We start from the raw sequence: 43,938 nt of genomic DNA, 5'->3' as shown, positions 1-43,938 counted from the left end.
GGGATGGCAACCGCCGTTGCCATTGAACCAATGATCGGTGTCCGGCATGGGGCCGGGCTTCATCAACCTTACCTCTTCTCCACGCATACCATCGCCAGACCTTTTCAGGATCGGCTGCGAAGGCTTGCGGCGTCGCCAGTTCCTCGGCCTGGAAACCCTCCCATAAACCGCCGGCCCCTCTGAAAGTCGGCACACCGCTCTCCGCGGAAAAACCGGCTCCGGTGAGAATAACGGGCGAACGGCTTCCAGCGATGAGCTGACGCGCCCGCGTTTCACGATCTATGGTCATTTCTTCTTGGATCCTGATTCTCCGGGATGTGATGCATCCACCTCCCGATCCTCGCCTTGCTTTTTTAGGGATTGAGCCCAGCGCCCCCGCACCTGTGTTGGCGCCGGGTCGGTCTGAAGTGGAAGTCTTAGATTGACCCATCCGATGGCGATGACATGGAGCACCGTCAGCAGAAGGATGACCCCAAGACCGCGGACGATCCAGTCAAGCCACCCATTCGATGAAGCTGGGCTCACGAGCAAGACCATCGTGGCGGCGGTGATAAGGACACCGGTTGCTTTTCCAAAGGGTGTGGGCAGAACACGGATTTGACCTTTTGTTAAATAGAGAAAAATGCCGCCCCCGATGAGAAGCGCATAACGGATAAGAACCAGAACCAAGATCCATGGCGGGATGAGCCCGGCCCAAGACAGGGCGCCGAAGACCCATAGGTGAAAGGCGACATCGGCAAGGGGATCGAGCACAATACCCAGCTTGGTGATCTGCTTTTTCCAGCGGGCCCATAGCCCATCCAAGACATCGGTGGCCGCCAGAATCAGGTAGAGCGGAGCCGCCAAACTGAACTGCCGGACACCTATCAAATAGGCCAGCAACGGCAAGAGAAGCAGTCTTCCCAGGGTCAGGATATTCGCCCCGTTCAGGCGCCCCAAGGGTCGACCGTCAAGCGTCTCGAGAAACCCCACATTGAAAACGAGCAGCATCAGCAGGGCGGAGATCCAAAGAGAGTGCACCGCCGCCATAATAATGAAGGGATAAGGACCGGCCGGATAGACCAGCAACCAATCCGCGATTAGAGACAGTAGCGCGAATGAGACGCCGTAATGAATCAGGCTTCTCATCCCATCGGGATTTTGGCGCTGTCCGACGCGGCCCCGAATCCAGTGGAAGGCGGGAACGGTATGAATCGGGGCGCCGGAAGTGCCGGTCACCCAGAAATACCAATTTTTCCAAAGGCTCAACCCGTCGCCCCCGTTTTCTAACCGGTGTTTTGTTCCTCTTTGATGACGACCTGCGCCGCGGCCAACCGGGCGATCGGAACGCGGAATGGCGAACAGGACACATAGTCCAATCCGATCTCGTGACAGAAATGTATAGAGCTGGGTTCACCACCATGCTCGCCGCAGATACCCATCTTCAGGCCGGGTCGGGTCGCACGGCCCCGTTCGACCGCCATACGCACCAACTGTCCCACTCCCCGGACATCGAGAGACACAAAGGGATCCTGCGAAAGAATATTTTGATTAAAGTATTCCGGCAGGAATTTTCCGACGTCGTCCCGTGAGAATCCAAAACACATCTGTGTCAGATCGTTGGTTCCAAATGAGAAGAAGTCGGCTTCAGCCGCGATATTCCCGGCCATGAGAGCGGCCCTGGGAACTTCGATCATCGTTCCGACTTTATAATTCACTTTTGTTCCTGTTTCCTTGATAACCTGTTCTGCAGTGGTAACAACTACCGCCCTTTGGTTTTTCAATTCATTCGCGGTGACAATCAAGGGGATCATGATCTCCGGCAGAACAGTGATACCCTCACTCTGGAGGGAACAGGCAGCCTCCATCACGGCGCGCGTCTGCATGGCGGTGATTTCAGGATAGGTGATACCCAGCCGGCAGCCGCGATGTCCCATCATTGGGTTCCACTCATGCAGTTCCTCCACACGCTGGAGAAGCGTCTCCATTTCCTCGATTTTTACGGGATCTTGCTTCCGCTCCTTCATGAGCGCGATTTCAACCAGAAGGGTTTCACGGCGCGGCAGGAACTCATGCAACGGCGGATCGAGAAGTCGCACCGTGACCGGCAAACCGTCCATCGCCCGAAAAATCCCCCGGAAATCCTCTCTCTGGATCGGAAGAAGTTTGCTGAGGGCTTCATGATACCGCTCTTGGTCTTTTGCCGGCGGCAAATCCGGAGCACTACCCATTTTCTTTGATTTCGCTGCTGCGCCGGCGCTCAGGATCATTTGTATAACCCAGGGAAGGCGGTCGTCGTCAAAGAACATATGCTCTGTGCGGCACAGACCGATCCCTTGTGCACCGAACTTCCTGGCGATGGCAGCCTCTTTCGGAGTATCGGCGTTTGTGCGGACGCGCAGCCGGCGGCGCTTATCAGCCCAGGAGAGGAGCGTTCCGAATTCATCGCCAATCTCAGCGTCAATCGTGCGGACTTCACCGGTGAGAACTTCCCCGGTCGTGCCATTGATCGCCAGCAGGTCTCCTTCCTTGAATATCTGCTTCCCAATGATCATCACCCGTTTGCTCTCCTGGATATCCAGGTGGGAGCACCCAACGACACAGGGTCGGCCCATGTTGCGCGCGACCACCGCGGCATGGGAGGTTCTGCCACCGGTCGCGGTGAGGATCCCCTGCGCCACATCCATTCCATGGATGTCGTCCGGAGAGGTCTCATCTCTTACCAGAAGCACCCGCTCATTCTTTTCCGCCCTTTTCACCGCCTCATCCGGGTCGAAGACAATCACACCAACGGCGGCGCCGGGTGAGGCGCCCAAACCCCGTGCGACGACTTTGGCCGGCGAAGAGGGATCGATGCGAGGAAAGAGGAGTTGATCGAGTTGGAGAGGATCAACGCGGAGAAGAGCTTCATCCTTCGTCAGCAGGCCTTCCTCGACCATATCCACGGCAACCTTGACCGCCGCGCCACCGGTTCTCTTCCCGGATCGCGTTTGGAGCAGATAGAGGCGATCGCCTTCAAAGGTGAACTCAAAATCCTGCATATCGCGGAAGTGTTTCTCGAGATTTGTCGAGATCTCGACAATCTGGCGGTGTATATCCGGGCGCAACTCTCTTAGTTTTTCCAACGGCTCCGGATTGCGGACGCCAGCCACCACATCCTCTCCCTGCGCATTCATTAAGAATTCGCCATAGAGAATCTTTGCGCCGGTTGAAGGATCCCTCGTAAAACCGACTCCGGTTCCCGAATCCTCGCCGAGGTTGCCGAAAACCATGGCTTGTACATTAACAGCTGTACCGAGATCGTTTGGAATCTTCTCCTGTTTGCGATAATAAATAGCGCGGTCATTGTTCCAGGATTTGAAGACGGCATCGCGGGCCATTTGCAATTGCTGAAGAGGATCGCTTGGAAAATCATTCCCCGTGTGTTCGCGGATGATCTCTTTGAACCGTCCGGCCAGCGTTTTTAAGTCATCAGCATCCAGACCCAGATCCGAAGAGACACCCTTCGCCTTCTTGAGATTTGTCATTTCGACTTCAAAATAGCGGCGCTCGATGTTCAGAACAACATCGCCGAACATCTGGAGCAGGCGGCGGTAAGTGTCGTAGGCAAATCGCGCATCGCCCGACAGCTTCTCCAGTCCGGCGACGGTCTCGTCATTCAATCCCAGATTCAGAATCGTATCCATCATACCGGGCATGGAGAATTTGGCGCCGGAACGGACGGAAACCAGCAAAGGATTCTTAACGGACCCGAATTTTTTTCCGGTCCGGGCCTCCAAGAGCGCGAGGGCCTTGGATTCCTGCCCGATCATTTCCTCGGGGATCTCGCCATGGGTACGAATGAAATGGAGACAAGCCGCCGTGGAAATTGTGTAGCCCGGTGGTACGGGAACGCCGGTACGGGCCATTTCCGCCAGCCCTGCGCCTTTCCCGCCAAGGGTATCCCGCATGCCGCCGTTGCCATCGGCGCCGCCGTCGCCAAAACTATATACATATATATTCTTCTCCACCCTTCTCTCCTTGCTGGCTGCAGATGATCTTACAAATTGGGTCTATCGGGAGAATGCATTGGGCAGCATAGATCCCGGCCATCGGGGTGTCAAGGCAGCCGCCGTTCGGCACCCCCCTCCGACCCCGCTCGACGCGGGAGAATTTCCTGAAAGAGTGACCACTCCTCTGCACTCAAATCGTCCATCCTCTGAGGAGGATCGTCCATCATCAACAAGATCTCCAAGAGGCGATCGGCCCGAGCCCGCGGCCAATCGGCTGGAAGGGCCGGATAACTCCAGTATGAACGAACCTTTTCCTTAAGACCAGTGGTGAGGAGTGCTTTCAAAAGAAGCCTGTGGATCTCGGCATCGTGCGGATGCTCTTCCCTCAAACTGACAAGAAGGCTTTCAGCTTCAGCCGTCCGCCCGCTTTGTAGAAGAAGGTCGCCGAGCTGGAGGCCGATCTCCCGGGTTGCCGCGCCGGCCTTCAGGGCCGCCTTCAGCTGAGATACCGCATCGTCAATCTGTCCGGAACGGGTTTGAAGACGGGCCAGCGCCAAGTGGACCGGCTCGAGCCGGGGGGCCCTGCGGGTGGCTTCGCGGAGCGCAGCGGTCGCACCGAGGGTATCTCCGATCGCGGCCCGCAACTCCCCCGCCGCCCATAGAGCTGTGGGATGGGGGGCGCCGGCCGCCAGAGCAGGACTCAAAATCTGCTCCGCCTCCCCGAATCGGCCGGCCGCCGTCAACACCATGGTCAATTGGGATCTTGCCTGTACATTTTCAGGCTGCAGCTCCAGCGCCCTTCGTAGGGCGGGTTCCGCCTCGGACAACCGGCCCGCCTCATAATGCATCACGCCCAGATGCAACCACATGATCGACTCTTGAGAACGCCGTCCGGCGCCGGGTGGAAGCAAGAAGAGACCCGCCAGAACAGCGACAGCCAGCCCTTCTCTCCAGCCGATCCTCCCGTTTCTGATGCGGCGGACCGACTCGACACACCCCCATCCGGCGAGGAGAGCAAGCGCGGGAATCATTTCAAGGCGGTACCTTGATGTTACAAAGAAAATGAGATTGGTCAGCAGCCCCACCGCAACAGCGGCGGGCAGGATCTTCGCGGCCGGATGGCGGCGGGGCAACCAGAGCCAGCCTAAAGTGCCCAGAAAAAGAATGAAGCCGAAGGGAACAGGGTACCCCTTCAGAGTCCAAACGAACTTCCTCTCGATCTGAAAGGAATAATTGTTGGGGTACTCGTAAAGGCCCAGGGCCTTAATCCCTTTCAGTGACACCAGCCGTAGCGCCCGGAGGGGATTCTCACGCCAAAATCGAAGTCCTTGTTGAAGCCAATAGCGGGAACGCTCCGAAGGTTTCAGTGAACGGCCGACTTCGTGCTGGGTGACGTACTCCTCCAGCGCCTCCTGCTGTTGAGCATTAGCAAAGGAATGGAGTCTTTGGGGAACCGTCATGAGCCCGCTTTGACTTTCCTCATTGTTTCCCTGGTAAAAGGTCATCCCGCCGTTTGAAGAGATCAGCACCAGATCCTTTGAAGCGATGTAATTATGTATTGTTACAGGCGACAAGATTAAAAGGCATCCCACAGGCATCCACAGCCAGCGGAGCACACTCCCCCTGTCATTCCGGCATACCTCTCTCCACATACCGATAAGAAATAGAAGGCCGGCAAAAAGAAGGGCATTGGGCCGCACCAGCGCATAGACCCCCGCTGCAAGCCCGGCGCTGAACAGGTCTCCTTTCCGGTGGCTTGACCAGGCCCTGACGAAGATGGAAAGGGTTAGGATTTGGAGGAAAATTCCGGTGGATGTGGGTAATAGCTTTGTCTCATAAAATACGATGGGGCCGCAAAAGGCGAAGAGCAGAGCGGCGGCTGAAGCGGCCCGCCGGTCCAACAAGCGGCATCCGGTACGATAAAGAAGGATCACACTCAGAATGCCGAGGGCCAGTTGAAGGAGGACAGCGACAACACGGCCCTTTTCCGGCCCGGAAAAAAAATAAATTATCCCCAGAACGTACGGGTAGAGGGGCGCGCGGTAAAAGGCCTTGTTTCCCGCCCAATCTCCGTTTGCCAAAGTCTGAGCCCATTCATCATAGACCTGGGCATCGACGATCGGGGACTGCAGATAGGGGAGTTGATGCGAATAATTATAAAAATAGGCCAGTCTTAACAAGCCAATCAGCAAAACAGCCAGGAGAAGCAGGTATCCCTTCCCCCGGCCATTATGTAAACATTCAAAAATCTTCACGGCTTATAAAATAAGAGTTAAAAACCCTCGAGAGACTTTTCCTTCGGGAGTCCTGACGGTATAGAAGTATACACCAGAGACAACATTCTCCCCGTCACCATTCTTGAGATCCCAATTTTCCTCGCCTGACAACTGGTTCAAAGAATCACGACCATGTTGGATGATACGGACAAGGTCGCCGGCCAATGTGTATATTCGAATCTCCGCTTCACTCGGCAGATTTACGAAACGGACATGAGGGAATGTATAATCATCCCAATCAACGCGGTTCTTCTCGTAGGGATTCGGTATGACCCACACCTTTCCCAATATGGGCTTCTCCGTTCGCGGAGAGCGGCGGGGAATGATCGAGATCATTTCCCCGGTTTCTGGATCGCGGTAAATCCCTCGAATAACGCAGCTATCCTGCGGTTCGCAGACATTCACATCAAAGACACTGCCGTCCTCAAATACCCGATCGAACTGCGTGATGGCGTAATAGTAGGGAAATCCATTGACGGGTCCTGGAAGCATCCCCTCGAATCCCATCCCCCGGTCGGAGATGGAATCAGGATCTATAAAATAGCGAAGGGTATCAATCCCCGCGAATGTCCAACTGCTGTCTCCATAGCTGTAGGTTCGCAATAATTCCATTTCGTCGCCGTCAGCCTCTCCATCATTGGACACTCTTTCCGGTCGCAAACCCCTCCAGATCTTATACCCGCCGAAGCAGCGTATATCACCGGGCGACGGCCGGCAGAAGCCGGCCGACCAGAGCACCAAATCCCCATCGAGCCGACCCAAGATCGCGCGACTTCCATCGGGATGGGAAATGAAAGAAGATGTGGGATACGGTTCCTGACCAACCTGAAAAACCTGACCCGTGGCTCCGCTTCGAACCTGAAGCAATCCGTCGTCATAGGAGAGAATCAGCAGCAGGTCGTCCGGCGGCGTCAATGCCATCCGCACATCGCCGTGATTTCCGGGTGGAATCTCAACCAGAGGCACTTGTCCGGCATTATCATTATTAAAATTCCAAATGGCTACGCCATGGAGCTCATCAATGGTTACCATCGACCGGCCGGTGAAACCGATGATGATCTTCTCAATAGATGAAGGGCGGGCCTGAAAGATGGAGGTGATATAATTCTCGACCAGGTTGTATTTTCTGATCTCCCCCCTGCTGGAGCCGGCGGCAAGAAAACGGCCGGTCGTGTTGATGGCCAAAGACCGGGCTTCAGCGGCAGCGAAGGTGATGACCGTTTGAGCCGGTTCTGGTGGGCTCATTCCCGGCTCCAGCTCAATATCCCACTTGCGAACCTTGCCATCAGACCCTGCCGTCAAAAATCGGTGATTGAGGCTGCCGGGTAGATAGAGAATGTCATAGCAGGGGCCGGGTGAAACGGGAAAGGACCAGAGCGTATCCGGTCTCTGGAGATCCCAGATGGCAATGCGTCCATCATCCAAAACAGCCGCCAGGCTCAATCCGTCCCGATGAAGCGCGGCATTAAGAACAACAGCAGGCGCGGGAATGGGCACATATTCCTCTACGAGAAGGCCTGAATCGAGCTCCCATTTGTAGACCTGTTGCCCATCCTCACTGAGTGAAAAGCCGAACAATCCACTTTGATCAAGTAATACCTTGGCAATGGTTCTGTCGTGGAATGGATGTTCGCTGATCGGCCTGACCCGTTTTAATGTCGAGTTGCCTGTATAGATTGGATCTGAATCGATAGCGGCCCATTTCCAGGAAACACGCTGATCAGATACCTCGGGAGGTTCCATAAATTTCGCAACCTGGGCCCATGCCGGAACAGAGCCTATAAGTACGAGGAGAAAGCAGCACAACAAACCTTTCCTCATCACACCTCCCCAAGAATGCCAGTAATTATACAACCCCCGCAGACTTGCCCGGGATCCATTCCCGGAAGCGCGATTATTCATCACGCCCGGTCATCACCCAGGTGATGGCCTTGGTCGCCGCTTCCGTGGCCGGTCCTTCATGACAAGGGAAGAACGGGAACATCTGCAGGAAGACCCGTCCTTGATCGATACCCAGAGCCGAATCTTCAGGAGTGGACTGGTAACGCAGCGTGATGGGATATCCCTCAAGCCGCGATTGAACTCCTTGATAATTGAAGGTCTTCAGGACATAGAGGGTATCCATCCCGGGCTCCGGCTGAATTGCAATGCTGCGGCTGTTTTTGTAAACCTCGAACCAGACGGTTCCCCCGACCGGTAGTCCATCCCCTACCCGCGGCCGCCAAGGATTCCATACCGAAGTATTGAGATCCAAATCAGGATAGAGGGGATGCACCGACTTGGATCCGACCCAGCCATCGATCTGCTGGCCCGTTCCCGAGGTACCTGTGACACAATTCGTCAGATGCAGGAAGGTCCAAATGAAGCTTTCGTCATCCCAGGCCGGTTCATCAGCGCCCGGTACATCGGGACAGAGCCCGTCACCACCATAGTTGAAATTATCACCCGCGAGACAGCCGATCGGCGAGGATCCGTACAGGTAGAGACGTCCGCCCGCACCGATATAACTCGTGAGGATATGTCTCTCAAACTCATTATCATTCAACCCTGATGAAGACGTCCCAAAGAAAAATGTGTTCCATATGATCATTTTGTAGGCGGCGACGAGTTCCAAGGGCATCGATTCGGGATTAAAGCCGCCTTCGTTTGTCCGGAACATGTTAAAGATTCCGGGTTCTTCACCGGGCTCCAAGAACTGATAAACACTTCTCAGAACGCGGTCCCTGAACGCGTCATGAACCGGATCCGTCCCAAACATATATGGTCTTGGCGTCGCATCATCGACGATGAGCGCTGTTTTGTTCATCGGGAAGGCGACAACCTTAATAGCGACCCAGCAAAATCTCTCGGATCGTGGATTATTGGATTGATCCATCATCTTAAGGTAGAAATTATGGGTCTTCCCGTCATCGCGATCGGGGAAACTGAAGGGTGTTTGGACCTCTTCCCATAGACCCCATCCGATCCATCCGCCGATCCCGTTCGGAGCGTTGTCATTCTCATCACCCGGGTCCTCGAGATCGAGACCATAATTGACATTTCCGGGCAGGCTTCCACAGAAGGCCGCATCCCCCGTCCAGGTGAAACGCAGGTCCGTATTGCTGGGAACCTCCACGTTCCACGTTTCTCCCTCGCTCGGAAAAACATGCCTTCCCAAACGGTTTTCACGCATCGTCACGATGGGCTGGCACTCCTCAGCCGTCACCTCAAAGGGGAAGAAGTTTTGACCAATATCCAAGGACGGTTCTATGGCGCCCGCTTCATCAATGGCCCGGATCCCGAATATATAAAGATCCCCGAGCGGGAGTTCAGAAAGCCGCAGTGTGGTGATATCGGAAGGGATTCGAATCCAGGCCGTCTTATCCCCATACTGTAATGTATCCAGGAAGACGTTTTCATTAGTAATGAGATCTTCAATCAGCTGGTCCACATCATTGGTGATATTGAATTTCACGAGTTTGTAGTCATAGGCAACGGGAGTTCTTTCAGGCTGGGAGGAATCAAGATCCTCGCCCTCCCATTTAATATTAAAGGAACGGGGCCGGCGCAGGATGAATTGGGCCGGGCTAAAGACCGGAAAGGTGATCCGTGTTTTCGGTGCGATGGTCCGCGCATTGAAGTAGCGTGAATCTATGGGGGACCGGGCGAATTCGTTATCAATCGACCGGATGAAGAAACGATGCCAATCATAAAAACTGGAATCAGCGACATCATGTACCGTAGCCTGAAAGCTGAAGAGATTGCCAAAGTCCGTGGTGGTATGCCAAGCCCGCTCGAGAGTTGTGTCGTCGATGGCCCACTCGAAGGCCGTCACAACACCATCATCATCCCAGCCATGCCATTTTAGATTGACACGGTAATCAACCCCCTCGGGATCTGAATTGAAAACCCCACCGGTAATCCGAACATGCGGATTCTGATTGGGCGCTCTGCTTCCACTCTCCTGATCACTGGGTATCAACAGACATTGTATCTGACTTAAACAGAGTACAATAAAGCATGCCGTCAACCAGACTCGCCGTTTCATGAATCAATACCTCCCCCAACCAACTTCGGATTCATAGAAAATCTTCGGAGCACTCAACCGCTGGTAATATAGAAATGGATGATAAGCTCTGTCTTCCTTGGATTCTCCGAACTTCCATCCTGAAAAGTCTCAATGACCTGAATCGTAATCTCATACGGCTCGCTTTTAACCATCAACCGCCCGTCATATCGCTCCGGCACAAGAACATCCTGTACAAAATAGACGCTGGCGCTCAAGGCTTGAGCTTGCACCATGGGACGCCAAAACGTCTCATGATAGTCTCTGGGACCCGTGAATTTATAAAAGAACCGAGGCCTCAAATCTGAATTCTGTCGATCCGGATCATAGGCTAGGAATCTGCAGGGTAAACCATCGGCTACCTCATCAACCGGGAAAACCTGGCCCTCTTGAGGTGTCTGCTCGATGAGGGTGGGTCCGACCTGAAGGGATGCGCGGAAACGGGGCGATTTATTAACGTAGAAGGTCAACTTGGCCGGGGAGCCGTCTACACGGCCGAGAATATCGGAACATCGGGCGAGCAGGTCGTAGTCGCCGGTGAGAAGGCGCGCCCAGACCACCGAGTTATCCAATGTCTGGATCGGCGCCCATGGTAATCCGCCGCCGTCCTGACGCTTCCTAAATTCAAAATCCCTGACGCGACCCAAGCCTTCCGGATCATCAGGATCGGATCCCCTCACCCAGGCAGTGATGGTATGGCCGGCCCCCGATGCGCGATTGAGGGTATCCCCATTAAAGTACTCGTTCCCCTCCACATCAAAGAAGTGAGCGAGGGAGTCGGCGGGACCGCTGGAATCGGGATCGCCCCGGGTAAACCAGGTTTGTGGGTCTCGATTCCAAACGAAACTGCGAATAGTCGGGTTCAGGGCGGCGAAACCGGCATCATCCATGCCTCGAACAAACATGATGTAAGACCCGCTGATGAGATTGCGGTATGATGCCGACGTATTCCTCAGGGTACCCCCAAGGTAACTCGATTCAATAGGAGCCAGATGATAGGAATATCCGACGACATGCCCGACGGTGTCGCGGACGCCATCTTCGTAGAGAGCCACATCACGATCCAAACCACGCCATTTGAATTCGACATCCCAGCCGGTGGGAATCGTATCAGTCGGTGTAACGTCGCTGATCGAAGTGATCGGCACCTCTTCGCCGTTGGGTCCGATGCCGACTGAGCGGGTGAATTCAATGGTTGGAGCGGCATTATCCCGCACCGTAAAAAAGGTCCAAGCCGGGGTTTCATCGACCCGGTTATTATTATCAATGGCCCGGATATAAAACCGACGGCCCATAATCTCTTGGGTTTCACCGACAGGGAGAGCGAAAAGGCTGTCCCGGCGCGTCGTTCGATGCCATTCGATTTCATCCATCGCTTCAGGGATGGAATCGGTCACCGCGAATTCAAAGGCAATGACCTTTCCATCAGGATCCACCCCATACCAATAGAGATGGGTAAAATAGAAGGTTGTCGTGCTGTCGCCGGGAGCCCCGGTCAAAACCGTCTCAGGCGGTTGATTCCGGTCAATTTCCTGAGTTGTCTGCTCACGGCAGGCCTGGGTCAGAAGACCGCTGGCCAAAGAGAGCACAACGATTAGAAGGGGAAAAAAGAGAAATGACGAAAACGGCCGGGGATTCCCCGGGCCCTCCGCGCGATGGGTCATTAGATCCTCCTGGCAGTGAGCCCACTCCACCCCGGCCCATGGGCAAAAAGTAACAGAGCCGGGCCTCACTGTCAACGACCTGAAAGGGATGGCGTGAGTTGTCAGAATCTCGGTAACTCATCTTAAGTAAGGCTTCTAGACGGGATCCATCCCATAAGGATAAAAGCATTTTCAGACGGAATTCGATCGAAGAGAAATTTGATTCGCAATAAAGCAAGTGGGTCGCTCCGCAAGGGAGCGACCCACCTGAGAGTCGATGACTCGCAAAGAAGGGAGTTACTTGATAAGCACCATCTTCTTTGTGGACATGTAGTCATTGATCTTCAGCTGAGACCAGTAGATCCCGCTGGTGACCTTGTGACCGGCATCATCCGTACCATCCCAGACCACGTTCTGCTGACCGGCGTCCATGACATCATTGCGCAACTGGCGAACCAGGCGGCCGGAGACATCATAGATGGCCAACTCAACCTTGCCGCGCTGCGCTACCGAGAAGGAAATGACGGTGCGGGGGTTGAATGGGTTCGGGCGGTTCTGGAATAGACGGTTCACACGCACATCAACACCACCGATGTCCGGAACGTCATCTGTGATAGTGCACGGATTGGTGCAGAATGACGGCGGAGGACCGTTGAACATCCAGTCGAGGGTGTTAACGATCTCAGAGGCTGCCGCGCTGACGATACCAGCACTATCGGCGACGCACTGTCCTGTCGTCCCGTTGAAGGAGGTCGTGATGTGGTGATAGCTATAGCCCTCGATCGAGGAGCGATAGTTACCCAATCCGAGATCTTCATTGACGATCTGAGCGAACTCTACGACGCCTTTGGGGCCACTGAAGTCATAGTCGAACCAGCTGCGGTTCCCAAGACCCGTGCCCTGCGGGAACATAACGGAGTAAGTAAAGATGTTCGGACATCCGTTGCCATAGGCCCAGATATCGGTCGAGGTCGGGAAGACCGGCGTGTCAACGTCGATGATCTGAACGCAATAGGTCGTGTCCTCCTCGGAACCACTCGGGCAGCCGGCATCACGGTAAGGTGTGCAGTCCAGCCCGGCACCGAGGGCGCCGAACAGGAAGGAGGGACGATTCAACTGGATGACAGCAGGCATCTCATCACCGTTCAGGATCAATCCCTGGCGCTCATTGTTGAAATCGCAGATCGAGGTCAGCAACCAGTCTTCGAGACCGATGACGTCTGTCTCATCCAAGGCTGCATCGCTGAGAGCGCCGGAGTTGACGAGGATACAGCTGTAGCCCAACAGCTGAGGCAACGTCGCCCCGTTGTTACCGTTCCGATAGAAGGAGCTCGCATTGTAGTTCGAGGAAGCTCCGTTCTCATCGTAGCGGTCATTATTCGGTCCAACACCCGGAACTTCTTGCAGGAAGTAGTCAAGTGCCGGCTGAATGAAGTTTTCGGCGCCGCGGTTGTAGGCATCGACGTAAAGAACGCAAGGCCAAACAATCGAGCGCGACTTTGAGTCATTGCGCATGCTGGGAAGGAACTCGATGTCACGGAAGAAGCCATTGGTGGTGTCTTCCAAGAAGGCGAATTCCGGATTCCCAACATAGTTTGTGGTTACGAAGTACTGAATCAGGGTACCCGGCGTGAACAAATCATCCGGGAGAATCTCGTTCTCTTCGGTCAATTCGCCGAACGCATTGTTGAACCCGCCGTCTAATTCGTTGAAGTAGGAGCAGAACTTGTTCGAGAAGGCCGCGACGGTCTCACTCGAGTCCATTCTCGCCTTAACGAAACCCGTCTCCGCATCGCCCGTGAATCGTGATTTCCAAGCAGCAAAAGCGCCCGTATCGATCCCAGGGCCGACACGCGGGACATGAACCCATAGGTAGGCTTCCCAAGACGGAGTGGGACCCGTAACCGCGGGGCCGGTGATCGCCAGGGAGTCGGCTAGAATATACGGAGGCGCAGCGCCGCCGCCAACATCCCAGGAATCGCAACGGCCGGTTGCGCTCGGATCAAGGAACATGCTCTGGCTGAAGGCATCCTGATAATAGTTGCCATCTGCAGGGCCGTAACCCGCCACAGGAGCATCGGCAACGCCGGTCACGCACACCTCGATGTTGTCAAACAGCGGGGTTTCATTGCTGGTACCGGTGCAATTCGTGATGCCGAAGCAGTCACAGCAAGCCAGCACTTCAAGACAGAAGCGATAGTAGTTTGCCGTGCCCGGAACTTCGTTGCTGGTGGCGGAGTTGTTGGAACCGTAACAAACAGGATCGGTTCCAACATAGTGCCATGTGGCCTGCCCGACACGCGGGGACCAACCTGTGGCGCCCGTGAATTCACATTCCCAAGGATCATAGAACCAGCCCGGACGATAAAGGACACCGTTGGCCTTCGGCAGCCAGGCATACATGTCCCACTGAGCGAAGATTGAGTTGTAGGCAGGGGACGGATAAGCCGTGCGATCAACAATCGGGCTTATCGCTATATTGTTCTGGTTCTGAGCACTGGACGGATCACCATGCTCGAGGTTGTCATCGTGGAACGAGAGAACATAGTTGCTCAACTCGCAAGCACAGGGATCAAGGATGGTATAATTGTCGACGTGGTTAACGGCGACCCAGTTACCGATCCCGGGACAATGCGCGGCAACAAAACCTTCATCGTCATTCTCAAAGTTATACGACGCCGAGACGGCGCCGCTGAGAACCACATTGTCGAGACCGATGGGACCGTATGTGGAACAGTACAGCCCATCATCATCAGACCAGCCGCCGTCGGCAACGAACTCAAAGCGCAACCGCACGCCATCGGTGCCATCAGGAAGCTCGAATCCGAAGATTTGGCCCGCATAGGTGATCGGAGCGCCGGGCGCACCCTCAATACCGGCATCGAGATTGTCGACGGTAAGAACTTCTAGCTCATTGGCGCCATCGTAGCAGACAAGCTGAACCTTTGAGTAGTCAAAAACACCGCCTTCGGAGTCGGTGTAGTACTGCATGCCAATGGAGATATCACCAGCGCCAAGCGCCAAAAGCTCACCCGTGGTTCTCTGGCACAAATTGGCAATATAGCCATAGCTTTCATTTTCAACGCCGGCATCACAAGCCCAACACCCTTCCATAGCACGGGATTTCTCCCCACCACACCAAAGGTGTCCGGCCGACGCATTGGTCATCGGAGCGGCGGCCGGGTACTCGTAGTCGTCGGCGTCATAGCGAGCCCACCAAGTCGCGCCGGAATTCAATGTTTGGTCAAGACTGTACCAACCCTGCATGGTGCCATCGGCGAAATCCCAGATTCCACCAAGAACGGCATAGCCACTACCATCATGGCCGCCATAGCAGAATGTATCAGCCCGTGTGCCTGCATAGGTCACCTTCGGCGCATCGCTCAGCGACTCATTCACAGCAGCCTTCGAGGTCCGAAGGAACATATCGCTGCGAGGTGTTACCGCATGAGCATTCACCGTGACCGCCAAAAGACACAAGCAGGCCAGGATTAAGAAGCTCTTCCTCATTTTTGCCTCCATGGTTGTCCTTCTCGTGATCAGAGAGAATCTCATTCTGCCAGTTCTGAGATCCCCTCTCTCCCCCCGGCATCGGGGATGACACCGCCGACGCCGGTTGCACCATCAAAACCTGTCCCGGGTCAACCCCTGGACGGTGCAAGACTTTAACATATTTCCGATACTGCCCGCGAACTCCCTGACTCCCATCACCTCCTCGATCAGGGAGCCCCTCTGAAAAATCCGGTATACAAATACCCACCGGATACTAGTCGGCGTACAACTTCACCGCAAAACGGAGAAGGAGAATTCTTTGACGAGTTCGATCCTCCACCAATTGATGCAATCCCCAAGCTGCACGTCTCGTCAGAGGGGGGAGTCCAGACGTGGCATGTTATGGGATAACTACCCTTACTACACGCTGTCAGGAGTATAGCCGCGGCTGGTACTGTCGTCAAGACCCATTAGCGCTTAAAATTGATTTCTAAAAGGAGGTTTTTGGCACCTCAGGCAGGAGTCGTGAGATCTCCAAAGCGATTTTTCTCAAAGAGATCCCGCAGGAGTCGGCGGCTGATTTCAGGGATTCGAACTCGGGCGCCGCCTCCCATCGCTCCCCCCGGCGCGCCCATTTGACCTGGATGGGCCCATAGGGCGTTTCCAAGGTCTCCAAGAGGCGATTCAGCACCCAACGCTCCTCCCACCGGATCCGAATCCCCAATGTGGATGACTCTTCGAAGAGGAGGGTGCGAAGAGAGGGCATCATGGCGGGCCCGCAAAGCACGGTTAAAGCCCAGGCCGGCCGTCCCTTTTTCATCAATCCCGGTGTGACAAAAACATCGAGCGCCCCCCCAATCCTTAATTTTTCAGTGAGATAAGCCATCTCTTCTGATGTCATGTCATCGATATGTGTCGTTAGGACGCCGACTCGGTCCCAGAGACCCTCACCCGCTTCATTCACCGCTTCGTCCTCGGTCTCCCCAAGGATGAGCCGGACGAGATTGGGAGTTTCACCCTCCGCCGTAGGGCGGCTGCCGCCACCCCAACCGGTCGACCGAAGGATCATCGGTGGAGGAAATCCGAATTGATCAGCGAGGGTTACCGCCAAGACCGCTCCTGTCGGGGTCACCTTCTCCCCGCATTCACCGGTCCAGACAACCGGAACATCCTTCAGGATCTCAACGGTGGCCGGGGCGGGGATTGGAAATCGCCCATGCGCCATATCGACCCATCCCGTCCCCAAAGGCAGGGGTCCAACAAAGACCCGCTCGATTTCAAGATCAGAGATAGCGAGACAGACGCCCAGGATATCGGCGATGGAATCCAAACCTCCCACCTCATGAAGATGGACTTTCTCGATCGGTTGTCCGTGGATGCGGGCTTCCGCCTCAACCAGGCGGCGGAACGCCCCATAGGCCTTCCGACGGTGCGGCGGGATCGCATCCATCTCCGTTCGATCGACTCCAAGAATCTTCTCAATGTCCGGCAAGTGTCGGTGAACTCCTTTTTCACCGGTGGTCACAAGAATCCCCTTCGAGGAAAGATGTCGATGGATCCGCGTCTCCACATCCAATCGGATGTCCGAAATTCCGATCTCCTGGAGCTCCCTTTCCAACGAGGCCAGGGGCCAGCCCAAGTCGACGAGGGCGCCGAGAAACATGTCCCCGCTCAGTCCCCCTATCGGATCAACGTATAAAATCCTCATTGTTCTTTCCCCGGTCGTTTCTTCGGCGGCTTCTCCGGTTGTTTCCTCAGTTGCTTCTCCGGAAGACGGACATCCTTCATTGCGGCGCATCGACCCCGTCCAATCAGGGCAGCGGTGTAACCCGCGCCGAAACCATTGTCGATATTGACGACGACAACCCCGGAAGCGCAGCTGTTGAGCATGGCCAACAAGGCGGTTAGACCTTTGAAGGATGCGCCGTAGCCGACGCTGGTCGGAACCGCGATCACGGGCTTGTCGGTAAGTCCTCCCACGACACTCGCCAGAGCCCCTTCCATGCCCGCGACAACAACGAGGGCATCCGCCGATAGGAGGAGCTCCTTTTTATCGCTGAGACGATGGAGCCCGGCAATCCCCACATCGGCCGTAAACTCCACCTCGGCTCCCATGGCGCGGGCCGTTTCAACAGCCTCCTCCGCAACAGGGAGGTCACTCGTCCCGGCGCACAAGATGCCTACAAGACCGGCCGGGGGAATGAGAGACTCACCGGCCAAAATGAAGCAGCGGGCGCGGCGATTCCAGCGCCCTGCTGGAAACTGCTTCTGCAGAAGAGGTCCTGTCTCTGGATCAACACGGGTGACGAGAAGAGGACTGCCGGATGCCTGAAGACCCTTGGCCGCATCCAGCACCTGGGTCGGCGTTTTGCCCAGTCCAAAAACAACTTCCGGAAAACCGCAGCGAAGATGCCGATGATGATCCAATCGCAGGTCGTTCAGCGACTCAAAGGGGAGCCGTCGGAAGGCGCTCATCGCAGCATCAGCCGTCATCACGCCCGATTGGACATCTTCAAGTATCTGCCGCATGCGATCAGGGTGCATGATGGATGCCTCCCTCAGTTTTCCCAAAAGTCTTCCCGGATGGTGTCAACCGTTCAAGGCAGTAAGGTTGTACTTGTCGGAGGATCTCTTCCGCCAGTTGATCTATCCCCTGCGCTGCATCAACCACGATGAATCGTCCAGGCTCTTCTTTCGCAAGAGAGAGATAGGCACAGCGCACTTTACTATGAAACTCCAGATTCTCGCTCTCCATGCGATCGGTATCCATGCCCGCCCGGCCCTGGCGCCGCCGCCCTTCGCTTGGATCCATATCAAGAAGAACCGTCCGATCAGGGGTCAGACCGCCGGTCGCTGTTTTATTGAGATTCCTAACAAGATCCGAAGCCAAACCTCTTCCCCCCCACTGATAGGCCATCGACGCATCGGCATAACGGTCGCAGAGAACAATCCGACCTTCTTTCAGTGCGGGGAGGATGACCTGCTGGACGAGGTGGGATCGTGATGACTCAAGAAGAAGCAATTCGGTCAGGGCCGCGGGCGGATCCTTGCGGATCTTGAGAAGCAGGTCGCGAACCGCCTCGCCGAGCGGTGTTCCCCCCGGCTCGCGACAGACAACGACCTGGAATCCCGAAGATTTCAACGACTCGGCCAGCCTCAAAATCTGAGTCGATTTCCCCGATCCCTCGCCCCCCTCAAAGGAGATAAAAACCCCTCGGCTCATGGCGCGACCTTGCGGGTCTTTTCATTTCGAGCGAGCCGCCCCACCTCATGGCTAATATGAATCATCCTCTGAATCACCGTCCACGTCGTCAGGAGACCCAAGATGATCAGTCCCGGAAGAAGGACCGACCGGCCCAGAAGTAGAAGGATCGCCAGCAGAACCAACCGGGCGGGACGCTCCATCCAACCGACGGTGCATTCGAGTCCCAGGCCCTCAGCCCGCGCCCGGGTATAACTGACCAGAAAAGAACTGATGAGAAAAAGGAGGATCGACGAAACGCAGAGAACCGTGCCCCCGGGCGGCGCATTGAGCAGACCGAGAAGAAGACCGCCGAGAACAACGCCCTCGGCGACACGATCGACGGTGGAGTCCAAGGCCGCGCCAAAGGCCGAACCGCGGCCCGTCGCCCGCGCCACAGCGCCGTCCAGCATATCGGCCAATCCGCTTAATGTATAAGGGATGAGCGCCAGGCGCAGGCGGCCCTGGGCCAAAAGAACCGCGGTGATCCCGGCGAAAAGGAGGCCCAGCAGGGTCAAGGTGTTGGGATGCACACCCCTTTTGCCCAGCCAGCCGGCAAGGGGGGCGATGGTGGAACGGGCGCCCCTTTTAATGGAAGACATCATGAACCGGCGCTCCTTCCACGGCCTTCCTTCGATTGCGGACCGACGACAAGAACCATTTCGCCCTTCAGGGACCGCTCACCGATCCTCTCCAGGATTTTTTCGGGCGTCCCTCTCAATGTCTCTTCATAGACTTTTGTGAGTTCTCGGCAGAGTACCATATCCCGGCGGGGGAACCGACTTGTCATTGCATCCAATGTCCGCCGGATGCGGTGCGGCGTTTCAAAGAAAACCTGTGTTCGTGGATCGGCCGCCACTTCATCCAGAAACCGTTCTCTCCGGCCCGATGTGCGCGGCGCATACCCATGAAAGATAAACCGGTCGGCCGTAAATCCCGCTACTTGAAGGGCTGCGATAACAGATGAGGGCCCGGGAATGACCTGAATCGGAATCCCCTCTTGGATGGCCGCCTGAACAATATGGTAGCCAGGATCGCTGATGAGGGGGCTGCCTGCATCACTGATAAGGGCTACCGACCGTCCCTGCAGAAGTTCTTCAAGAAGACCGGGGGTCCGCTGCCGTTCATTGTGCTCATGGTAACTGACAAGCCTTCCGGTGAGACCATGGGCGGAAAGGAGCGTTCGGCTTCTTCGGGTGTCTTCGGCGGCAATAAAGGAAACATCCCTGAGAACCTCAATGGCTCTCAGGGTTATGTCCTGGAGATGACCCATGGGGGTCGCCACAATATAGAGTACACCAGGCGCCCCACCTTGGTGTTGCCCCCTAGTGTCTCGAGCAGATTTTTCTCGCGGCAACGCGGCACCCTTTCGGCCGGAAACGGAAGATCAACCGGGCCTAGAATAGGCCCAACCCCGCTCCTCGGCGCCACCAGGGTCCTAGGATTCGGCGTTCGCGACCTTTTCTTTCAGTTCTTTGGAAACCTTAAAGACAGGTACGCGCCGGGCCGGGACAGGCACCGAATCCCCAGTTCGGGGATTGCGAGCCATGCGTGGCTTCCGATCACGGACCCTAAACGTCCCAAATCCTCTGATTTCAATATGTTTGCCGTTGATCAGAGATCTAGAGACAGCCTCCAAGAACTGATCCACCGTCTCAGCAACATCTTTTTTCGTCAAGCCTGTGCGATCGGCGATTTCATCCACCAGGTCCGCCTTCGTCATGGCCCCTCCTGATCCTCTGTGAAACGATCTCTCTTGACTGCCGTGGAAAGATGAAAACCCAGCCTCGCCCCTGAAACTCACAGAAGTCCGTCAGGGAGAAGTGGTTACACCTTAGCAACCCATCGAATGGCCGTCAACAGAAAATTATCGGGTTTTTTCAACTAACGTCAAGGGCCGTTTGACGTTCCTGCCCCGTATCCCGAATAGGCTCATGGAGCCGGTTATCGGCTGCGGATCTCATCCATTGATCGTGCAATATTAAAGAGATCATATTCTACCATCCGGAAGACACAGCGGTGTTCAGCGAGATGCCAAAAGGCACAGAACGTTAAATCCTTCTGGGATTGGGAATCAGCGAAAACCTTTCCCTGCTGGCAGAGTTGCCGCGATATGGGGCAGTAGGGAAACTCCTGCTTTTCCATGGGATCCTCCTTGTCTCCCGTTCCGATGGCACGGCTCTTTGCAGCCCTCTAGCGAGGAACAGGTTCATAAAAATATTATTCAAGTGTGACTTTAAATCTTTCCGGGTAACTCGGTTCGACCGAAACCAGATCCTCAACATCACGCGTTAGAACCACACTGACCATGAGCATGTGGGTCCCCGCTCTCAAGTTCCGGGCATCGATCCTCAATACGAGATCCTCGGGCCGCAACCGAGCGACGACGCTCTCGGGCCCCAGCACCTCAACGCTACCCGTCTCCGGCTCTAATTGAACATGACGAATAGAACTGCTCCTTAAAACCTCGATGGGCAATCCCTGAATCGAGCGGACTATCAAACGTTCGATCGGAACGACAACCATCACCTTGGGGGGATCAGCGATCACGCCACCCGGCGTGCCGAGCTGGACCTCTGCCCGCAGCGGACCGGTCGCTCCCTGAATTCCCAGATCCAGGGTTCTGGAAAACTCGCACCGGTCGAGAAGCCTGCGGGGACCCCGCAGGGTCACCGAATCCGGCTCAACCTGCACCGGGCCGTTGACCAAGAAACCGGATGAGGGGGCGCCGGTGATGGTGGGAAAGACCGGCACTCGCTTTTCCTCCAGCCGGTCAAAGACAAGGTCCAGCACTTTCGGACGGATGACCTCCACCGTCTGGGCCTCAATATCCGGGGGCAGGCTTATGTCGCCGGCGACGATAGGGCGCTGGAACCTTCCCTCCCCCGCGTCGGCCACGCTGATTTGAGTCCACAACCGGCGGGCGCGGAGCTTTAGGAGTTCCTTTCCCGATCCCTGAACCATGATCTCAACGGTGGCTGGAATCTCTCCCGTCAAGGTCATTTCGCTGGGTATATCCGTCAGCCGGAGCGGGATTGACATCGAGAACTCTTGGACCTGTATGGAGAAGACATGGAGGTAGAACGCAATCGCCAGGACGAGTGAGGTAAATTTCAACCCGATGTTTTGTAAAACCAGCCTTCGAATCCCACCCAGCATTTATTGGACTCTTTGGAGGGTTGAGGTTATGGAGTGACGGTCCAATGGATCTCTTCGACTAGTATAGTCATCGGTAGAAAACCGCGTCAACACGAGTCATCTGATCCTGCCGGGCTAATCGTCAAAGATCGCGGGCTATCCTCAGTGTAAGGGTCGAGAGCTTGAAATCATCATCGGCGCTATCATGCCACTCCAGGTCGTACTGGAGGAACCCCTCGATGGAAAGACCCCAGCCGAGCTCCACGTCGCCCAACAGGCTGAGACTTGCAAAAGTGTAATCGCTGCGAGCCAGACTCAGGTTATAACCCTCGAAAACAATAATCTGACTCGATGACGCCTCCGTATAGTCACGGCGTCCCCAGCGCGTCGTTGCATTGAACCAGCCGTGTCGTATCGGCTCATAAGATACTTCCAATTGGAGGTAGGCCGTTTGATACGATCCGGCGCCCCCCGATTCGACCTGTGTGAGCCACCCGCCGCCGGGCCCGGTTTTTAAACTCCAATCACCAAAAAGGTGACGCCGGAGAAGGATCGAGCCTTCACATTGAACATTATCAAAAAAGATGGTCCCGGTCGTGTCATAGTCTGTATAGTGGAAATTCATCCGGGATTCGAGATGGGACTCTCCGAGGGCGCGGCGGGTGATATAGAGATCCAGAATATGCTCCCGGAACGAATTCGTGAGGGCGTTTGAGCCTTTATAACGCCTCCGCTCAAATGAATAGGTAGCGGAAAGAGGGAGGTTTGACGCCATGCTCAACTCCGTCCCCATTCGGGTGATGAGGGAGTTGTAGGATCCCACCGTGCTTTCATCCAACCATTTGCCACCCCATTCCAACTCGAGCCAAAGCTCTCGGGACCATCCCCAATTCTTCCGAAGCCTCATCCCCGTTCGAGCCCGGTCATAATTAAAGACACGGCTTATGGAATCCCCCCAGCTCTTGGAATGCTCCCATCGATTGCGCCAGCGCAGATCCCATCCGTCGTGCAATCCAGGCGGATGCCAGCTCAGGCTCGTCTCATTCTGAAAGCCGTCCTGGCTCTCGCCCCCCCCCGATTGCCCATAAAAATCATTTCGCAGGATCAGCCGGCCCGTTTGGGGGCGATTGCTGATCATTTCGCATTCAAGGATCTCGCGGGTCCGCCCGGAACCCGTGGCCAGCCGGCTCTGGAAAGAGAGATCCCAGACCGGATTGAGGTAGGACAGCTCCAGTCGAAGCAGCCCGTCCGTCAGGGCGTCGTGGTCTCGGAACCGCACCGACTCCAATTGCTCTTCTATCGGCGTGTCCGGATCGACATGAACCGTATCGATCATTGTATCGGGAACGCTGAAGGTCTCGGTCACCGACTCGACCTCAAAGCCCAGATCCCCTTCGAGACGCCACTCACCGGCATGCGAGGGACCAGACGGACCTCCGCCGGCGAAAATGACAAAGAGGAATGTTAAAGTATATATCGGAAGGGCGAACCTGGGTCTGCGCGGAGGCGGGGATTGAGACAATGTGATGCTCTCCCGTTCCATATCGGTTCCCAGGGGTTGGATGGCGCCGTGTCACCCCGGGATTACGGCGACGGGATCCGCTCGGATGCCTCGCGGAGGAGTGCTTCCGATGCCCGCGCCTCATTGAGGGCCCGTTCTATCTTGCCAGCCGCCATCTCCCGCTCCGCTTTCAGGAGATGCTCCCGGCCACGCAGGAGAAGTTGGCGGATGGATTCATCATCCACTGATGCGGCCGCCGATTGAATCGACTCGTAGAGCGAGGAAAGCAGGTTCAGACTGGCCTGCAAATCCTGTGGGTCGGGGGCGGCTTGGAGATGAAGCAGAACGGCCAGGGCGCGCTCGCGGGCGATATTTGTTAAACGCGACGCCTGCTTCGGTTTTCCATCCCGATAGGCCCTCCACGAGCGATCCTGGACCTCTTTGGCCCGCTGTACCATGGTTTGGAGATCCGATCCCCCCAATCCTTCTCGGAGTGACGCCTCCACCTCCAGGAGCAAGCCATCGGTTTGTTCAAGATCCGATCGGACTCGCCCCACCTCGTCGGGTCCGCTGCCGCGGGAGGCATCCAGCGCTCGGCGGATCAGATCACGCGCCACGACGGCGAAACGTATCGATTGCCGCAACCGTGTCTCCCGGTAGGCTTCCTGAGCCCGTCGGAGCTGGTCTTCCGCCGTCTGCAGCCATTGGATGGCTTCAGGCCGGCCGCTCTCGCGAATCTCCGCCTTTGCTTCAACCGCCATTTCCCGAGTCTGCTCCAACAGGGTGACCAGGCTTTCGTGTGCCTTGAATTCAACCTGTGAAAGCTCAATCGCCTTCAGTGCATATTCCCTCGCCTTCAGCGAGATATTGGCTGCCTGAGCCCAGCGCTGCCGGCGAAAGTCTCCCCAGGCATCCCGCTGGGATTGTTGGGCTCTATCCATGAAGGCTTCGGCCTGGATGGCGACAGCCGTCCTTTGGATGGAACCGGCATCCCGAACAAGATCGCGGGCCCTTTCGATAACCCGGTCGGTTTGAAGGAGAACCTGCTCGGTCTCCTTCATACCTCCTGAAGCGCTCAAGGGGTGAGGGGGGGGGACGGCCGCAAGAGGCGTCGTCGAGATGGCGACGAGAAGCCCGACAGCCAGGATGATTCTTATATGGCCTCTCATCTTTCTCTCCTCTTCTGCCTTCCGGGATGAACCCCGCGGTACGTGACGGTGACCCCATAGGTGCATTCTCATCAAGATTTTAAATTATGCTTCTCCATCCTTGAATAGAGTGTTCTCCGCGTCAAACCGAGGAGGCGTGCGGCCCGGGACTTGTTCCCATCCGCCTTCTCCAGGGCCTGGATGATGAGATCCCGTTCCAGGGCTTCTAGTGAGAGACCTTCATCCGGCAGACGGAAAAGGTGCTTATCACTATGGAACCCTTTGCCTTCTGCTGATGTCACCCCCGGCAGATGCTCGGGGTCGATCGATTGGCTTCCGGCCAGGATCAAGGCTCTCTCCAGTATGTTTTCCAGCTCTCTCACATTCCCTGGAAACGAATGCGACAAAAGCTTCCGCATCGCCTCAGGCGTGATCCGGTCCGATTCTATCTGCTTAGTTTTCAAGAACCGTTCCATAAGGAGGGGAATATCTTCTTTCCGCTCGCGCAACGGGGGGATGTAGATAGGGAAGATATGAATCCGGTAGAAGAGATCCGCCCGGAACTCGCCCTCCTCCACCGCCTTCTCCAGATTCCGATGCGTGGCGGCGATAAAGCGGACATTCGCCTGGTGGGGTCGGAGACCCCCGACGGGAATGAAGCTCTTTTCCTCCATGACTTGCAGGAGCTTGACCTGGACATTTTGGGGGAGTTCACCAATCTCGTCGAGGAGCAAGGTCCCGCCATCGGCCGCTTCGAGCAAACCGGCCTTGTTCTGTACCGCCCCGGTGAAGGCCCCCTTGGTGTAACCAAAGAGCTCCGATTCAATGAGACTTTCTGGAATGGCGCCGCAATTGAGACGAAGAAAAGGGGCTTCTTTTCGGGGGCTGGCGGCATGAATCGCTCGAGCGAGGGATGTTTTCCCCGTCCCACTTTCCCCCTGCAAGAGGACTGTGGCATCGGTTGCGGCCACCCGGCGGGCAAGGGAGAAAATCTCACTCATGATCGGGGCGCGGGCGATAAGACCCTCCATTCGCTCACCGGCCGAGGTCTCCTCTATGAGAGCCTCAACACGTCGGGCCAGGATATCCCGCTCATTCTTCAGACCCCAGCGTTCCCGAATCCGATCGATACGGTAGAGAACCTCCATCTCGGAGAATGGCTTTTCTATGTAGTCCTGAGCTCCATCCCGGATCGCTTCGCGGGCCGTTTCACGGGATGCGAAGGCGGTCATGAGAATAACGGCCGTTTCGGGGTCCTTCTCCTTGATCCGGCGGAGAAGCTCCAATCCGTCGGGGGGTGGAATTTTCAAATCGGTGAGGATGAGATCAAAAACCGATCCGGCGAGTTTCTCTTCGGCTTCAGGGCCTGATGCGGCCGTGGTGACCAGATATCCCTGATCACAGAGGAGGTCCTTCAGGTTTTTAAGAAGCTCCACCTCATCATCAACAACCAGAATTTGGAATGGACCTGCCGGACTCATGGTTTTAACCCCTTTTCATCATCGCCCTTCATTATCTTTCTTCATCATCATCCTTCGTTACCCACCCATTCTCCGCTGAGAGAGCCGGAAGAGCGACCTCGAAGAGAGCGCCCCCTTCCTTGGCGGCCGAGGCGCGAATCGTCCCGCCTCCCCTCTGAACCAGCATTTTCACGATGGCAAGACCCAGACCTGAACCGGCGGTCTTTGATGTATAAAAGGGATCAAAGATCGTCTCCGCAAGACGGGGATCAAATCCGGGACCGGTATCTTTCACGCAAAGACGGACCTCCTCATTGACCAACCTGGCGCTGATGTCGAGCCTTCCTCCATGCGTCTCCATCGCCTGCACGCCATTGAGGAGCAAATTGACCAGGATCTGCTGGATGTCGTGTGTTGGGAGGGTCACGGAGAGATCCGGCGGGAGGGCCATCTTGATTCGCAACTCTATTCCCTTTCGCGCACACTCTCCTTCCATCAATCCGCGGACCGCTTCCACCGCCACAACGACGCGGCCGCCAGGGGCTTCCTCGGCCGCGGGCCGCGCAAAGGATAAGTAATTCGAGAGGACGGCATTGAGTCGATCGACTTCCTTGGGGATGACCTCAAACCACTCGAGGATCTCTTCCCGGTCCGCACCGCGATCGATTTTTGCCTTCACCCGTTCGGCCCGAGAGCGGATCACAGCCAGAGGATTTCGAATCTCGTGCGCCACCATGGCGGCCAACTCCCCGGCGACGGCCAAGGCCGATGTCTGGGCCACCGTATCCTCAGCCTTGCCCAATCCACGCAGGACGCGGAGAAAGAGGAAGCCGAGCACCAGCATGCTGAGGAAGCCGAGCAATCCGGTCCAGAGGAAGGTGCGTTTCAGATCGGCTAAAACCGAGAAAAAGGCGGCATCTCCTTCTACGCCCAGGACAGCAACAACCTCGTGGCCGTCCAAAACGGGAGCAAAACCAGCTTTGAGATAAACCGACCCCACCTGATAGAGAGGGGTCGCCGCCGGCACACCGGCCAGGGCCGCCGTCACTGGGGCATAGTGGAGATCCAGCAGGGGATTAACAAAGCCCAGGGGAAATCTCTCCCGCCGATCGAAGAGGTTTCTTTTCTCGGTGTCGAAGAGAAAGATGTTCCCCACAAGGGTCTGTTCTGAAACTCGGTTGATTCGTTCCTGAAATTCAGACCAGTGGGGAGAAGCCTCACCCTCGCTGCTGACCGACCGCACCCCATCGGGTGACAATCCGGCCGCCGCGGCCCCCGCCACGGCAAGCAGCCTCTCCCCCAACTGGGTATCGAGCGAACGACGAACCGCCTGATAGGTGAGCCATGAGCTGATATTCTGAACGGCCAGGGCCAGCAGTAGAAAGAGGATCCCCGAAATCCGGAGGCGCCCGCGATGCCTCATACGGGTTAGGCCTCGGGGCCGGTTTCTGGAACCGGGGACTTTCAGCACGTTTCTCCTCCTCCCGAGGGGGATTTCGAAACTCCGCTATCGCACCACAGATCAGGCTGATCTGGACTGGAACTATAACTAAATGATAGTATTGTGGGTTAGGAAACAACAATTCCTTTCCCCATAACGTCGACCTATATTGGGAAAACCTGCATCGATGGATGGGGCCGGCTTTCAGAGAGCCGATGGATTAAGGGGGATCTTCTTTTCATTCCATATTTAGATCTCTGAGTTGACTCGAGTCTTTATTCGGTGAGGGGGACAGAACGAATGAAGCGTTCAGGAATATTGACCGTATTGGCGGCCCTACTCCTTCTTGGGGTTTTGTTGCCTCCTATTTTTGTACAACTCCAGGGAGCCGGCGATTCTCCGCCGTCCAAGGTGGTCGTCCTTGGCTTCGATGGGGCCGACGCGAGGCTCGTGGAGCAATGGATGGATGAAGGCCTGCTGCCCCATCTCGATCGCCTCCGGAAGGAGGGCAGTTATTCAAGGCTTCTGCCGACGAATCCACCCCAGACACCAGTCTCCTGGTCAACCTTCGCCACCGGTCTTGATCCCGGACGAACAACGATCTTTGACTTTTTAAAGAGAGACCCCCGGACCTATTTCCCTGATTTCGCCATGATCTCCCTAAAGGAAGAACCTTTCCTCTATGGCGAAAAGAATCCGAAGATATTGGGGCTTATTGCCGGCGGAGCCGTCGCGCTCGTTCTCTTCATCCTCGGATTGATAATTATCCGCCGTTTCCTGATCGTCCTTCCCATCGCCCTGATCCTTGGCGCGGCCGTCTACGTCTTCGGTAGCGGTTTCATCGCAGAGAATATCCCGGTGAAAAAACCCCTGCCGGTCAACAACCGCCAGGGAATTCCCTTTTGGGATGTCGCCGGGCAACACCAAATCAAATCGACCGTCATCCGCGTCCCCGCCTCTTTTCCCCCGGGTCCCTACCCCAACGGGCGGATACTCTCAGGGTTGGGCGTTCCCGATATCCGTGGCACCTTCGGCACTTATTCTTATTACACATCCGAGATATTTGATTTCGAAACGAACACAGAAAAGGGCGGAAAGGTCATTCCGTTGGATGTTTATCCCGGCGTCGAATCGGTCGAGACATTCCTGTACGGACCCTTTAACAAATTATTCCCGGAACCACCCGAGATAGATATTCCACTGTCCCTGAGTTTTGACTGGGACCAAAAAACGACAACGATAGAGGTCGCCGGAAAATCAATCCAGCTGCAGCCGGGCGGCTGGAGCGACTGGGTCCCTTTAACATTCCCGATTAACTCCCTTATTAAAGTCCGCGGCATCAGCCGGTTTTATCTGATCGGCATGGAGCCGGATTTTAAACTCTACATGTCTTCGGTGAACTTTGACCCCAAGGACCCTGTCTTTGATATCACTTACCCCAGCGGCTTCTCCAAAGAGATCTATGACGAGATCGGCTATTGGAAAACACTCGGGTGGGCGCTCGACACCTGGGCGATGGATGAAGAGGTCATAGACGAAGACGCCTTCCTTCATGACACGTACGACGTCACGGTCGCCAAGTTCGAAGAAATTCTACATACATTCCTGGAAACCCCCGACGAGCAACTTTATGTACAAGTCTTCTACTTTACCGACCGGGTCGCCCATATGTTCTGGAGGCTGATGGATACAGAACACCCGGCCTATAACAAGGAGCTCGCCGACAAATTCGGCGATGCGATCTTGGTGGCCTATCAAAAGATGGATGACATTGTCGGCTGGACCATGGATCGGTTGCCGGAGGACGGCGCGATCCTGATCTGTTCCGATCATGGTTTCTCCACATGGAAATGGTCTTTCAATATCAACACCTGGCTGCGGCAAAATGGTTTCTTGGCGCTTAAAAACGATACCGATTCCGATCTGAAAAATCTCGATGATCTCTTTGTCTCCGGCACCTTCTGGGAGAATGTGGATTGGGATCGGACCCGGGCCTACGCCTTGGGTCTCGGCTGCATCTATATCAACCTCTTGGGGCGGGAAGCGAATGGGATCGTGACGCCGGGGGCCGAGTATGAGGAGCTCTGCGCTGAAATTACGGCGAAGCTCGAGGCTTTCGTCGATCCTGAAACGGGGATATGCCCCGTCCACAAGGTCTTTAACCGCAAAGATATCTACTCGGATTTCGATGCCAACCTGATCCCCGACCTCCGCGCAGGGAACAACCTGGGGTATCGGGTCTCATGGCAAACATCCCTCGGGGGCGTTCCAAAAGACTTGTTCGAAATTCATACCGACAAATGGAGCGGCGACCATTGCAGTCTGTCGCCGGAGCTTGTCAAAGGGATCTTCTTTTCCAACTGGAAGTTCCAAGAGGAACGGGAGCCTCAAATCGGGGATCTCTGCCCCACGGTGCTCAATCTCCTCAGCGTTCCGGTTCCGGATCGATTGGACAGCCAAGCCATTTTGTTGGCTCCGGCAACACCCTGATATGAGTAGGGTTATCAATCGCGGTCCTGGGTGATTTTTCGCTTGGCGGGAAGGGTGAGGATCTGGTAGTTTTGGTTTTCGCGTGTCAATATTTTGGAAGGTCCCACGCGTTAAGGGTCAATACCGCCCGATGGAGGGTTTATGCAAATTGAGAGCTCTGGGTCGTCATATTCTGGCTGAGTTTTTTCATTGCGATGTGGATCGCCTCAGCGATCCGGTCACCATTCAAAATATCATGATGGACGCCGCCAATGCTTGTGGCGCGACCATCGTGCAAGCGGTCTTCCACTCTTACAATCCACAAGGGGTCAGCGGCGTTGTCGTCATCGCCGAGTCTCACCTTGCGATTCACACATGGCCTGAATACGGCCATGCCGCGGTGGATGTCTTCACTTGCGGTGACAGTGTCGATCCCTGGGTGGCTTTTGAGGCGCTGAAGGTCGGTTTGAGAGCCCGGGAGGTCAGCTCCAACGAGGTCCCCCGAATCATACTGCCTTTGCACCCTTCAAAAGGTAATGGTTTGGGTGGAAAGAAGATGGCTCCCAACAGCAAATCCACCTTGGAAGAGCTTCAGACGTCTCCTCCGGATTGACTGCAATGGAGTGAAGGCCCGGATCGGGTCATATCCGGAAGTTCTCAACGACCCATTCCGGTCGGTGTAGGGTAGAAATACCCAAAAACAGATAATGTAAACTGAAGCGCGGCGCCACCCGGCGCCGCGCTGAGTCTATTCTTCTGATTTGTTTATCCGCTAAATATCCAAGTCAAATCCCATTTCTCTAAGATGATCCAATGAGGGTAAAATCCCCTCGGGCGCCATTTCGAGGGTAATATTCAGCGGCTCCTTAAGCCCCTGCATCGCCTCCAAGATCGTGTCATAGCCGACGACGCCCTCTCCGCAGGAATTGTGCTGATCTTCCATGCCATCATTGTCGTGGAAATGAATATTAAAGAGGCGGTCGTTGAAGACGGTGATCCACTCCTCCGGAGCGAGGGATGAGTAACAGGCCGCATGTCCCAAGTCGGGGCACATCCCAAGGCTTTCATTGCCCACGCGCTCAAAAAGGCCTTTGAAAAGATCGGCGTCGGGCTCCCAGAGATTTCTGAGGGCGATCAGCATATCCTCCTCGGCGGCCCTTTCAGCAAGATCCCTTAAATTGCCGGCGGCTTCCTCCATCCACTTCTCCATGTCACCGGTCGGCACCTGGGGGGTGTAGCCGGTGTGAAGGACCGCCATGCGGGCGCCGAGGATCTTTCCGATCTCGAGTGCTTCAGTGAGGACATCCATGGAATACTCCACGATATGCCGGTCGCGACTCGCGAGACGAAGATCATGAAAAGGGAGGTGCGCCGTAACCTTCAGCTCGTTTTCCCGAAGGATAACCGCCAACTTTTCAAGTTGTCGAACCGAGATTTCCTGATTGAATGCGGTGTCGGCCAGCGCCACTTCGACATGAACACCCACCTGCTTATGGAAGGGGACTTGCTCTTCCAGAACTTTCAGATCTTGGTAAAACGATACGGGAAACTTCAAGTTTCTTTCCTCCACTCACACGGGCCGGATTCTCCACTGGGGCCGGGACAAACCCGGCCGGGATCACCAGTCCTTATCAAAGTCTCATCCTAATGGACCCGATTCTTTCGGGCCGCGCGTTCCGACAAACGAACCCGCCGGCGTTCCTGCGCCTCATTGTTGCGCCGCCGGTCCGTCTCCGTCTCTAGGATGAGCGGCGGGATCTTCACCGGTTTGTTCTTCGAATCAAGGGCGACAAAGGTGCCGTAGGCCGAGGCCGTCTGAACCCTTCTTCCGGTATGAGGATCCTCAGCCTCAACCTTCGCCCCCACCTCCATACTCGTAGCCCAAACAGCATTCACACTTGCTTGTACAATAATCTGCTGGCCGATCTTTGCGGGATGAAGAAAATGAACCCGGTCAAACGACGCCGTCACAACGCTCCGGCGCGAATGGCGCTGTCCCGCCATGGCGCAGGTGACATCCACCCAATGTAAAAGCTGGCCGCCGTGCAAAAATCCCAAAATATTCGAATCATTGGGCTGGACCAGCATTGTCGTAACAATACACGAAGTGGATACAGGGTTCCCCGCAAGCCGTCCTCGCGCCGTATTCTTTTTCTGTGCCCGTGCCCCGGGTTGATTGCGGGCCATGATATTCTATTAGGCCGACCGCACCTTGCGGATCTCTTCGGTGAGAATCGGGACCACGGCAAAAAGATCGCCGACGATTCCGTAATCCGCCATTTTGAAAATGGGAGCCTCGGGATCCTTGTTCACCGCGACGATACATTTCGATGTCCGCATCCCCGCCAAATGCTGGATGGCGCCGGAAATGCCCACGGCGATATAGAGACCCGGGCTGACGGCCACACCGGTCTGCCCAACCTGGTGCCTGTGCTCGATCCATCCGGCATCGACGACGGCTCGGCTGGCGCCGACGGCTCCCCCGATCGCTTCGGCCAACTCATAGGTCAGTTTGAAATTTTCAGGCGCCTTCAGACCCCGTCCGCCCGAAACAATGATATCAGCTTCCTGAAGATCGACCATGCCGCCTTCGGGCTTCAATTCGTCGATCCCAATGGCGCCGGCGCCCTCCATCTCGCCGGCCGCCGAAAGCGGAGAAACCTCCGCCGCCGCGCCGGCGAACGGCTCGGCCGAGAAAGGATACGCCCCGGGCCGCACCGTCGCCATGAAGGGCGGTCCTGCTTGGGTCACCCACGTGGCGAAGACCTTTCCACCGTACATCGATTTCCGAATCTGGATTTTCTTTCCTTCCGGCCAGTCAATCTCCAGCGCCTCGGTCAAAAGGGGCAGATCTTTGAGCGCCGCCACGCGGGGCGCTAGATCGCGGCCCATGGCCGTGGAGCAGAGCAGGGTCAGATCGGCGCCGGTCTCATCCATGACCCGGGAAAGAAGTTTAACAAAAGCCTGCGGTGTATAGCGGTCGAAGGCGCCGTCATCGAGAGCATGAACGGTCTTCGCACCCCACGCGCCGAGATCCTTCGCCGCAGCGGAGCAGCCGCTCCCAACGCAGACGGCGTGAACCTCCCGCCCCTTCTCATCCGCCAGCTGCCGCGCCCGTACCAGAACCTCTAGAGAGCCCTTTTTGAATGTGTTGTTCCTTCGTTCAATAAAAACCAGAATGTGCCCCATGATCCCTCCTCCTCACAATACCCTCTCACAATACCTTGGCTTCTTCCCGCAAGAGCCTCACCAATTCAGGCACGGTCTCTTGGGGTTCCCCTTGAAGCACTTTCCCTTCAGCCCGTGGAGGCGGGGGCTCCATCTTAAGAATTGAAATCTTCCGGCCGGCCGCCCCAACGACATTGGGATCCAATCCCAAGCCGGTCGGATCGATGGCTTCGATCGGTTTCTTTTTTGCCGCCATAATACCGCGGAGGCTGGCATAGCGCGGTTCATTGAGCCCTTTGTTGGCTGTTATAACCGCGGGGAGCGAGAGCGCTAAAATCTCTGTGATCCCCTCCACTTCGCGCGACACCTTGAGGCTGGTATCATCGATCCATTCCAATTTGGAGGCGACGGTGACATGCGGAAGACCGAGCAGCTCCGCCAGCGCCGGTCCAACCGCTGAGTTCTCCTCATCGATGGACAGCTTGCCCAAAAGGATCAAATCGGGATTGATCTGCTTGAGTGCGGCGGCGAGAATCTTTGCCGTTCCCAGGAAATCCCCCCCTTGCAGTGAGGGATCCTTCACGATCATGGCCTTGTCGATGCCCTGGTTGAGACAAGCGCGGAGCGCGGCTTCCGCCTTGTCGGAGCCCACGGTAAGGGCGATCGTTTCACCCCCTTTGGCTTCCTTAATTTGAAGCGCCTCCTCAACGGCGTTCTCATCGTAGGGATTGACGACGAGTTCCAGCTCCCCGCTCTCAATAGAGGTTCCGTCAGCATTGATCTGAACGCGGGCCTCCGAACTGGGAACCTGTTTGATGCAAACCACGATTTTCACGCTACCCCTCCTTACCTCGACGGCCAAAGAATCAGGATGCTACGAAAGGCAAAATAAAACGAGCCTCTGCGACCCAGGGCGGGTGCACAAGAACTCGATTCAACCCCGCTCCTGGGGGGCTCAGTCTCGCCCAAGGCTGACGCACCGCTTGGGAGAGGCCATTTGGCTCACCGCGTCACCCTATCAGGGAGTTCCCTCAGAGGTCAAGGTGAAAGTCGGCCGGCCTCCGGAATCGATTGTTCATTCAGGAGATAGGGCTCTTTATCTATCCGGGGAATCCAGCAGCATCGGATCCATCGGGTTTTTCAGATCGATCCGTTCCGAATCCGGGGGTTCTCTGAGACGAAATTGCTCGATCAGGGGAGGCGGATCCAGTCCCTTGACCCGGCTGACTTGGATCCACAGACGGCTCTGTTCCCCGGGCCAGAAGAGCATCACCCGGGCCGGCAGGAAATCTCCATCGCCCCAGGCATCATCGGGGTACTCCACAATAAGATAGCGGCGGCCGTCGACATCATCGATCGACCACTGCCGGATCCGTCCTGTGGCGCCATCGCGCCAAACCTCGGCCACCAGCCGGCCCGAAGGGCCATCCGCCAGCCCACGAAGGATTCTCATGCCGTTCCGCTCCGATGAGTGCGGCCGAAAGAGTAGTGCGGCAAGGGTGTGCGGTTCGAGGATCGCCCGCATCCAAAGCCCGGCCTTCCCAGCGGAGAATCGTCCCGATCCGCCTCTTAAAAGATAAAGGCTGTCGGATCGGGCGAAGAGATTTTCGCGCGTCAGATTGAGATAAAAGGAATCGGGATGCACCGCCAACGCCAGAAGGGGAACGAGGGGACCGTAGTGCGCCGAGACCAGCAGCGTACCCTCCGGCCCGGCCCTCCAGCGGGCTTGCACCGCCTTGGCCGGATCACCTTCCCGCTGATAGCGAACCGCCAGACGGGCCTCATAGGCCGCGGGAATCGCGGGATCGAGCCCGGCGGCTTCGCCGGGGAAAGGCGCTGGCGCCGGGGCGCGCGTACAACCACCCGCCAGCGCCAGGCAGAGAAAGAGAATCGGGAGATGGATGCCGCCCTTCTGCATGCCGGAGAACCTCGGGTTAAAAGGCATCCGGATGTTCGCCGATGGCGAGAATCGAACAGGCGACGATCGGCTGCAACCCCAGGGATACGGCCTTCTTGACCAGATCATCACTCTCCGCGCCGGGATTGACATAGACATCCTTGATCCCCTTTGCGGCGATCGCATCAAGAATGGTGATTCCTACCCGGGGCGAGACATAGAGGCTCGCCACATTGACGGGTCCGGGAATATCAGCAAGGGTCGGATAGGTTTTCAAGCCTTCGATCTCTTCGTAGGTGGGGTTCACCGGGATGACCGTCCACCCCTGCTTTTGCCAGGCCCTGATCGCCTTGTTGGCGTACCGTTTGCGATCAGGGCTCGCGCCGATAATAGCGATAATTTGACTCATGAAACATCTCCCCCTTTCGATTCACTCATCTTCGGGATTCAAGAAATGATGTGCAAACGCTTTATTCGGGATCTCCCGCATTCGAGACCGGACTTGTCCCGCGACCCATGAGGCGGGTAAGCTGTAAAGAGAATCTTAGATTGGCCCTCGCGTTGCGTGACAGACCTCCAGCGTGAATGGTCACGAATCGACGCGTTGTGATATCCGAAGCCACCCTGAAAATCCGGTTCTCCATCTGAGAAGGATGCCCACTGGAAATGTTCGAGAATCCGACCTCCGGGGATTTATTTTCCGAAGAATTGGGAAACCCCACTCTGGAGGAAACCCGCTTTGCCATTGTCGATGTGGAGACAACGGGATTGGACAGTCATGACCGTGTCCTCGAGGTGGCCTGTCTTATAACAAAGGGCCCGCTCGAGCGGGAGGAATTCTGCCGGCTGGTGAATCCCCAAACACCGATTCCGCAGGAAGTGGTCACCATCCATGGGATAAAGGAAGAGGCGGTGCGGGAGGCCCCGTTCTTCTCCTCTATCGCGCCTGAGCTGACGACATTGTTAAAGGGCGCGGTCCTCGTCGCGCACAACGCCCCCTTTGACATTTCATTTCTCACCCGGGAGTGGAAACTTCTGGGAGGGCGGATGCCGACGATGAAGGTTGTCGACACTTTGACATTAGCGCGCAATCTCATCGATCTCGACCGGTATTCCCTCGACTATCTCGCCGATGCGCTCTCATTGCCCAATCGTCCGGCGCATAGGGCTCTGGCCGATGTCAAGACGACACACAATCTGCTGTGGTACCTCATCGAGCGGGCGCCGGAGAGGCCGAAGCGCCTTAATGATCTTCTGAGACTGCTGGATCCCCCCGATATAAGTTGGGAGCGGGCGGAGGAAGAGGGCGCCATCCGCCCGGCCTTGGAGCCGCTCAAGGAAGCCCTGAGCGCGGGCCGGCCGATCAGGATCGCCTACCTCGCCCGCAACGGAGAAACCATCGTCATTGTCACGCCCTTGAAGTTGGAACGGACAGGCCGCCGGATTTTTCTCCGCGTCCGATTGAGTGGGGATCGCGCCGTCCGCTCCTTCCGGCTGGATCGGATCACATCGATCTTCCCCTCGGGACATAATGACGCATCGGATTCGTAGGCTCATGAACGGCCATCCACCGCTGAGGCCCTTCGCCTTATGATGCAGCCCCACCGCACACGCTTCCCGCTCGCCCCGGCGCTTATCGCCTTCTCGGTGCTGGCAGCGTCCCTTCCAGCGCCGGCGGCTCCACCGGAAGAGATCCTAACCCTCCGGCTCGAAGCGGAATCGGGCGCCGCGGGCTGGGGTCACCCCTATCCGACCGCCGTCGCCGACCCGATCCAATGCATCGCCTCGATAACGGCTTTCCCGCCGCTCATCTCACCACGCACCCACACTGAATGGAGCGGATCCCAGGATAGCCGTCTCTGGACGGTCCGCTTTGCCGGGGATCTTTTCTGGGGCGGTGACGAGGACCCGGTCCGGCCGGAGGATTTTATTCATTCCCTCGAGGGATTACTCGCCCAGCCGACACGGAGCCCCTACGCCATCCTCTTCCGGCATATCCTCGGTTTGACCGAATTCCGTAATGGATCGGCCGCGCAGATCAGCGGTCTCGTGACGCTGGATCCCGTGACGCTGCAAATCCTCCTGCGGGAATCGGATCCCGAGTTCCCGCAACGTTTCCAACACCCCGCCGCCGGATTGATCCATTGGGGGCGGCGCCATCCTCACCACCCGCCGTCGGGTCCCATCTATTGGGATCCCCAATTCGGGCGGCCCCACCCATCCGGCCTGAATCCGGTCCGGTGGATTTTTAACATTGCCCCGGTTCAGAAGGTGATCCCGACGACATTGGAGTCGATGACACCCTTCCCCATCAGGCTCGAGTGCTACCCCGAACCGGTGGTTGACACCGATGAGCCGGGACCCCGGCTTGTTCTGACCGGTCCAGACCTTCCGGCCTACTGCATACCGGGCGTGGCGCAGGGTGTGACGGTCGCGGAGAGTCGGTCTCTTCTTCTTCTCATCGCGCAGCCGGAGGGCGAAGGGACCTGGGGTTTGACTCAAGCCATTCGTGAGAAGATTTTCCAGGGCCTGGCCGGGCCCGCAACCCTGCTTCCCCATGCCGAGGGGATCTGGAATGCAGAGGGGATTCTTGAGAATCCCGAGGGATACCGGAGCAGTCTGCTGCAGCGGTTGTGGAAAAGTCAGACAATCGCGACCGAGACGAAACGTCCGATCCGTCTCTTCTATCCCAGCGGCGATCCTATTCTCTCCTGTGCGGCGGCCCGGATTCCAATCCTCGCCGCGGAGGCGGGGCGATACCAGATCATGGGAATGCCGCGAACGGCGCTGCATTCATCTCTGCGGCAAGGGACATTTGATCTCATCCTCATGGCGGTGCCGGTCATGGCCGCGATTCCTTGGGAAGCGGCGGGCATTACGGTCGGCTTCCTCGAACCTCATCTAAACGACGCGATCCTCGGGAAACTGGAAGGCGCCCTCTTTGAAGATTGGCTGGCCCTGCCCGCCGATCCGATCCCGGCGGAAACGCAGGCGCGCCGCCTCGAAAAGCGGTTGATGGAAAATGCCGTGGTTTTTCCCCTGGCTTGGATGACGACGCGCCTGATGATCCGGGGCGGCGATTCCGCTAGAGATTCCAACAGTGATCCCAATAAGGATCCCGGCAAGGATCCCAACGACATCAAGCGCCGGATCGTGGAACTCGTTCGTCCTCTCGAGCTCCTTTTGCACAAACCCTAGAAACACCTCCTCGTTATCGACGACGGAATTCTTGATTCTCGGAATTCCGGCGTCCAATCTCAATTCAGCCGGACGGTCTGTTGAAGCACTCGGAGGCAGCGATCCATCATGACATCACAGAATCATGCAACCCCATCCGCCCCATCCCTTTCATGGTTGGAGATCGATGCCGGCGCCTATCAACACAACCTCGCTGAATTCCGGCGGCTGATCGGACCGGACAGAAAGCTCATGGCAGTCGTTAAGGCGAATGCCTACGGCCACGGTCTGGAGAAGATCGCACCCTTGGCGTTGCGTTTCGGCGCGGACCGGTTGGGCGTGAATTCATTGAATGAGGCGCTGGAGCTGCTGGCCTTGGAACTCTCCGCACCCATTCATCTTCTGGGACCCATCCCCATGCAGGCGCTGCCAGCGGCGGCCGGCCTGCCCCTGGAATTCACCCTTTCCACCTTCGAATCCTTACAGGCCCTGGCGCGCGGCGCCGGCAAAAGCGGCATCCGGCCGCAGTGCCACATCAAGGTCGAGACCGGCTGCCACCGGCAGGGTTTTATGCCGGAGGAGATCCCGTCGGTGGCGCGGTTCTTCGCCGATCACAGCGAGCTTCAATGGAGCGGGCTGTCCACTCATTTTGCCAATATCGAGGACACGACGGATCACACCTATGCGCGGCGGCAAATCGAGATCTTTCACAAAGTGGAGCGGGATCTCCACGCCCTTGGAATTCAGCCGCTCCTGCGCCATACCGCCTGCAGCGCGGCGACCATTGTCATGCCGGAGACGCACCTGGATATGGTGCGACTCGGGATCGCGACATACGGGCTCTGGCCCAGCCGGGAGACGCTGGTCTCCGCCAGAAGCGGCGGATCTGAACGACTCCCTCTCCGCCCGGTTCTAACCTGGAAAACCCAGGTCGCGCAGATCAAGACCGTGCCGGCGCAATCCTTCATCGGTTATGGTTGTACATTCCGTACCACCCACCCGACACGGCTGGCCATTTTGCCCGTGGGATACGCCGACGGCTATGACCGCCGTCTGTCCGGCGTGGGGCATGTTCTGGTGCGCGGGCGGCGCGCGCCGGTCCTGGGCCGGGTTTGTATGAATATGTTTATGGTCGACCTCACCGATATCGAGGGAGCCGCCGTCGGGGATGAGGCGGTTTTATTGGGAAAGCAGGGGGATGAAGAAATCTCGGCGCAGGATCTCGCCTCCCTCTGCCAGACCATTGTCTATGAAATCGTGACCCGGATCGGCGGCCATCTCGATAGAAGGGTCTGCGGCCTGTAGCTGGAAAGGCGGGTGGAGCGATGTCAGCCGGATGTCGATGGCGCATCATCCTGGCCATTCTCTTTGTGGGGGGATTTCTCGCCGTTTATATCCCCGGGACACTGGTTGTACAAAATTTATCAGTCGAAATAGGCAAAGAAGAAAGCCGGCTGAGCCGGATCCTTGTACAAAATTCCATCATTAATCATTTCCATCGACTGGAAGCCCGGATCGACGTCCTGAGAGACGATCCGGTGACGTCCTCCGCGCCCTGTTCGCATGCCGCCGGGGACAAAGCCTGGTTCGACTGGCTTGAAAAACTCGCCGCCCGGTCGAACGCCGAGGAGATCCGCATCTTGGGTTCCGGACGGCGCCTTGTCGCCGGTCTGCGGGACCGCGCCTCTTTCGGCGGTCAGCTCCCCGCGCCGCAGGCCACAGACATAGAGGGTCTTTTTGCCGGCTTATCCGATCCTTCGCAAAGGGATCAGCTCGAACCGGTGTGGATCGTCTCGCGACCGCTCCCCGAATGCCCATGGCTTCAAGCTGAATGGGTTTGGCGGTGGGACCCGAGCCTGGGCCGGATTGAGATCCTTCCGTCCTCCAGCCGCGCAACGGATGCCGGGGGGAAGGATCCCGCCCCCGGGGCCGTCATCATCCATTCGGCGGAGGGCGCTCCGGTCTTCGCGGTGTCCCATCCAGCGGGGGGCGTCTCCACCGCGGAACAGCCATCCCATCTGAAGATGCTGGGGCCGGCCTTGGCGGGCGGTCTGATACTCGCCCTGATCGGCTGGATCCTGCTCCTGCCGCTGCGGAGGACCTGGAATCGGATCGAGCAGGAAGCCGAGGGCGCCTGGCGCCGGACGCAGGGCCTGTCCGGTCTTCACAAGGATGGCGGGAAGACCCCCTCGCCCGAGGCGCTGCTGCGCGCTCTTAGTGAAGAGGCCTTGGCGCTGGCGGGGCAGGCGGAAAGAATGGCCATCGTCGCCGGATGGAAAGATGTCGGCCGGGCGCTGGGTCATGATATCCGCAATGCCTTGACCCCGCTGCGCCTCACCGTGGGGACCCTGGCGATAAAAAGTGAAGATCCCCGGCTGGCGCCGGCCTTGCAAGCCGCCCAAGGATCGCTGGAGAGAGTCCAGCGCCTGGTGGAAGAGTTTTCACATTTCGCACGACTGCCGGAGGGGATCTTGAGGATCGAGGACCTGAATCAATCCGTTCAATCGATTGTGGAAACCTGGCCCGCTGATGAATCCCCAAAGGTTACATTTAAGCCAAGCCATGAGGGACCGATTCCCGTACGGATTGATACCGGGCACTTGGATCGCATTGTACAAAATCTCATCAGGAACGCGCGGGAAGCGGCCGGACCCGGCGGAAGCGTTGAAGTTTCTTGTGCCCTCTCCGATGCAACCGCCGCACTCCGGGTCTGGAACAGCGGTCCGGCCATCCCCGATGGGATGATTGAGGAGATTTTTCAGAAGGGGCTTTCAACAAAACCGGGGGGACAGGGTTTGGGCTTGGCTATCGCGAGGGAACTGGTGAGCCGAATGAGGGGGCGGATTCAGGCGGAAAACGCCTCCGCGGGAGGTGTCCTTTTTATTGTAGAATTCCCCGCCGTCGAAAAATGAGTTCCACCTTTTCGACAGGGTGTCAAAATTTTGGTAACGTACGGATATGAATGTAAGTTACAAAACCCCGGCCGAGACAACCTCCCGGATCCTGATCATTGACGACGAGGCGCCGATCCGGCAAACCATCGCCACCCTCTTGGAAATGGATGGGCACGAAGTTATCCATGCTGAAAACCTCGCCGTGGGCCGCCGATCGCTCACCGAGAGCTCCCCGGATATTCTCTTCTTGGATGTATGGCTGCCCGACGGGCATGGTGTGGAATTTCTTCCATGGATCCGCCGGCGGTTTCCGGCGTTGCCGATCCTCATGATCAGTGGGCAGGCCGATATCGCCATGGCGGTGAAGGCGATTCATGAAGGGGCGATGGATTTTCTTGAGAAACCCCTCTCCGCGGAACGGGTTCTCGTCGCGGTGCGGAACGCCCAGAGATTCCGGTCGCTTGAGAATGAAAACCTCCGCCTGCGCGAGGCGGCCGGTCTCGGCGGACCCTTTATTTATGAAAGCGCCGCCATGGAGAAGACCCTCGAGGAGATCACCCGGGCGGCGCGCACGGAGACCCCGGTTCTGCTCACCGGCGAAAGCGGCACCGGCAAGGAACGGCTCGCCCATTTCCTGCACGAACATTCCCCGCGCAAAGAGGGACCCTTCGTCGCGGTGAATGCGGCGGCGATTCCTCAGGATCTTCTGGAATCCGAACTCTTTGGTCATGAGAAAGGGGCCTTCACCGGCGCGATGACCCGCCGGATCGGCCGTTTTCAATCGGCCCACGGCGGGACCCTCTTCCTCGACGAGATCGGTGATATGCCGGAATCCCTGCAGGCAAAACTTCTGCGGGTTCTGGAATCGGGAATGGTGGAGCCGCTGGGCGGGACCGCAGCCGTTCCGGTCAATGTTCGTTTTCTCAGCGCTACCCATAGAGATCTGGCTCATGAAGTCGAGTCGGGGCGTTTCCGTCTTGATCTCTACCACCGGCTCGCGGTGCTGGTTATCCGCATCCCCCCGCTCCGCGAAAGACAGGAAGATATCCTCGCCCTCACCCGGCACTACATCAGCCAGTTTACCGTCCTGCACGGGCTCGGCCGGCATACATTGACTTCTGAGGCCGAGGCGGCGCTCCTTTCCTATTCCTGGCCGGGGAATGTGCGCGAACTTCGCAATCTCATCGAACGGATCTTTATACTCGAAGCGGACGGGCCGGTGGATCGGGCCGCCGTCGAACGTCTTCAGGCACAAAACCCGATGATCGAACCGGAAAATTCCTCGCTTCTTGTCCGGAAATCCGCCGCGATGGCGGGACCCTTCTCCGATAGCCGTCCGGAGGAGTCGCCAACAGCCGCCCAAACATATAAGGAACACTTTGCTCTTTGGGAGAAGCAGCTTTTACAAAATATCCTCGATGCTGAATCGTGGAATGTCGCCCGCGCCGCGGCCCGGTTGGGCCTGGACCGCAGTCATCTTCATCGCAAAATCCGCCAGTACGATATCATTCGTCCACATTGAGTGGACTCAAAACCACATGATGTGGCTATAAGAGTGGACCTCCATCAACAACGCCTCCGGCGGCAAATAGTAGCAAACCTCTAACCCCTTCCACCGGAACCCGTTTCGAAATTCCGACTTTTTGGAACACTCCTTGCCTTTCTATATCGGCGTACGCAACACCATTCGTCCCGCCGGAAGGCGGCAAAGGGGATCCTGAAAGGAGGTTTATCATGTCCGTCAAGAGAGTCTGTGGAACGAGCCTGATGATTATCGCCGCGCTGGTGGTGACATTCTTTCTCTTCCGGCCGGAGCTGCCGGACAACGAAGCCGGCGAACAAATCGCCGCTGAAGCCACCGGTTTTGCGACAGCGACACACGTCATCCCGGAGGTCAATGTCATACCCCCCATTGAAACGACACCCATTCCCGGGGATGCCCGCGACCTAAGCGAGGCGCCGGAGGCGACACCGGCAGAGACACTCGAAGAGACGCCGGCAGAAGAGCCTGTGGAGACAGTGGTGGAGACAGCGGCCCTCACCGCATCAACGGTGGTGGAACCCCCCTTGTCCGACAGTGAGCGCTACGCGGCGGCGATTGAACAACTTCAGGCCGGTGATGCGGAAGGGGCGCGGCCGATCCTCTCGAAATTGTTAAATACCTTCCACGGCCGGCCGGCCGTGCAAGCCAAGGTCCGCGCCAACCTGGCCCGGGCCCTCCTGGCCCTCGGCAGGGAGCGTGAAGCCCTGCCCCACGCGGAAGAAGCCTCAAGGATCGATCCGGAAAACAGCGGCGCATGGAATGTCCGTGGGCGCGCGCTGTTGTCGCTTCAGCGGTCGGAGGAGGCTCTGCGCGCCTTCCAGACAGCTATCGAGAAAGACCCGGGCAACTTCCATGCCTTAAACAATATTGGTTATATCTGGATCCTTCGTGAGGATTTTCTGAAGGCCAGGACCTATCTGGATGAGGCGGTGGTCGCTGCGGCGGCCATGGGTGTTGAACCCCCTTCCTACACCTTTAACAATCTGGGAGTCGCTCTGGAACGCATGGGTGACCTGTCGGATGCGCGCGAAGCCTACTCCCGCGCCTTGGGCGGCGGGCACCCCACCGCCGGTCTCGGCCTGGCCAGGGTCGGCGCCTTGCTGGCGGCGGAAGAACCTTCGAGTATTCCGGGATCGAGCGCCGATTCAACATTAACGGCGGGAACCGGGAATTAGATGACGGTGCCGGCGGGCGGACGGCGGTTCGTTGATGGGGCGTTACGGGCCGCCGGGCCCTCCGCCCCGCCGGCGCTTAACCTCTCAATCTTTCGACAATGGGAAAGAACAAGCTGGGTAAACGCAGATGGGAGGCGGCCGGTTATGATATGCAAAAGGATGAATCTGCTCGTACTATTTCTCATGCTTCAGGGCCCGGCGGCGGGAGAATCTCCCGATGACGATTCTTTCACCCCGTTATCAGCTAACATTTGGGAGG

The 43,938-nt window shown here is 57.0% G+C and carries 35 protein-coding genes (1 of these 35 running past the window's edge); 9 read left to right on the top strand and 26 right to left on the bottom strand.

Going from position 1 to position 43,938, the window contains the following annotated elements; all coding sequences use genetic code 11:
- The 20 genes from KJ970_00980 to KJ970_00885 form a co-directional block, all read right to left on the bottom strand.
- A partial coding sequence (locus KJ970_00980) for an NAD-dependent deacylase (protein MBU2689475.1) occupies positions 1 to 289 on the bottom strand: 289 nt, incomplete at its 3' end.
- Positions 286 to 1,248 (bottom strand): CDP-alcohol phosphatidyltransferase family protein, encoded by a 963-nt coding sequence (locus tag KJ970_00975; protein ID MBU2689474.1) that lies wholly within the window; start codon positions 1,246 to 1,248, stop codon positions 286 to 288. The genes KJ970_00980 and KJ970_00975, both read right to left, overlap by 4 nt.
- 17 nt (positions 1,249 to 1,265) lie before the next feature.
- Complete coding sequence (gene ppdK, locus KJ970_00970; GenBank protein ID MBU2689473.1) at positions 1,266 to 3,989, bottom strand: pyruvate, phosphate dikinase; 2,724 nt, start codon at positions 3,987 to 3,989, stop codon at positions 1,266 to 1,268.
- 89 nt (positions 3,990 to 4,078) lie between these two features.
- Complete coding sequence (locus tag KJ970_00965; protein ID MBU2689472.1) at positions 4,079 to 6,226, bottom strand: tetratricopeptide repeat protein; 2,148 nt, start codon at positions 6,224 to 6,226, stop codon at positions 4,079 to 4,081.
- Positions 6,227 to 6,229: 3 nt separating this feature from the next.
- Positions 6,230 to 8,068 (bottom strand): hypothetical protein, encoded by a 1,839-nt coding sequence (locus tag KJ970_00960; GenBank protein MBU2689471.1) that lies wholly within the window; start codon positions 8,066 to 8,068, stop codon positions 6,230 to 6,232.
- A gap of 73 nt (positions 8,069 to 8,141) precedes the next feature.
- Positions 8,142 to 10,274, bottom strand: a complete 2,133-nt coding sequence (locus KJ970_00955; GenBank protein ID MBU2689470.1) for a hypothetical protein — start codon at positions 10,272 to 10,274, stop codon at positions 8,142 to 8,144.
- A 53-nt stretch (positions 10,275 to 10,327) separates the two neighbouring features.
- Positions 10,328 to 11,956 carry a hypothetical protein gene (locus KJ970_00950; GenBank protein MBU2689469.1) on the bottom strand — a complete coding sequence of 543 codons (1,629 nt, stop codon included), beginning with the start codon at positions 11,954 to 11,956 and terminating at the stop codon, positions 10,328 to 10,330.
- A gap of 276 nt (positions 11,957 to 12,232) precedes the next feature.
- Positions 12,233 to 15,445: a T9SS type A sorting domain-containing protein gene (locus KJ970_00945; GenBank protein ID MBU2689468.1), complete on the bottom strand. Its 3,213-nt coding sequence runs from the start codon at positions 15,443 to 15,445 to the stop codon at positions 12,233 to 12,235.
- Between the two features lie 472 nt (positions 15,446 to 15,917).
- Complete coding sequence (gene larC, locus KJ970_00940; protein MBU2689467.1) at positions 15,918 to 17,135, bottom strand: nickel pincer cofactor biosynthesis protein LarC; 1,218 nt, start codon at positions 17,133 to 17,135, stop codon at positions 15,918 to 15,920.
- Positions 17,132 to 17,971, bottom strand: coding sequence for a nickel pincer cofactor biosynthesis protein LarB (larB, locus tag KJ970_00935; protein MBU2689466.1), 840 nt, complete (start codon positions 17,969 to 17,971; stop codon positions 17,132 to 17,134). Before larB ends, larC begins: the two co-directional genes overlap by 4 nt.
- On the bottom strand, positions 17,961 to 18,650 hold the full coding sequence (tmk, locus tag KJ970_00930) for a dTMP kinase (protein MBU2689465.1): 690 nt from the start codon (positions 18,648 to 18,650) through the stop codon (positions 17,961 to 17,963). Before tmk ends, larB begins: the two co-directional genes overlap by 11 nt.
- The gene (locus KJ970_00925) at positions 18,647 to 19,273 is read right to left on the bottom strand and encodes a CDP-alcohol phosphatidyltransferase family protein (GenBank protein MBU2689464.1); all 627 of its coding nucleotides are present in this window, start codon (positions 19,271 to 19,273) and stop codon (positions 18,647 to 18,649) included. The genes tmk and KJ970_00925 overlap by 4 nt, the downstream gene beginning before the upstream one ends.
- Positions 19,270 to 19,941 (bottom strand): 16S rRNA (cytidine(1402)-2'-O)-methyltransferase, encoded by a 672-nt coding sequence (gene rsmI, locus KJ970_00920; GenBank protein ID MBU2689463.1) that lies wholly within the window; start codon positions 19,939 to 19,941, stop codon positions 19,270 to 19,272. The genes KJ970_00925 and rsmI overlap by 4 nt, the downstream gene beginning before the upstream one ends.
- A 165-nt stretch (positions 19,942 to 20,106) precedes the next feature.
- Complete coding sequence (locus KJ970_00915; protein MBU2689462.1) at positions 20,107 to 20,391, bottom strand: integration host factor subunit beta; 285 nt, start codon at positions 20,389 to 20,391, stop codon at positions 20,107 to 20,109.
- A gap of 221 nt (positions 20,392 to 20,612) precedes the next feature.
- Positions 20,613 to 20,813: a hypothetical protein gene (locus KJ970_00910; GenBank protein ID MBU2689461.1), complete on the bottom strand. Its 201-nt coding sequence runs from the start codon at positions 20,811 to 20,813 to the stop codon at positions 20,613 to 20,615.
- Between the two features lie 75 nt (positions 20,814 to 20,888).
- Positions 20,889 to 21,785 carry a hypothetical protein gene (locus KJ970_00905; GenBank protein MBU2689460.1) on the bottom strand — a complete coding sequence of 299 codons (897 nt, stop codon included), beginning with the start codon at positions 21,783 to 21,785 and terminating at the stop codon, positions 20,889 to 20,891.
- Between the two features lie 163 nt (positions 21,786 to 21,948).
- Positions 21,949 to 23,349, bottom strand: coding sequence for a hypothetical protein (locus tag KJ970_00900; GenBank protein ID MBU2689459.1), 1,401 nt, complete (start codon positions 23,347 to 23,349; stop codon positions 21,949 to 21,951).
- A 41-nt stretch (positions 23,350 to 23,390) separates the two neighbouring features.
- Entirely contained in the window at positions 23,391 to 24,476 is a 1,086-nt protein-coding gene (locus KJ970_00895) for a hypothetical protein (protein ID MBU2689458.1), read from the bottom strand.
- 71 nt (positions 24,477 to 24,547) lie between these two features.
- Positions 24,548 to 25,936 carry a sigma-54 dependent transcriptional regulator gene (locus tag KJ970_00890; GenBank protein MBU2689457.1) on the bottom strand — a complete coding sequence of 463 codons (1,389 nt, stop codon included), beginning with the start codon at positions 25,934 to 25,936 and terminating at the stop codon, positions 24,548 to 24,550.
- Positions 25,937 to 25,967: 31 nt separating this feature from the next.
- Positions 25,968 to 27,338 carry a hypothetical protein gene (locus KJ970_00885; protein MBU2689456.1) on the bottom strand — a complete coding sequence of 457 codons (1,371 nt, stop codon included), beginning with the start codon at positions 27,336 to 27,338 and terminating at the stop codon, positions 25,968 to 25,970.
- A gap of 318 nt (positions 27,339 to 27,656) precedes the next feature.
- Between KJ970_00885 and KJ970_00880 the strand changes: the two genes are divergently transcribed.
- Together KJ970_00880 and speD are read left to right on the top strand one after the other, a co-directional pair.
- Positions 27,657 to 29,846: an alkaline phosphatase family protein gene (locus KJ970_00880; GenBank protein ID MBU2689455.1), complete on the top strand. Its 2,190-nt coding sequence runs from the start codon at positions 27,657 to 27,659 to the stop codon at positions 29,844 to 29,846.
- A 130-nt stretch (positions 29,847 to 29,976) separates the two neighbouring features.
- A complete protein-coding gene (speD, locus tag KJ970_00875) occupies positions 29,977 to 30,438 on the top strand; it encodes an adenosylmethionine decarboxylase (GenBank protein MBU2689454.1) in 462 nt (153 codons plus the stop codon).
- 159 nt (positions 30,439 to 30,597) lie between these two features.
- Here speD and KJ970_00870 read toward each other — a convergent pair whose 3' ends face one another.
- The 6 genes from KJ970_00870 to KJ970_00845 form a co-directional block, all read right to left on the bottom strand.
- The gene (locus KJ970_00870) at positions 30,598 to 31,380 is read right to left on the bottom strand and encodes a sugar phosphate isomerase/epimerase (protein MBU2689453.1); all 783 of its coding nucleotides are present in this window, start codon (positions 31,378 to 31,380) and stop codon (positions 30,598 to 30,600) included.
- 89 nt (positions 31,381 to 31,469) lie between these two features.
- Positions 31,470 to 32,012, bottom strand: coding sequence for an acyl-CoA thioesterase (locus KJ970_00865; GenBank protein ID MBU2689452.1), 543 nt, complete (start codon positions 32,010 to 32,012; stop codon positions 31,470 to 31,472).
- 9 nt (positions 32,013 to 32,021) lie between these two features.
- Entirely contained in the window at positions 32,022 to 33,014 is a 993-nt protein-coding gene (locus KJ970_00860; protein MBU2689451.1) for an electron transfer flavoprotein subunit alpha/FixB family protein, read from the bottom strand.
- A gap of 25 nt (positions 33,015 to 33,039) precedes the next feature.
- Positions 33,040 to 33,828 (bottom strand): electron transfer flavoprotein subunit beta/FixA family protein, encoded by a 789-nt coding sequence (locus KJ970_00855; protein MBU2689450.1) that lies wholly within the window; start codon positions 33,826 to 33,828, stop codon positions 33,040 to 33,042.
- 261 nt (positions 33,829 to 34,089) lie between these two features.
- A complete protein-coding gene (locus KJ970_00850) occupies positions 34,090 to 34,911 on the bottom strand; it encodes a hypothetical protein (protein MBU2689449.1) in 822 nt (273 codons plus the stop codon).
- Between the two features lie 16 nt (positions 34,912 to 34,927).
- Positions 34,928 to 35,299 (bottom strand): CoA-binding protein, encoded by a 372-nt coding sequence (locus KJ970_00845; protein MBU2689448.1) that lies wholly within the window; start codon positions 35,297 to 35,299, stop codon positions 34,928 to 34,930.
- 257 nt (positions 35,300 to 35,556) lie between these two features.
- On the opposite strand from KJ970_00845, the gene KJ970_00840 reads away from it, so the two are divergent.
- From KJ970_00840 to KJ970_00810, 7 genes are all read left to right on the top strand, one after another.
- Entirely contained in the window at positions 35,557 to 36,441 is an 885-nt protein-coding gene (locus KJ970_00840) for a WYL domain-containing protein (protein MBU2689447.1), read from the top strand.
- A 39-nt stretch (positions 36,442 to 36,480) separates the two neighbouring features.
- Positions 36,481 to 38,088: a hypothetical protein gene (locus KJ970_00835; GenBank protein ID MBU2689446.1), complete on the top strand. Its 1,608-nt coding sequence runs from the start codon at positions 36,481 to 36,483 to the stop codon at positions 38,086 to 38,088.
- Between the two features lie 108 nt (positions 38,089 to 38,196).
- The gene (gene alr, locus KJ970_00830; GenBank protein MBU2689445.1) at positions 38,197 to 39,372 is read left to right on the top strand and encodes an alanine racemase; all 1,176 of its coding nucleotides are present in this window, start codon (positions 38,197 to 38,199) and stop codon (positions 39,370 to 39,372) included.
- A gap of 20 nt (positions 39,373 to 39,392) precedes the next feature.
- A complete protein-coding gene (locus KJ970_00825) occupies positions 39,393 to 40,979 on the top strand; it encodes a HAMP domain-containing histidine kinase (protein ID MBU2689444.1) in 1,587 nt (528 codons plus the stop codon).
- A 46-nt stretch (positions 40,980 to 41,025) separates the two neighbouring features.
- Positions 41,026 to 42,483, top strand: a complete 1,458-nt coding sequence (locus tag KJ970_00820) for a sigma-54 dependent transcriptional regulator (protein ID MBU2689443.1) — start codon at positions 41,026 to 41,028, stop codon at positions 42,481 to 42,483.
- A gap of 212 nt (positions 42,484 to 42,695) precedes the next feature.
- Positions 42,696 to 43,679 carry a tetratricopeptide repeat protein gene (locus tag KJ970_00815; protein ID MBU2689442.1) on the top strand — a complete coding sequence of 328 codons (984 nt, stop codon included), beginning with the start codon at positions 42,696 to 42,698 and terminating at the stop codon, positions 43,677 to 43,679.
- Positions 43,680 to 43,823: 144 nt separating this feature from the next.
- Positions 43,824 to 43,938: the beginning of a hypothetical protein gene (locus KJ970_00810; GenBank protein ID MBU2689441.1), read on the top strand. 905 nt of this gene lie beyond the right edge of the window; 115 of the gene's 1,020 nt are visible here — the first part of the coding sequence; the start codon lies at positions 43,824 to 43,826; the stop codon falls past the right edge of the window.

Source organism: Candidatus Eisenbacteria bacterium, assembly GCA_018831195.1.
Taxonomy (GTDB): Bacteria; Eisenbacteria; RBG-16-71-46; order CAIMUX01; family JAHJDP01; genus JAHJDP01.
Note: the sequence above shows the minus strand (reverse complement) of the source record. Positions and strands in the feature narration are given on the sequence as shown.

Coding starts and splice junctions, on each gene's coding strand:
- KJ970_00880 (MBU2689455.1), top strand. CDS start 27,657: ATGAAGCGTTCAGGAATATTGACCGTATTGGCGGCCCTACTCCTTCTT.
- KJ970_00820 (MBU2689443.1), top strand. CDS start 41,026: ATGAATGTAAGTTACAAAACCCCGGCCGAGACAACCTCCCGGATCCTG.
- speD (MBU2689454.1), top strand. CDS start 29,977: ATGGAGGGTTTATGCAAATTGAGAGCTCTGGGTCGTCATATTCTGGCT.
- KJ970_00945 (MBU2689468.1), bottom strand. CDS start 15,445: ATGAGGAAGAGCTTCTTAATCCTGGCCTGCTTGTGTCTTTTGGCGGTC.
- KJ970_00890 (MBU2689457.1), bottom strand. CDS start 25,936: ATGAGTCCGGCAGGTCCATTCCAAATTCTGGTTGTTGATGATGAGGTG.
- KJ970_00835 (MBU2689446.1), top strand. CDS start 36,481: ATGATGCAGCCCCACCGCACACGCTTCCCGCTCGCCCCGGCGCTTATC.
- KJ970_00910 (MBU2689461.1), bottom strand. CDS start 20,813: ATGGAAAAGCAGGAGTTTCCCTACTGCCCCATATCGCGGCAACTCTGC.
- alr (MBU2689445.1), top strand. CDS start 38,197: ATGACATCACAGAATCATGCAACCCCATCCGCCCCATCCCTTTCATGG.
- KJ970_00815 (MBU2689442.1), top strand. CDS start 42,696: ATGTCCGTCAAGAGAGTCTGTGGAACGAGCCTGATGATTATCGCCGCG.
- larC (MBU2689467.1), bottom strand. CDS start 17,135: ATGAGGATTTTATACGTTGATCCGATAGGGGGACTGAGCGGGGACATG.
- KJ970_00865 (MBU2689452.1), bottom strand. CDS start 32,012: ATGGCCCGCAATCAACCCGGGGCACGGGCACAGAAAAAGAATACGGCG.
- larB (MBU2689466.1), bottom strand. CDS start 17,971: ATGCACCCTGATCGCATGCGGCAGATACTTGAAGATGTCCAATCGGGC.
- KJ970_00950 (MBU2689469.1), bottom strand. CDS start 11,956: ATGACCCATCGCGCGGAGGGCCCGGGGAATCCCCGGCCGTTTTCGTCA.
- KJ970_00840 (MBU2689447.1), top strand. CDS start 35,557: ATGTTCGAGAATCCGACCTCCGGGGATTTATTTTCCGAAGAATTGGGA.
- KJ970_00825 (MBU2689444.1), top strand. CDS start 39,393: ATGTCAGCCGGATGTCGATGGCGCATCATCCTGGCCATTCTCTTTGTG.
- tmk (MBU2689465.1), bottom strand. CDS start 18,650: ATGAGCCGAGGGGTTTTTATCTCCTTTGAGGGGGGCGAGGGATCGGGG.
- KJ970_00925 (MBU2689464.1), bottom strand. CDS start 19,273: ATGATGTCTTCCATTAAAAGGGGCGCCCGTTCCACCATCGCCCCCCTT.
- KJ970_00850 (MBU2689449.1), bottom strand. CDS start 34,911: ATGCAGAAGGGCGGCATCCATCTCCCGATTCTCTTTCTCTGCCTGGCG.
- KJ970_00885 (MBU2689456.1), bottom strand. CDS start 27,338: ATGAGGCATCGCGGGCGCCTCCGGATTTCGGGGATCCTCTTTCTACTG.
- KJ970_00860 (MBU2689451.1), bottom strand. CDS start 33,014: ATGGGGCACATTCTGGTTTTTATTGAACGAAGGAACAACACATTCAAA.
- KJ970_00955 (MBU2689470.1), bottom strand. CDS start 10,274: ATGAAACGGCGAGTCTGGTTGACGGCATGCTTTATTGTACTCTGTTTA.
- KJ970_00895 (MBU2689458.1), bottom strand. CDS start 24,476: ATGAGAGGCCATATAAGAATCATCCTGGCTGTCGGGCTTCTCGTCGCC.
- rsmI (MBU2689463.1), bottom strand. CDS start 19,941: ATGGGTCATCTCCAGGACATAACCCTGAGAGCCATTGAGGTTCTCAGG.
- KJ970_00845 (MBU2689448.1), bottom strand. CDS start 35,299: ATGAGTCAAATTATCGCTATTATCGGCGCGAGCCCTGATCGCAAACGG.
- KJ970_00960 (MBU2689471.1), bottom strand. CDS start 8,068: ATGAGGAAAGGTTTGTTGTGCTGCTTTCTCCTCGTACTTATAGGCTCT.
- KJ970_00915 (MBU2689462.1), bottom strand. CDS start 20,391: ATGACGAAGGCGGACCTGGTGGATGAAATCGCCGATCGCACAGGCTTG.
- KJ970_00900 (MBU2689459.1), bottom strand. CDS start 23,349: ATGGAACGGGAGAGCATCACATTGTCTCAATCCCCGCCTCCGCGCAGA.